General features: G+C 45.3%; 46 protein-coding genes (2 of these 46 running past the window's edge). 19 read left to right on the forward strand and 27 right to left on the reverse strand.

The features are described 5' to 3' along the window. From CI959_RS12225 to CI959_RS12235, 3 genes are all read right to left on the reverse strand, one after another. Window positions 1-1,074, reverse strand: partial view of an AIR synthase related protein gene (locus CI959_RS12225; RefSeq protein ID WP_005854386.1) — the 5' portion only. The gene continues 93 nt to the left of window position 1, outside the view; the window shows 1,074 of its 1,167 coding nt (coding positions 1-1,074); its start codon is at window positions 1,072-1,074; the stop codon falls past the left edge of the window. 46 nt (window positions 1,075-1,120) lie between these two features. Beyond that, window positions 1,121-2,029 (reverse strand): glucosaminidase domain-containing protein, encoded by a 909-nt coding sequence (locus CI959_RS12230; protein ID WP_009275736.1) that lies wholly within the window; start codon window positions 2,027-2,029, stop codon window positions 1,121-1,123. 73 nt (window positions 2,030-2,102) lie between these two features. Then, window positions 2,103-2,834 carry a bifunctional 2-polyprenyl-6-hydroxyphenol methylase/3-demethylubiquinol 3-O-methyltransferase UbiG gene (locus CI959_RS12235; protein ID WP_009275737.1) on the reverse strand — a complete coding sequence of 244 codons (732 nt, stop codon included), beginning with the start codon at window positions 2,832-2,834 and terminating at the stop codon, window positions 2,103-2,105. A gap of 126 nt (window positions 2,835-2,960) precedes the next feature. Between CI959_RS12235 and cdd the strand changes: the two genes are divergently transcribed. Then, the gene (cdd, locus tag CI959_RS12240; RefSeq protein ID WP_005864357.1) at window positions 2,961-3,437 is read left to right on the forward strand and encodes a cytidine deaminase; all 477 of its coding nucleotides are present in this window, start codon (window positions 2,961-2,963) and stop codon (window positions 3,435-3,437) included. Window positions 3,438-3,499: 62 nt separating this feature from the next. On the opposite strand, the gene CI959_RS12245 is transcribed toward cdd, so the two are convergent. From CI959_RS12245 to CI959_RS12270, 6 genes are all read right to left on the reverse strand, one after another. Continuing rightward, window positions 3,500-5,248, reverse strand: a complete 1,749-nt coding sequence (locus CI959_RS12245; RefSeq protein ID WP_057317699.1) for a phospho-sugar mutase — start codon at window positions 5,246-5,248, stop codon at window positions 3,500-3,502. 134 nt (window positions 5,249-5,382) lie between these two features. Continuing rightward, the gene (locus tag CI959_RS12250; protein ID WP_008773545.1) at window positions 5,383-7,071 is read right to left on the reverse strand and encodes a M23 family metallopeptidase; all 1,689 of its coding nucleotides are present in this window, start codon (window positions 7,069-7,071) and stop codon (window positions 5,383-5,385) included. 87 nt (window positions 7,072-7,158) lie between these two features. Next, window positions 7,159-7,803 (reverse strand): pyridoxamine 5'-phosphate oxidase, encoded by a 645-nt coding sequence (gene pdxH, locus CI959_RS12255; protein WP_011966689.1) that lies wholly within the window; start codon window positions 7,801-7,803, stop codon window positions 7,159-7,161. An 87-nt stretch (window positions 7,804-7,890) separates the two neighbouring features. After that, window positions 7,891-8,937 (reverse strand): endonuclease/exonuclease/phosphatase family protein, encoded by a 1,047-nt coding sequence (locus tag CI959_RS12260; RefSeq protein ID WP_005854406.1) that lies wholly within the window; start codon window positions 8,935-8,937, stop codon window positions 7,891-7,893. Window positions 8,938-8,976: 39 nt separating this feature from the next. After that, window positions 8,977-10,464, reverse strand: a complete 1,488-nt coding sequence (locus CI959_RS12265; RefSeq protein WP_011966688.1) for a hypothetical protein — start codon at window positions 10,462-10,464, stop codon at window positions 8,977-8,979. 150 nt (window positions 10,465-10,614) lie between these two features. Beyond that, a complete protein-coding gene (locus CI959_RS12270; protein ID WP_005854410.1) occupies window positions 10,615-12,072 on the reverse strand; it encodes an aminoacyl-histidine dipeptidase in 1,458 nt (485 codons plus the stop codon). Between the two features lie 147 nt (window positions 12,073-12,219). Between CI959_RS12270 and CI959_RS12275 the strand changes: the two genes are divergently transcribed. Both CI959_RS12275 and CI959_RS12280 read left to right on the forward strand, forming a co-directional pair. Continuing rightward, a complete protein-coding gene (locus CI959_RS12275; RefSeq protein WP_005854411.1) occupies window positions 12,220-12,438 on the forward strand; it encodes a hypothetical protein in 219 nt (72 codons plus the stop codon). A 25-nt stretch (window positions 12,439-12,463) separates the two neighbouring features. Next, the gene (locus tag CI959_RS12280; RefSeq protein WP_005854413.1) at window positions 12,464-13,069 is read left to right on the forward strand and encodes an OmpH family outer membrane protein; all 606 of its coding nucleotides are present in this window, start codon (window positions 12,464-12,466) and stop codon (window positions 13,067-13,069) included. 183 nt (window positions 13,070-13,252) lie between these two features. Here the strand turns inward: CI959_RS12280 and CI959_RS12285 are convergent, their stop codons facing one another. Further along, window positions 13,253-13,576: a hypothetical protein gene (locus CI959_RS12285; RefSeq protein ID WP_011966687.1), complete on the reverse strand. Its 324-nt coding sequence runs from the start codon at window positions 13,574-13,576 to the stop codon at window positions 13,253-13,255. Continuing rightward, a complete protein-coding gene (locus CI959_RS12290) occupies window positions 13,577-13,882 on the reverse strand; it encodes a septum formation initiator family protein (protein WP_005854418.1) in 306 nt (101 codons plus the stop codon). Window positions 13,883-13,951: 69 nt separating this feature from the next. Here CI959_RS12290 and CI959_RS12295 point away from each other — a divergent pair, with 69 nt between their 5' ends. After that, window positions 13,952-15,712, forward strand: a complete 1,761-nt coding sequence (locus CI959_RS12295; protein ID WP_095231451.1) for a DNA polymerase III subunit gamma/tau — start codon at window positions 13,952-13,954, stop codon at window positions 15,710-15,712. A gap of 45 nt (window positions 15,713-15,757) precedes the next feature. Here CI959_RS12295 and aldA read toward each other — a convergent pair whose 3' ends face one another. The 3 genes from aldA to CI959_RS12310 all read right to left on the reverse strand — a co-directional run bounded on the left by aldA (window position 15,758) and on the right by CI959_RS12310 (window position 18,598). After that, window positions 15,758-17,194 (reverse strand): aldehyde dehydrogenase, encoded by a 1,437-nt coding sequence (aldA, locus tag CI959_RS12300; protein ID WP_009018110.1) that lies wholly within the window; start codon window positions 17,192-17,194, stop codon window positions 15,758-15,760. 189 nt (window positions 17,195-17,383) lie between these two features. Continuing rightward, window positions 17,384-18,223 carry a carboxylating nicotinate-nucleotide diphosphorylase gene (nadC, locus tag CI959_RS12305; RefSeq protein ID WP_005854425.1) on the reverse strand — a complete coding sequence of 280 codons (840 nt, stop codon included), beginning with the start codon at window positions 18,221-18,223 and terminating at the stop codon, window positions 17,384-17,386. Window positions 18,224-18,226: 3 nt separating this feature from the next. Next, on the reverse strand, window positions 18,227-18,598 hold the full coding sequence (locus CI959_RS12310; RefSeq protein WP_005854427.1) for a DUF4783 domain-containing protein: 372 nt from the start codon (window positions 18,596-18,598) through the stop codon (window positions 18,227-18,229). A gap of 88 nt (window positions 18,599-18,686) precedes the next feature. Between CI959_RS12310 and rlmH the strand changes: the two genes are divergently transcribed. Beyond that, entirely contained in the window at window positions 18,687-19,160 is a 474-nt protein-coding gene (rlmH, locus tag CI959_RS12315) for a 23S rRNA (pseudouridine(1915)-N(3))-methyltransferase RlmH (protein ID WP_005854430.1), read from the forward strand. 107 nt (window positions 19,161-19,267) lie between these two features. On the opposite strand, the gene CI959_RS12320 is transcribed toward rlmH, so the two are convergent. From CI959_RS12320 to CI959_RS12365, 10 genes are all read right to left on the reverse strand, one after another. Further along, on the reverse strand, window positions 19,268-19,588 hold the full coding sequence (locus tag CI959_RS12320) for a multidrug efflux SMR transporter (protein WP_057317701.1): 321 nt from the start codon (window positions 19,586-19,588) through the stop codon (window positions 19,268-19,270). A 12-nt stretch (window positions 19,589-19,600) separates the two neighbouring features. Continuing rightward, window positions 19,601-20,677: a chorismate synthase gene (gene aroC / locus CI959_RS12325; protein WP_057317702.1), complete on the reverse strand. Its 1,077-nt coding sequence runs from the start codon at window positions 20,675-20,677 to the stop codon at window positions 19,601-19,603. Between the two features lie 103 nt (window positions 20,678-20,780). Next, a complete protein-coding gene (locus CI959_RS12330; protein WP_005854436.1) occupies window positions 20,781-21,356 on the reverse strand; it encodes a peptidylprolyl isomerase in 576 nt (191 codons plus the stop codon). 48 nt (window positions 21,357-21,404) lie between these two features. Further along, on the reverse strand, window positions 21,405-22,580 hold the full coding sequence (locus tag CI959_RS12335; RefSeq protein WP_057317703.1) for a MalY/PatB family protein: 1,176 nt from the start codon (window positions 22,578-22,580) through the stop codon (window positions 21,405-21,407). A 207-nt stretch (window positions 22,581-22,787) separates the two neighbouring features. Beyond that, complete coding sequence (locus tag CI959_RS12340; protein WP_005854440.1) at window positions 22,788-24,146, reverse strand: sulfatase; 1,359 nt, start codon at window positions 24,144-24,146, stop codon at window positions 22,788-22,790. Continuing rightward, complete coding sequence (locus tag CI959_RS12345; RefSeq protein ID WP_005854442.1) at window positions 24,139-25,722, reverse strand: sulfatase; 1,584 nt, start codon at window positions 25,720-25,722, stop codon at window positions 24,139-24,141. Before CI959_RS12345 ends, CI959_RS12340 begins: the two co-directional genes overlap by 8 nt. Window positions 25,723-25,838: 116 nt before the next feature. Next, the gene (locus CI959_RS12350; protein ID WP_095231452.1) at window positions 25,839-27,668 is read right to left on the reverse strand and encodes a RagB/SusD family nutrient uptake outer membrane protein; all 1,830 of its coding nucleotides are present in this window, start codon (window positions 27,666-27,668) and stop codon (window positions 25,839-25,841) included. A gap of 14 nt (window positions 27,669-27,682) precedes the next feature. Beyond that, window positions 27,683-31,183, reverse strand: coding sequence for a TonB-dependent receptor (locus CI959_RS12355; RefSeq protein ID WP_005854446.1), 3,501 nt, complete (start codon window positions 31,181-31,183; stop codon window positions 27,683-27,685). A 139-nt stretch (window positions 31,184-31,322) separates the two neighbouring features. Continuing rightward, complete coding sequence (locus CI959_RS12360; protein ID WP_005854448.1) at window positions 31,323-32,354, reverse strand: FecR family protein; 1,032 nt, start codon at window positions 32,352-32,354, stop codon at window positions 31,323-31,325. Between the two features lie 73 nt (window positions 32,355-32,427). Next, window positions 32,428-33,012: an RNA polymerase sigma-70 factor gene (locus CI959_RS12365; RefSeq protein WP_005854451.1), complete on the reverse strand. Its 585-nt coding sequence runs from the start codon at window positions 33,010-33,012 to the stop codon at window positions 32,428-32,430. 1,132 nt (window positions 33,013-34,144) lie between these two features. Between CI959_RS12365 and ilvD the strand changes: the two genes are divergently transcribed. From ilvD to ilvC, 5 genes are read left to right on the forward strand one after another with little or no spacing between them, the layout of a single operon-like run. Then, window positions 34,145-35,980 carry a dihydroxy-acid dehydratase gene (gene ilvD, locus CI959_RS12370; protein WP_005864376.1) on the forward strand — a complete coding sequence of 612 codons (1,836 nt, stop codon included), beginning with the start codon at window positions 34,145-34,147 and terminating at the stop codon, window positions 35,978-35,980. A 33-nt stretch (window positions 35,981-36,013) separates the two neighbouring features. After that, on the forward strand, window positions 36,014-37,717 hold the full coding sequence (gene ilvB, locus CI959_RS12375; RefSeq protein ID WP_005854459.1) for a biosynthetic-type acetolactate synthase large subunit: 1,704 nt from the start codon (window positions 36,014-36,016) through the stop codon (window positions 37,715-37,717). A 15-nt stretch (window positions 37,718-37,732) separates the two neighbouring features. Further along, window positions 37,733-38,287, forward strand: coding sequence for an acetolactate synthase small subunit (gene ilvN, locus CI959_RS12380; protein WP_057317704.1), 555 nt, complete (start codon window positions 37,733-37,735; stop codon window positions 38,285-38,287). Between the two features lie 6 nt (window positions 38,288-38,293). Next, window positions 38,294-39,019, forward strand: a complete 726-nt coding sequence (locus CI959_RS12385) for an acyl-[acyl-carrier-protein] thioesterase (protein ID WP_011966680.1) — start codon at window positions 38,294-38,296, stop codon at window positions 39,017-39,019. A gap of 49 nt (window positions 39,020-39,068) precedes the next feature. Then, on the forward strand, window positions 39,069-40,112 hold the full coding sequence (gene ilvC / locus CI959_RS12390; RefSeq protein WP_005854467.1) for a ketol-acid reductoisomerase: 1,044 nt from the start codon (window positions 39,069-39,071) through the stop codon (window positions 40,110-40,112). A 69-nt stretch (window positions 40,113-40,181) separates the two neighbouring features. Here the strand turns inward: ilvC and CI959_RS21835 are convergent, their stop codons facing one another. Then, window positions 40,182-40,394, reverse strand: coding sequence for a hypothetical protein (locus tag CI959_RS21835; protein WP_230327224.1), 213 nt, complete (start codon window positions 40,392-40,394; stop codon window positions 40,182-40,184). Between the two features lie 87 nt (window positions 40,395-40,481). Further along, window positions 40,482-40,715, reverse strand: coding sequence for a hypothetical protein (locus CI959_RS12400; RefSeq protein ID WP_057317705.1), 234 nt, complete (start codon window positions 40,713-40,715; stop codon window positions 40,482-40,484). A 389-nt stretch (window positions 40,716-41,104) separates the two neighbouring features. Here CI959_RS12400 and CI959_RS21535 point away from each other — a divergent pair, with 389 nt between their 5' ends. From CI959_RS21535 to CI959_RS12410, 3 genes are read left to right on the forward strand one after another with little or no spacing between them, the layout of a single operon-like run. Then, window positions 41,105-41,338, forward strand: coding sequence for a hypothetical protein (locus CI959_RS21535; protein ID WP_176471225.1), 234 nt, complete (start codon window positions 41,105-41,107; stop codon window positions 41,336-41,338). A gap of 54 nt (window positions 41,339-41,392) precedes the next feature. Further along, the gene (locus CI959_RS12405; RefSeq protein ID WP_095231453.1) at window positions 41,393-45,928 is read left to right on the forward strand and encodes a T9SS type A sorting domain-containing protein; all 4,536 of its coding nucleotides are present in this window, start codon (window positions 41,393-41,395) and stop codon (window positions 45,926-45,928) included. A 3-nt stretch (window positions 45,929-45,931) separates the two neighbouring features. Beyond that, the gene (locus tag CI959_RS12410) at window positions 45,932-49,363 is read left to right on the forward strand and encodes a hypothetical protein (protein WP_057317707.1); all 3,432 of its coding nucleotides are present in this window, start codon (window positions 45,932-45,934) and stop codon (window positions 49,361-49,363) included. A gap of 168 nt (window positions 49,364-49,531) precedes the next feature. Here the strand turns inward: CI959_RS12410 and CI959_RS12415 are convergent, their stop codons facing one another. Further along, entirely contained in the window at window positions 49,532-51,043 is a 1,512-nt protein-coding gene (locus CI959_RS12415; RefSeq protein WP_057317674.1) for an IS1182 family transposase, read from the reverse strand. Between the two features lie 494 nt (window positions 51,044-51,537). Between CI959_RS12415 and CI959_RS12420 the strand changes: the two genes are divergently transcribed. The 6 genes in view from CI959_RS12420 to leuB are tightly spaced (at most 26 nt apart) and all read left to right on the forward strand, a layout consistent with a single transcriptional unit that may run on beyond the window. Further along, window positions 51,538-53,040: a 2-isopropylmalate synthase gene (locus CI959_RS12420; protein ID WP_005854473.1), complete on the forward strand. Its 1,503-nt coding sequence runs from the start codon at window positions 51,538-51,540 to the stop codon at window positions 53,038-53,040. Window positions 53,041-53,054: 14 nt separating this feature from the next. Further along, window positions 53,055-54,452 (forward strand): 3-isopropylmalate dehydratase large subunit, encoded by a 1,398-nt coding sequence (gene leuC, locus CI959_RS12425; RefSeq protein WP_005854474.1) that lies wholly within the window; start codon window positions 53,055-53,057, stop codon window positions 54,450-54,452. A gap of 26 nt (window positions 54,453-54,478) precedes the next feature. Further along, window positions 54,479-55,066, forward strand: a complete 588-nt coding sequence (gene leuD / locus CI959_RS12430) for a 3-isopropylmalate dehydratase small subunit (protein WP_005854475.1) — start codon at window positions 54,479-54,481, stop codon at window positions 55,064-55,066. 2 nt (window positions 55,067-55,068) lie between these two features. Then, entirely contained in the window at window positions 55,069-56,583 is a 1,515-nt protein-coding gene (locus CI959_RS12435; protein ID WP_057317746.1) for an alpha-isopropylmalate synthase regulatory domain-containing protein, read from the forward strand. Window positions 56,584-56,603: 20 nt separating this feature from the next. Then, window positions 56,604-57,047: a methylglyoxal synthase gene (locus CI959_RS12440; protein WP_005854477.1), complete on the forward strand. Its 444-nt coding sequence runs from the start codon at window positions 56,604-56,606 to the stop codon at window positions 57,045-57,047. Between the two features lie 15 nt (window positions 57,048-57,062). Beyond that, window positions 57,063-57,671: the 5' portion of a 3-isopropylmalate dehydrogenase gene (gene leuB, locus CI959_RS12445; protein ID WP_005854478.1), read on the forward strand. The gene runs 453 nt beyond the window's last position; 609 of the gene's 1,062 nt are visible here — the first part of the coding sequence; the start codon lies at window positions 57,063-57,065; the stop codon falls past the right edge of the window.

Genomic DNA, 57,671 nt, shown 5'->3' on the forward strand with positions numbered 1-57,671 from the left:
GCTTTTTGAGATGCCGATTACTTCTTCCGCATGCTCGGGAGCGATGTATATCTCCATCCGGTGTCCCATATTGAATACCTTGTACATCTCGCTCCAGTCCGTACCGCTCTGCTCCTGAATCGTGCGGAATAACGGTGGGATAGGGAAGAGATTGTCCTTAGTTACACGCTTGTTCTCTACGAAATGCATGACTTTTGTCTGGGCCCCTCCCGAACAATGTACCATACCATGGATTTGAGAGCGTAGTTTATCAAGCAATACCTTAATTACCGGCGCATAGGTACGTGTAGGCGAAAGCACCATCTTTCCGGCATCGATCCCTAATTCCTCGATCTTATCCGTAAGTTTCAATCCTCCGGAGTAAACCAATTCTTCGGGAACGGCGGCATCGTAGCTTTCCGGATATTTTTTCGCTAAATACTTAGAGAAAACATCATGGCGGGCAGAGGTCAAGCCGTTGCTACCCATACCTCCATTGTATTCTTTCTCGTAAGTGGCTTGTCCGGAAGATGCCAGACCTACGATCACGTCTCCTCCTTGGATATTCTTATTATCGATTACGTCCGAACGTTTCATGCGGCAAGTGACCGTACTATCTACGATGATGGTACGAACTAAGTCGCCAACGTCTGCGGTCTCGCCACCTGTCGCGTAGCAACCAACGCCCATCTCACGTAACTCTGCCAGCAACTCATCTGTTCCATTGATGATCGCCGAGATCACCTCGCCCGGAACCAACAGCTTGTTACGTCCAATTGTAGAAGAGACCAAGATATTGTCTACGGCACCTACGCAGAGCAGGTCGTCGATATTCATGATAAGAGCGTCTTGGGCGATACCTTTCCACACCGAAAGATCTCCGGTCTCTTTCCAGTACATATACGCCAAGGACGATTTGGTACCGGCGCCATCCGCGTGCATAATATTACAATATTCAGGATCACCGCCTAAGATATCGGGGATGATCTTACAGAACGCTTTCGGAAAAATTCCCTTATCGATGTTCTTTATCGCATTGTGAACATCTTCTTTTGAAGCGGAAACGCCTCGCAGGTTATAACGTTGATCACTCATTGTACTATATTATTTGAACCGCAAAGGTAATACTTTTTTATGTTACTTATCTAAGTTTTAAGACATCTCCTTCCTCCGGGATGTAATCTTTGTCTTTTTTATTCATTTTATACAGACTCTTGATCTGGATTCCGTACATCTGCGCAATACTGTGCATAGACTCTCCGACTTGTACCACATGGTCGTAATTCGGCTTGTCCGCTTTCTTCTTTTTCTTTTCCAGATATACGATATCGCCTGCCTGCAACGGGAAGTCCTCAGGCACCTCGTTGAATTTCATCAACTGCTTGGCCTTGAATCCCATGCTTCGGGCGATCTGGTCGAAACTGTCGTTATCCTTAGCGTATACATAGATCAAACCGTGGGTACGATAGACTTGATAATTGAACACCGGAAGATTTTGCTTCTTGGTAGAGGTCTTCTTTTTTCTCTTACCGGAGTCAAAGCGGTATAACTCATAATCTTCGATAACCTTGATTAATTTATTCGCGTAAGCACGATCGGTGGCGTAACCGCATTTTTGTAGTCCTTTGGCCCAGCCTTTGTAATCCTTGATGTTTAATTTGAACAGGCGTTCGTAGCGGGAGCGTTCGGCGAGGAAGCGGGAATGGTCATCATAAGAATCCTCTACTCGTTTGTATTTCCGGAAGCACTCTCCCCGCAGGTCGTCGTCGTGATAGACCCTGCCGCCTCGCCAGTCCGAATGGCATTTGATACCGAAGTGATTGTTGGAGCGTCTGGCCAAGTCGCTTTGCCCAGCTCCGGATTCCAGTAATCCTTGCGCTAAGGTGATACTTGCCGGAATGCGATATTTCTTTTGGTGTTGAATCGCCAAATCACTGTATTTACTGATGTATTTTTGATAGGAAGTCAGCTTCCGCTGGCTTTCCGCCCCTGCGCTTAAACAGACGAGGGACAATAATAATATACCTAAAAAATGAAGGGATAAACGCATAACTGTTCTTTTCGATCCGATTTTACCGGACAAATATATAAAAGAAAATACATATCTACCGGGAATTGATGGGTTAAAAATAGGAGATACGGGCTAGATAATCGTAATGCTCCCCATTTTCTATTTTTTCCGCTTTAAAGCCGGCTTGCCTTGCGTATAGATTCAGCGTGTTGAAATCTATATATAACCAATCAAATGAATCCCCTTTGATACTTTTATATTGCATGCGGAAATCGATCTCTCCGAAATAATCATCCTCGGGGGCGATATCCAGATTCCCGTCTTCATCTTCAAATAAATAACTTAAGTCGCTAGAGTCAAGTAAAAGCTGTCCGTCCCGGGCTAGAACCTCTTTTAAGCGGTGAAAGAAAGCCGGGAGATTTTCCAGTTTACCGATAATCCCGGAACCGTTCATTAAGAGAAGAATGGTATCGAATGGTCCGGTTAAGCTCCTGTCAAAAAAATTCTGTAAGCGGGCGTCTTTTACGCCCCGTTTGTTCATGGCCTCTACGGAAAGAGGGGATATGTCGATAGCGGTAACCTCTTTACCCATTTCCTGTAAAGCCAAGGTGTGGCATCCACTTCCGGCACCAACATCCAATATTTTGCCTGTACTGAGTTGAAGGGCTTTCTGTTCCAAGGAGGGCATTTCTTGGAAAGTCCGGAATAATTGATTCACGGGAATCTCATCTTCATCGAACATGGAGGAGAATACACGGAGTTTACTCGCTTTTCCATGTGCGAGATAATCGATGATAGCGGCGCCCATCGGGTCTTTATCGGATGTAAGAAGCATTGAATGCATATGTCTTTATTCTATATATAAGGTATATTCTATGATGTGGGTGCGAAATTAATATATTCTTTTTATATTTATAGCCTATAAGAATTATAGTTATGTTTCTTTCAAAACATTAAAACAATCAAGAAAATGAAAGAATTGAAATTAGAGACCCGGGTAGAGGTCTATGCGGTAGGAGAATTGGACAATATATATAGGCAATTGTACGAGGCCGCTTTTGAAGCCTCGAAAAAAGCTTATGCTCCTTATTCCAAGTTTCATGTGGGAGCGGCGGTTCTATTGGAGAATGGGGAGATACTTTCCGGAAATAATCAGGAAAACGCAGCCTATCCGTCTGGGCTTTGTGCGGAGCGGACCACCTTATTTTATGCGGGAGCACGTTATCCGGATGCGGCAGTTCAGATTTTGGCGATCGCGGCTATGAAGGATGGGGAACGTGTGGATCTTATCACGCCTTGTGGTGCCTGCCGGCAAGTGATGTTGGAAACCGAGCAACGTTATAACAAACCTATGAAAGTCCTTCTTTGTGGAAAAGAGGAAGCGTATCTCGTTCCGAGCGCAACGGCCTTGTTGCCGTTTTGTTTCAGTAAGTCTGATTTGATCTGATAGAATAAAAAGAGGCAAGAACGATTCTCGCCCTTGCCTCTATATGTAATAATTAAGTTCGATTAGATCCCTAAAGAAGCCTTGATCTGATTGATCTTTTCTTCTGCCGCTTTCTCTGCCTCCGGCAATTCATCGATACTCTTTACCTTGGAGTGAACCTCGCAATAGAATTTGATCTTCGGTTCTGTTCCGGAAGGACGGATAGATACTTTTGTATTATCTTCCGTGAAGTATTGAAGCACATTAGAGGTAGTAGGCATATCTAATGTAACGGTTTCGTTCTCTGCATAGTCCTTACCTTTCAATGTAGAGTAATCGTAGAAATAAGTTACCTTAGAGCCTGCGATCTCTGTCAACGGGTTCTCACGGAACTTTTTCATCATAGCCTCGATCTCCTCCGCTCCACTCTTGCCTTTCTTCACGACAGAGATACCTTTCTCCTTAGAGAAGCCGTATTCCACGTAAATCTTCTGAAGCAATTGATACAAACTCAAACCTTGATCTTTTGCCCAAGCTGCGATCTCGGCTAAGATAACGCAAGCGGAAACAGCGTCTTTATCGCGAACGAAGTCCTCGCAAAGGAATCCGTAGCTTTCCTCGCCACCACCGATATAGTTTTTCTTGCCTTCGTTCTCACGCATAACGTTAGCGATCCATTTGAAGCCTGTATAAACATCGTACATTTCTACGCCATTACGCTCGGCGATCGTCTTGATCGTCTCTGTCGTAACGATTGTCTTTACGATATATTCTTTACCATTGATCTTACCTAACTCTTTCCAGCGAATGATTAAATAGTAAACGAACATCAAAGCGGTTTGGTTACCATTCAAAAGTACCCATTCGCCTTCGTTATTCTTAACGGCGGCACCTACACGGTCTGCGTCCGGATCGGAAGCCATTACCAATTCAGCGTCAGTCTCTTTTGCTTTCTCTACAGCCATAGCTAAAGCAGCCGGCTCTTCCGGGTTCGGAGAGATAACCGTCGGGAAATCACCGCTAACAACATCTTGTTCCGGTACATGGATAATGTTCGTGAATCCGTAAGCTTTCAAAGCGGCAGGAACCAATTTAACACCTGTTCCGTGAATTGGAGTATACACGATCTTCATATCCTTATGGCGGGAAATAGCCTCCGGAGACAAAGAAATCGTTGTTAATTCCTTGATATATTCATCATCGATCGCTTGTCCGATGATCTCGATCAATTCTTTATTTCCTTTGAATTTAATCTCGCTAGCGTTACGGATCTTGTTAACCTCGGCGATCGTATTCTTATCGTGCGGGGCGATCATTTGTGCGCCATCATCCCAATAAGCCTTGTATCCGTTGTATTCTTTCGGATTGTGAGAAGCCGTCAAGATGATACCGCTCTGGCATCCCAGTTTACGGATAGCGAATGACATTTCCGGAGTCGGACGCAGGTCTTCGAATAAATAAACCTTGATGCCGTTAGCGGAGAAGATATCGGCTGATATTTCCGCGAACTTACGGCTGTTGTTACGGCAATCGTGGCCGATGACAACCTTTATCTGTTCTAAATCCGCAAATTCCTTTTTCAGATAGTTGGATAAACCTTGGGTAGCTGCGCCAACTGTATATATATTCATACGATTTGAACCTACCCCCATGATTCCGCGCAATCCACCTGTTCCGAATTCTAGGTCTTTATAAAAACACTCGATTAACTCAGTAGGATCTTCGTTGTCAAGTAACGCTTGAACTTGAGCACGAGTTTCCGCATCATAACTTTTCGTAAGCCATCCTTGTGCCTTACTTCTTACCATTTCTAATAAGTCGTTGTTTTCCATGTTTATAATATTATTGTGTTTATTGTTGAGCAATCTACTCAATACGATAAATATACAAGAAACAAATATACGAATTTCTTAAAGTAAAGCAATCAAAGGACTTATATTTTGCCTAAAAAATACGATAAATCGTCCTACCAAGTAAACGGATGTGTATAAATCGACTCATTTCCGCAAGCATCCGTTACGATTAATTTAAGTTCATGCTTGCCTCTTTGCAACCTCTCTTTATCGAAGCGATAGGTAATAACCGATTTATTATTCATCTCGAATAAGACAAACTGCCCGTCTATTTCTCCCCGGTAGGTTTGTACCCCGCTTAAGTTATCGGACAAACGGAATATGAAGTTCTGTTTGCTGACCCACGTCTGTTGGTTGATCGGCGTGATAACCGGAGCCTTTGTATCTTGTTGTATCTTATAACTGCCCAATTCCTTGATATTTGCGTCGATCCAGCCATTACGGTATGTACCGCCCATCCAAGAGGCACGTCCGTTTTGTAAGCGAACCACACCATATTGTTGTTTATTCTCAAGCGTATCGCTTTGCAAGAATAGTGATAACTGGGCCGTTCCATGCAAAGGGATTGGCTTATCGTGCAATATGTGGGTGGCTGATAATGAGGTACTATCTTCTTTCACCGAATAGCGGAAGTAGAGGTCATTATATAGATTACCTTTAGGCATGACGAGACGGATGCCTTTAGCGCCGAACCTATTCTCGCTACCCCAATGGAATAATTCTGTATGAGTCGTATCGATCTGGGGGATCTCTTGTTTCTTTCCCTCGATCCAGATGGATAAACGGGTGGCATTGCCGAAAGCGTCAGCAAGTGTATACGTCAAATGATAGGTACGAGGTTCATCTATACGCAAGATTCCCCGGTTTACGCTTTCAAGGAAGCGTAGACGGTTTCCCGGCTCGATGAAACTACGCATATAGAAAGAGCGATGATCTTTCCATTCTTCGTAATCTGTGAATGTGTTCAGATAACGGGTCTCGTCAAATGCGAACTTATCAAGATTACTATGGAAAATCACTTGGCTGTCTGCCGTGAGCGTGATTTCTCGTACGCCATAAATGTTAGTCGTATTATCCATATAATCATAGGCTTTTACAGCGAGCCCTATTTCTCCCCATGCCTCGATTTTTCCAGTGATTGTCTGTTTCCCGTTTTTCGCCGTGACGGGTTTTATCTCAAGCTTCTTGCTTTTGCCGTTTACTACGCCTTTTCCTTCGATGGGGACGATCTGTATTCCTTGGATTTTAGGAGGACGGGTATCGGTTATCCGATCCGAGAAATAATCCAAGGGGTCCATGACTTCCTCGGTCTCGGTGTCTCGTATCTCAAAATGGAGATGAGGTCCACCAGAGCTTCCGGTATTGCCGCTTAACGCTACGACTTCATTTTTCTCGACAGGAAGCAAATCCGGCGTAAGGAAGAGATTTACATTGAAACTTTCTTGTGCGTATTGTTGCTCTTTTACATAATTCGCTATTTTCTTCGAGAATTTTTGTAGATGGCCGTATACGGTGGTCGTTCCATCCGGGTGTGTGATGTAAAGCCCGTTACCGTAGCCCCATGGACTTACGGATATACGTGATACGTATCCTTCTTGTACCGTATGTACGGGTTTACCTTCTACCCCTTGTGTCTTGAAGTCTATTCCGGAATGGAAATGATTACTTCTTAACTCACCGAAGTTTCCGCTCAGTAAGATCGGGAAATCGAAAGGATTCCTAAGTTGCTGGGCGTTTGTGTTGATTATGTGGGAGCCGATGATTGCGAATAGACCGGCTAGATATATGGATCTAATATTCATAGGTATTACGTATTTTGACAGACAAAGATAATCGTTTTCGATGAATTATCTATCTCTTATCCTTTGGTATCGGACTTGTACCTGATTTCATGGGGCGAGCCTTTCTTTTTTCCAATGGCCGTCCGGTTGAAGGGTATATACTATGCGATCATGAAGTCGGTTGGGCCTACCTTGCCAGAACTCGATACGTTCGGGAATGACGGCATACCCGCCCCAGTGAGCCGGACGCTCCACTTCTTTTCCAATCCAACGAGCTGCCTCTCTAATGAAAGCTCGTATAAGTTGCACACGGTTGCCGATGGGTTGACTTTGTGGGGATATACGAGCTCCGATCCGGCTTTTATACGGGCGTTTTTTGAAATATTGATCCGATTCATCCGGGGGGACTTTTTCAGCCGTACCTTCGATATGTACCTGCCTTTCTAATTGATGCCATACAAACGAAAGAGAGATTGCCGGGTTTTGTGCCAGTTGCCTGCCTTTTCGGCTTTCGTAGTTGGAGTAGAAAATAAACTTATCATCATGCAGGTCCTTTAATAAGACGGTACGGGTGGAAGGTTTGCCTTCTGGAGATACGGTCCCTACTAGCATGGCCGTGGGTTCATCTACTTTGCTGTCTATAGCCTCTTGTAACCATTGACTGAAAAGCAAGAATGGGTTATCCGGAAGTTCGCTTTCCCTTAATCCTCCTTTTGTGTATTCTTGCCGGATTGAGGCGAGATTTATTTCCATATGTGTTCTGTTTGCTTGTTGACTACATAGCTTTTCTTCTTTAATAGGATAACAAGAGATCGAAAAAAAGGTTTCAAGGTTTTCTTTTCAGCGTTTGATCTGAGAACGTATTAGAAAATCGACTGTTAATGGTAAATGGTCACTAAAACCGCCCTCATATTTAAAGCCGTAATAGGTTCGAAAAGGACGTACCCCCCGCCATGTTTTATCTTTAGTCAATAAAAAATCAGGAGCGAATATGTGGATGCTTTCCGGAATGATATGCATGGAAGACTCTTGCGTGATGAGATCCCGGTTTACGATTATTTGATCGAGTTGGCTCCATTCGCCTTGGTATTTATGACTACCCGGGAATTGAGTTATATGGGGGCTTGCGAACAAATTATAATAGGTACAAGATGTGGAATCTGTGATCTGCGTATTTTCAGGAAAGGCTTGGGCAGCGAATATCTCGGAAATACTTCTGTCTTGAGGGGTATCATTGAAGTCTCCCATAATGAGTATCTGCGGCTTTTCTCGTATCAGTAACAGGGAATCGCTAGATCCCCGTAAAGTGCGGGCCGCGTCAAAACGATCCTTTTCACTTTCTTTTTCTCCTCCGTAGCGGGAGGGGAAATGACACACGAAAACATCTAAGGTATCGCCTGTTATGATCTTTCCATATACGTGTAGGATATCTCGGGTTAATTTGTGTTTGTTCCCGGAAAAACGAATTGGAATGGATTCATGTCGTAAATAAAAGAATTGATCTCGTTGATAAAGAAGAGCGACATTAATACCTCTGGGATCGGGGCTTTGAGTGATAATATATCGGTAATCCTGCCAGCGGAGCGGTGTGCGACGGGTAAGATGAGACAGGACGGAGTCGTTCTCGACTTCGCAAAGAGCTATTAAGGCCGGTGTGCTCCATTCCCCGGCAGCGCTTATTACTTTCGCTATTTGTTGTAGCTTATGATAGTAGCGGCTTTGTGTCCAGTACCGGTTGCCGGAAGGTAGAAATTCATCGTCATTCTTGGTTGGATTATCCCTTGTGTCGAAAAAGTTCTCCACATTATAGGTCATGACCTTGAACGTAGCTTGGGCAAATAACGGAGGGGAGGCAAAGAATAAAAGAAAAAACATAAAAATCTTCATAGTTAAAGCTTTGATTAATTGTTAATATGTAATGTATTCTTATTGGTTTGAATCTTCGGTCTCTTCCTGAACAAACTCGTAGGCTCCTATGGTCGGGCCGTTCGAACTGGTTAGCCGGTTGACACCGTAACGATCGATCGGATAATTCTTCGTTATCTCGGGATCTGCTTTTCCGACTCCGGTAGTCGATACGGAATCTGGCCGGAAATCATAGGTGTATTTATTTTGCTTGCCTCCTACTTTCCGATAGGAAGGAGTCTTTTTGATAAACAAGACCTCCTTGAAGTGATCGCTGGAGGATTCTTTGGCTTTAAGCGCACAGTGATTGAACCGATAATCGAAATCTGTACTGCCATCTGCTTTTAATTCGACATCGTAACTTCCATCGATAGTGCAATTGTCAAAATAAGCTTGCGTGATAGGATACGGGCCATTTCCGTCTACTGTTACGTTATTGAGCAAGTATAGGCATTTACTATCCAAAGGAACAGTCTCGCTGGCCATTTCCCTTTTGGTTAAACTCATGTAATTAGCCATTGTACAGTGAGCGAAGTAATATTTACCACCGACTAAAGTGAGTACACTTCCTCCGGCATTGCTGAATTCCGTATTTGTAGCGATAACATCACAATTGATGGCGAAGAATAGATCGCTCCCCATATTCGTGATCTGTGAGTTGTTTATCTTGATCTTTGGGCGGTCCGGGGTGGAAAGCTCGCAATATACACCGGAGGTACCATTACGTACGATTACATTATCCCAGACATTCCCGTAGCTATCCGCCTTAAAGGTAATGCCTCCCCATTGCCCGGGAGTCCGGTCATACGGTAATATATCATTTAGTATATAATCCAAACGATCGCCTCGGAAAGTGATAGGCTCATCCAAGGTGCCTAAAGCGTTCATGGAGCCGTGAACGATCAGGCTCGCTTTATCATGCATATAGAAAGTAGCCCCCTTCTCGATATTCAATGAAACCCCTTTAGCGATAACCAAACTATCGTAGATCAAGTAAGGACGATTGGCCGTGAGGATAGAATCTTTTGTAATCGTAACACCGCCTTTGTAAAGATTAACATCCTGCCCGTAGGCTTCCAATAATACGGATTGACGGATGCCATTCACGGTGAAAAGTACGGAATCCTGTATCAACAGAGGTTGATTGCCACCATTCGGATCGACCGTTACTTCCACGAATACATACATGCTGTCGTTGGCGAGTATCCCTACATTATTAAATGAGCTACCTTTGCGTCCATCCACATTCATGCGGAAGCCGGTAGCCTCTCCACTGGCCAGCATGATGGACTCAATGCTCAGAGGTTCACTATTTTTATTGTAGATCATAAATTGACGGGTGGTAGAACCGATCGTACTGAAGATCGTATCAAAAGCGAGCGTGTCTGTCGAGAAGCTTAGCCGGTAAGTCGGGTTGGTGGAATAATGATCATCCAAACCGTCGCATGCCGGAAGCATGTTCAACAGAAGCGTTGCGAGTATAAATAGCGTTATCGTTAATCTTTTCATTTTCGTAAATGTTAACTGTAAATATCTTGTGTTCTTGTTTTAATAGATAAACAAAATTATCATAAAAAAGTTGCAAGACATTAACATAAAAAAAGAGGATAGACACGGTTATCGTGTCTTTCCTCTTCTTATAACGCAAAAAACGTTGGTTTATTTTGCGGGGATGCTCTTTAATAATTCAAGAAGGTGGCTCCACCATAAACCGACCGTAGCGATCTCGATACGCTCGTTGGGTGAATGTACGTCACGCAAAGTAGGCCCGAAAGAGATCATATCCAGTTTCGGATATTTTTCCAAGAACAAACCGCACTCTAATCCGGCGTGGATGGCCATGATCTTGGCGTCTTTGTTGAATAGGCGTTTGTAAGTCTCCTGTGCGATCTTCAAGATCTTAGAGTCGGGGTTCGGGGCCCATCCCGGATAGCCATCGCCATGTTTTACATCTGCTCCAGCCAATAGGAACGTGGAGGCTACCGTATTGGCGATAGCGATCTTGCATGATTCGATAGAGCTACGCTGGCTGGTACCGATCAAGATCGTATTGCCTTCTTTCATCTTTATGGAAGCAAGGTTGGTAGAAGTCTCTACCAAGCCTTCTATATCGTGGCTCATACCGATTACGCCGTGCGGACAAGCGTGCAAGGCGTAGATTAATTTCTCGGCGGTGGCATTGTCGATATGATACTCCGGACGATCCGTGGACTCCATCGCTAACTGAACGCTCGGGTCTACATGTTTCAACTCATTTTCAACGTCGGCGGCGAAATGGTTCAGCAAGATACGTACATCCTCCTTATTTTCCGGATGCAAGCCGATCACGGCGTGTGCCTCGCGAGCGATTGCGTTACGTAAGTTTCCTCCATCGATAGAGCAAAGAACGAAATCATATTTCTTTTTCAATAAGAATAAGAAACGAACCAATATCTTGTTGGCATTGCCTAATCCTTTGTGGATCTCGCCACCGGAGTGACCGCCATTCAACCCTTTCACATCGATACGGAAATACTGCATCTTATCGGACGTAGGAACTGGCTCATAATGGAAAGTCGCTTGTGTGTCTTTACCTCCGGCGCAACCCATAAAGATCTCTCCCTCGTCCTCGCTATCGAGATTTAACAAGATATCTCCGGTCATGAAACCTTCTTTCAAGGCTTTCGCTCCGGTCAAACCTGTTTCTTCGTCTACTGTGAACAAACATTCGATCGGACCGTGTTGGATATCATCGGAGGCAAGCAAAGCCAACTCGGCCGCTACACCGATACCATTATCGGCTCCCAAAGTAGTGCCGTTGGCACGCAGCCATTCGCCGTCGACGATCGTCTCGATCGGATCATTGTCGAAATCGTGTTTCGTACCGTTATTTTTCTCGCAAACCATATCCATGTGAGACTGCAATACGACTACCGGACGATCCTCCATTCCCGGAGTGGCAGGCTTTGACATTAAAAGGTTGCCGGCTTCATCTTTCTTGATAGCTATTTTATACTCTTTCGCGAATGATTCTAGGAATTCAATCATTTTGCCTTCCTTTTTTGAGGGGCGAGGCACTTGGGTTACTTGATGGAAGAACTTCCATACGATAGTAGGCTTTAAATCAGTAATCTTCATAATGTTACAATGTATTATAGATGTTACTCTAAAGTTAATAAAACCGCAACTGAAAGAGCTTAGTTCGAAAAAAAGTAGAATAAAATGCCAAAAAGACACTTAGTAATCACTTAAACTCTTATATTTGCGTCCACAAATATAGAGAAAATGCTTACAACGTTATTATTTACGGTCATAATTCTTGTTATCAGTGTCGTGTTGCTATCGATAAAAGTGCTGTTGAAAAAGGGAGGAAGGTTCCCGAATACGCATATCGAAGGAAACAGGGCGTTGGGTAAGAAAGGTATATTTTGTGCGAAGACCATGGATCGTATGGCGGTGAAGCAAAAGGGACTCTATGACATCATGAACGAAATAAAAGAATAAAAAAATAAGATTTAAATTGCACTTTATGAAGAACATTAACTACGTTATTAACGGTGTGCTAGCGGTGGCTGTCGTAATCTTGTATATTATGCAATTTTCCGGCAAGAAAGAATCAAGCGTAACAAGAACATTCGCGTCAGCGGGAGACACAACGGCCTTACTTCCGATCGCTTATGTAAATGTGGATTCCCTGTTACTTAATTACAATTATTCCAAGGATCTGAACGAGATCATCTTGAAGAAACAAGAGAATTCCCGTGCTAACATCACCCAGAAAGCCCGTAGTTTACAAGGCGAGATGCAAGATTTCCAGCGTAAGGTAGAAAATAACGCTTTCCTTACCCGTGAGAGGGCGGAGCAAGAGCAACAACGTTTATTGAATAAGCAACAAGAGTTGCAGAACTTAGATAACCAATTGGCTCAAGAGTTGATGCAAGAGCAGCAGAAGTTGAACGAGCAATTACGCGATACGGTTGTTTCTCAATTGAAGGCTTTCAATCTGGGTAGAGGCTATCAAGTGGTATTCAGCAATACGGTAGGAGATAATATCCTTTTGGCTGGCGATTCCTATGATATCACAGGCGAATTGCTGGAATACTTGAATAAGAATTATTCCTCTCCGGCCAAGTAAGCTATTAATAGAATTTATAAAAGAAAGGGTGTATCAAAGGAACGTTTGATACACCCTTTTTTTAACGGTGCTTACCGGGGACTTTATAGAAGATATACTGTATCTGCAAAGTAATATATACTGCGTTGGCCTGGTCAGTATATATTCATCGGTCGGGTCAGTAGCACTGCGTTTTGCGGCCAATTACTCTTTAGGAGTAACGAAAGCGGTATATACCTGTAAGATAGCGGCTACGCTCAAGCAAAGGATCCACTCGGTACGGTTGTTGAACATAAAGCCGGAAGATACGATCATTAGAAGTCCGGCGAATACGTTGAAACGGTGGAGCCGGCGGCGACGAAAGTCCAAGTCCTTAACCGGAAGGGTCAGATAGCAAACGGCTATACCCGCCGCACCGACAGCGAATAAATAAGGGGCGACAGCCCAATGAGTAAGAAACAATATGGCACCGGCTAATACGAGTAATCCCGCTACGCCGAAAATAATCGATCTGATTTGTTGATTCATTTATTTGTCCTTGATAATAAAAACATCCTCGTTCGACCTTTTCATGAAATACTCTTCACGGGCGAAACGTTCCAGTCCCTCCTTGTCCGTATGAAGGTCGTTTAATTTCTTGCTGTTGATCTCGATCTCCTTTTGGTAATGTTTGATCTCTTTCTCCAAACCGCGTATTTTCTCGTCGTACGTATAGCGTTTATACAGGCTGCTATCGCCCACCGTAAAGGTGACGATAAGGAACACGATGGTAACCAACCAATAAGCGTTGATCCACGATAGATACTTTATGTAAAACTCTTTTATGCGTGACATCAGAACATCGTTTTCGCGAAGATAATGAATTATTTTGTTTATCTTTGTCTTATCAATAAAAAGCAGAGAATGGATAATTATATTGTATCGGCAAGAAAATATCGCCCGTCCACTTTCCGGAGTGTAGTAGGGCAGAAGTCTCTTACCACTACGCTGAAAAACGCGATACAAAGTAACAAATTAGCGCATGCTTACCTGTTTTGCGGTCCTCGTGGAGTAGGAAAGACCTCGTGTGCCCGTATCTTTGCGAAGACGATCAATTGCTTGAATCCGACGGCGGATGGCGAGGCTTGCAATGCGTGCGAGTCGTGCCGGGCTTTCAATGAGCAGCGTTCTTACAATATCCATGAACTGGATGCCGCCTCGAATAACTCGGTGGACGATATCCGTACCTTGATCGACCAAGTGCGTATCCCGCCTCCAATCGGTAAATACAAAGTCTTCATTATTGACGAGGTCCATATGTTGACAACCGCCGCTTTCAACGCATTCTTGAAGACATTGGAGGAACCTCCGCATCATGCTCTCTTTATCTTGGCTACGACCGAGAAGCACAAGGTGCTTCCCACGATCCTTTCCCGTTGTCAGATCTATGATTTCTCCCGTATATCCATCGCCGACATGGTGGAGCATTTGCAATATGTCTCTTCGCAAGAGAGGGTAACTGCGGAACCGGAAGCCTTGAACGTGATCGCTCAGAAGGCGGATGGAGGTATGCGCGACGCTTTGTCTATCTTTGACCAAGTGGTAAGTTTCACGAATGGCAATATCACGTATCAAGCGGTTATCGATAACTTGAACGTGCTGGATTATGAGTATTATTTTCGTCTGACAGATGCGATCTTATCCGGCAATGTGCGGGCTTCTTTATTGATCTTGAATGAGATATTAGGCAAAGGATTCGACGGGCAGAATATCATAACCGGTTTGGCTGGGCATTTCCGGGACTTATTGGTATGCCGGGATGAGTCCACCTTGGTGCTATTCGAGGTGGGAGCTTCTATACGGGAACGATATAAGGAGATGGCGAAACATTGTCCGGATCAACTTCTGTTCAAGGCGATAGAGCTAGCGAATACGTGCGATTTGAATTACCGTGCCAGCCGCAATAAGCGTCTTTTATTGGAATTGACGTTGATTCAGCTCTGTCAATTAACACAGGTGGCCGTCGACGATAAAAAAAAAGCGTTAATTGAGCCGATTGCTGGGACGAATCCGTCTTCTCAAGCGGTGAATAGCGGGCAGCCCCAACAGCCGCCTCAAGCTCCTTCAGTTACGGCAGCGGCCGGTGCTCCACAAGTTATGAGTACGCACATGCCGAGCTCGGTTCCTGCGCCACCTCCGTCTACAGCGCCTAATCCGGCTCGTAAAACGGCTCGTCCGATGGGGATCTCCATGAAGGAGATCGGAGTGGAGAAGCCTAAGCAACAAACCGTTCAACAAGCGACAACGAACGTAAAGGAGGTAGTAACTCCCTTTGACAATGATTCCTTGGTTCGTGAATGGGATAATTACGCCGCAACGATTGACAAGAAAGTGTATCTTAAGAATACGATGATCAATTGCAAGCCTACCTTGCAAGAGAATTATTATTTCGAGGTAGCTGTACATAACCCGGGGCAGCAAGAGGAATTGATCAATAATGCGATCCATATCCTGCCATTTCTCCGCCAGCATCTTAATAACAGCCGCATCCAGATGCGTGTCCGGATCGTAGAGGGAAATGAGAAGCACTTGGCTTATACATCCACGGAGAAGCTAGAGCTGCTGATGAAGATAAATCCTAACTTGGGTCGTTTGAGGGATGAGTTTAATTTGACGTTAGATTAAGTAGATATGCTAAAGATCCCAAGAAGGGATCTTTAGTCTTATTTTTTATTCCTTTGTCTCAAGATAAACCACTTGAGTTTGCAAATACTCCTCAAGTCCATGTTTTCCGTCCGCACCACCGATTCCGGATTTACGCCATCCCGCATGGAAGCCTTGCATAGCCTCAAAATTCTCACGGTTAATATAAGTCTCCCCGAATTTTAAGGAACGCATTACCTTGAATGCGTTATCCAAGTTTTGTGTATATACGGAAGATGTCAATCCATATTCGCAATCATTCGCCCATGCGATAGCGTCGTTGATGTCCGAATATTCGACAACCGGTAGCACGGGGCCAAAAGTCTCTTCTTGTATGATATCCATTTTCTGCGTAACACAATCCAAAACGGTCGGTTCGAAGAAATATCCTTTTGTACCGATCCTATGACCACCACACAGTAGCCTAGCACCTTGCTGGATCGCTCTTTCTACTTTTTTCTCCATAGACTTCAACGCACTGGCTTCGATAAGAGGTCCCATATCCAGATCCGCGATCTCATTGGGGTTTCCTACTTTTACCTGCTTCATGCCGGCGACTAGTTTTTCCATGAAGGTCTCTTTTATCGCTTTGTCTACATAAACCCGTTCGGCACAATTACATACCTGTCCGGTATTGATCACACGAGAGGCAATAATGGATTTAACGGCGAGATCGACATCTGCGTCCTTCATCACGATAGCCGGGGCTTTACCTCCTAACTCCAGAGAAACTTTCGTGATATTAGGAGCGGCGGCTGCCATGGTCTGTTGTCCGGCTCCCACGCTTCCTGTCAGACTTACCATGCCTACTTTCGGATTCGCCGAGAGTTCATGACCAATCACGCTACCCCGTCCATTTACTAGATTGAAAACGCCGGCAGGCAAACCTGCCTCCTCCACGATCTGCGCGAATACATATGCGTTCTCTGGCGTAAGCTGGCTAGGTTTTATTACGATCGTATTTCCGGTGATCAAGGCCGGCGCGGCTTTACGAGCGACTAGAAAGAATGGGAAATTCCAAGGTAGGATACCTGTCGTTACTCCAATCGGTCTCTTAAATAAGAAAATGTTTTCATGAGGGCGGTCACTGGGAATGATTTCCCCTTCGTACCGGCGGGCCCAGCCTGCCATGTAATCCATATAGTCCGCGGTAAAAAGGACTTCAACATTGGCGAGTCCTTGGGTTTTGCCTCCTTCACGGACGATGATGTCGGTCAGTTCCTTCTCTCTCTTACGGATGCCAGCCGCTATCTTTGTCAGATAAGCAGCCCTTTCTATGGAGGGCGTTCTTTCCCATTGATTCTGCGCTTTCTCTGCGGCATCGATCGCTTTTCTGGCATCTTCAACCGTCCCGTCGGGCATCAGTGAAATAACCTCTTCGGTAGAAGGATTCAATACCTTGATCCATTTCCCAGACTCATTATCAATGAATCTGCCATCTATAAACATTTTCAATTCTTTCATGATACTATTTTTAGGTTGAATAATTTGTTCTTAAAAGTACGGAAAGGAAGGAATGGCAATGTTTTAAAAATGATAATAGTTCTATCAGAAATGATAGTGAATCAAGATAATAGGGTAGATATAGGAAAAACAGCCTCAAGAAGTTGATCTTCTCAAGGCTGTTTTTTTATAGAATGATCGTTTTTCGTTTTAGCAGGCTTTGAAGCTCATGTCCAAGCTCTTCACGGAGTGAGTCAATGCCCCTACGGAGATGAAGTCTACGCCACATTCCGCATAATCACGTAATGTGTCGAACGTGATACCGCCGGAAGACTCTACCTCGAAACGTCCGTTGATGCGGCGAACCGCTTCTTTTGTATTCTCGATATTGAAATTATCCAACATGATACGATCGATACCGCCTACTTTCATGGCTTGTTCCAACTCGTCGAAGTTACGAACCTCGATCTCGATCTTTAGGCTCTTTCCTTTCTCTTTCAGATAGTTTTGCGCACGTGTGATCGCTTGCTCGATGCCGCCGGCGAAATCCACATGATTATCTTTCAATAAGATCATATCGAACAAACCGATGCGATGGTTCATGCCGCCACCGATACGTACGGCCTCTTTCTCGATCATACGCATACCGGGAGTTGTCTTGCGAGTATCTAGAACGTGTGTCTTGGTGCCTTCTAACGCCTTGGCGTATTTACGAGTCGTAGTAGCGATACCGCTCATGCGTTGCATAACGTTCAGCATCAACCGCTCGGTCTGCAATAAGGATTGGATCTTACCTTCCACCACGAACGCTATATCCCCTTTTTTCACTTCGGCTCCGTCTTGTATAAAGACCGTCATTTTCAGTTCCGGATCGAAGTCGTGGAAGATACGTTTAGCCATTTCCACGCCGGCCAATACGCCATCTTCCTTGATGATCAGCTGGCTTTTCCCCATCGCTGTCTCGGGGATGCAACATAAGGTGGTATGATCGCCATCGCCAATATCCTCGGCAAACGCTAATTTGATTAAGTCGTCAATAAGTTTGTCCATCTTTTATTCTATTCTGATTGATTGTATAATCGCTGTATTCCCTTCGGCACGGTACGTGATGTTTACACGGTACTCACCGGAAGACGTCGGAAGCTTTCCGACAAGGAAACCGCTTTCCTTTTTATCCGCATGATGTACGACCGAGAATCCGGAAGGCTTATTCGAACTGAAAAATGAGGACAACATAGAGACGGCCTCACTTCCGTTACATTTCTTAGAGGAACTGGGCAAGGCTACATCCACCACCTTATCCATAGCACCGGATAGAGAGGAGGCATTTCCTGCCTTGAAAGCATTTGATATACTGGTAATATCCGCCGCCTGCGCACATACGAATGCGAATATCAAGGCGAATGTAAGTAAGAGTCGTTTCATAAGCTTTCTTTATTTTATTGAGTAATTAGTTGCAAAGGTATGTATTTTTCTTGTAACTTAGCCTTTCTAAACATGTAAATGTAAGTAGATGAAGATTGGACTGATTGTGATTGGTAAGACGGATGCCGGTTATTTTGTGGAGGCTATCAATGAGTATAAAAATCGCTTGACACATTATATACCCTTTGAAATGGAAGTCATACCGGATATAAAGAACGTGAAGAATCTCTCTGAGGCGCAGCAAAAGGAGAAGGAGGGAGAATTGATTTTAAAGGCCTTGCAGCCCGGCGATTATTTGGTGTTGCTGGATGAGAAAGGGAAGGAGTTTACCTCCATGCAATTTTCTACTTATCTGGAAAAGAAAATGCATACGGTCCCGAAACGCTTGGTATTTGTGGTAGGCGGTCCTTACGGTTTTAGTGAAGCTGTGTATAAGGCGGCATCGGAAAAGATCTCGTTGAGCAAGATGACTTTTTCCCACCAGATGATCCGACTGATCTTTATCGAGCAGATTTACCGGGCAATGACGATCTTGAATAACGAGCCTTATCATCACGAGTAGTTGCGTCGGTTAACGGCAGTATAGGCGTAGCCCTATACCTATACTGCCGTAAGCTCACGCCTATACTGGCGTAGCCTTACGGCAATACTGGTGTTTTTTTACCCGGATTAATGGACTAATTTCAACCCGACGATCCCTATCAATATCAAAGATAAGAACAATAACCTGAATATATTTACGGAATCATGGAAAAACAAGATTCCAAGAAGAACAGTCCCTATAGCCCCGATCCCGGTCCAGATTACATAAGCCGTACCGATTGGGATGCTTTTCTGGGCGAGATATAAGAAATAACCGCTTAAGCCCATGGATAAGATCGATAAACCTATAAACCAAATAAAATATTTGGAATGCATACTTGCTAATTTAAAGCCCAGCGGCCAGCCGATCTCGAATAATCCGGCTATAATTAACAGAATCCAAGCCATATAGAATTAGTCTTAAAAGTTTTCCCGTGTCTTCTGGATCAATAAATAATCCAATAAAGTCATGGCGGTCATAGACTCGACGATAGGTACCGCACGAGGCAATACGCATGGATCATGACGTCCGCGTGCCTTTAATATCGTATCCTCTCCCTCCATGTTAACCGTTTCTTGTTCCATCAAGATCGTAGCGACCGATTTAAAGGCTACCCGGAAATAAATATCTTGTCCGTTGGATATCCCTCCTTGGATACCGCCGGAATTATTGGTACGAGTATTGATATGCCCGTTATCATTGAAAAAGCGATCGTTCCTTTCCGATCCGCGGAAGAAGGCGGCGTTGAATCCGTCTCCATACTCGAAGCCCTTCACGGCGTTGATCGTAAGCATCGCATGTCCTAACGCGGCATGTAACTTGCCGAACACAGGCTCTCCCAATCCGACGGGAACCCCTTTCGCCACACAGGTAATAACACCGCCGATCGTATCTCCTTTTGATTTGATCTCGGCGATCAAGGTTTCCATCTCTGAGGCGGTCTTCGGGTCCGGGCAACGTACGTCGCTCTCCTCCGTCAAGCTTAAATCATAATCTTGGTAACTACCCGCTAATTGGATCGGGCCGACCTGCGAGGTATAAGCTTGGATCTGTATGCCGTATTGTTTAAGGGCGAGTTTAGCGATAGCTCCAGCCACGCAACGAGCGATCGTTTCCCGAGCGGACGAACGTCCTCCTCCACGGGGATCACGGATTCCATATTTCGTTTGATAGGTATAATCGGCATGGGAAGGACGGTAAACCGTCTTCATATTGTCATAGTCCGAGGAATGTTGGTTTTTGTTCCAGATGATGAAACCTATCGGCGTACCGGTTGTCTTTCCCTCGTAGATACCGGAAAGAAATTGTACCTCATCATCCTCTTTACGGGGGGTCGTGATACGGGATTGTCCCGGTTTACGACGGTTCAGCTCTTGCTGGATGAATGCCGTATCTAATTCGATCCCGGCTGGGCATCCGTCGATCACGCCGCCGATACCGGGGCCGTGCGATTCGCCGAACGATGTTAATCTATAAATATTGCCAAAAGTATTCACCGCTTTGTCTAATTGAAAATTGAAAACTGAAAATTGAGAATCAAAAGCCGATGATTAGGCGTTTCTCCTAATTTTCAATTTTCAATTCTCAATTTCCCATTATTTAGTGGCATCCACCACAACCACAACCACCCTCGTGGTTATCGCCACAATCGCTACCGCAATCGTCGCAACCGCAACTGCATCCACCTGCGGGAGCGGAGAAGGCTGCGATCTCTTCCGCTGTCGGTTCGTGTACGTCGATTACCTCGCCGCTGAAATGCAAAGTCTCGCCAGCCAACGGATGGTTGAAGTCCATTACCACGATATCATCCTTCACTTCCAATACAGAGCCGTTCATACGGTTGCCATTAGAATCCATCATCGGTACGGTATTACCTTCCTTGATCATCTCGGCGTCGAATTTACCGTCTACCTCGAAGATATTCTTCGGAAGATCCAATACGTGCTCCTCGTTATATTCGCCATAAGCCTCGGCTGGCTCGATGGAGAAGTTGAACGTGCCACCTACTTCCAGCCCGTTCAAGGCTTTCTCGAATGCCGGAAGCATCATGCCTGTTCCGTAGATGAATTTCAAAGGAGCCTCGACCGTCGCTTTTTCCATTAACTCACGTTCTTCACCTTCGCCAACGTTCAGGTCGTATGTAACCGCAACGTATTTGTTTGCTGTAATTTTCATTTGTCTTGTATTTTAAATATGTATAGAAATGCTCGCAAAGATACGATTTTATTTCTTATCCACCGCCTTTTTAAGAGCGTTCATCGCTTTATCTAAAACAGAGCGGGGGCAGCCAATGTTCAAACGCATATGGCCTTCTCCCCCGGGGCCGAAGATACTTCCGTCGTTCAACGCTAGTCCGGCTTTGTCTTTGAACAGGTGTACGAGTTCCTCTTGACTTAATTTCAGTTCCCTGCAATCCAGCCAAACGAGGAAGGAGGCTTGGGGCTGGTAGACTTTTATCTTGGGGAGATGCTGTTTCATAAACTCTTCCACGAAACGTACATTCTCCATGATATACATTCGCATTTGTTGCAACCATTCGGCGCCATAGGTATAAGCGGCGGTCGTCGCTGTATAAGCGAAGATCGTGCCATCGCCAAACTCTCCGGCCTCAAGGAAAGAGTAAAATTCTTCCCGGATGCGATCATTGGGTACGATTGCGTAGGAAGTCACGATACCGGCGATATTGAACGTCTTGCTCGGTGCCATGAAAGTCACGCTGCAGGAAGCGGCGGTATCCGATACGGAGGCGAACGGGTAATGCGTGTACTGAGGATAGGCCATTTCCGCATGAATCTCATCGGAGATAACCAAAATATTGTGCTTGGCGCAAATATCGGCCAAGCGGACCAAGGTTTCCTTTTTCCAGACGATCCCACCCGGATTGTGAGGGTTGCAGAGGATCAATACCTTGCATTCATCATCTATAATAGATTCAAGATGATCAAAATCCATCTCATAGATGCCGTCTACCATCTTTAGCGGATTATAAACGACCTCGCGCTTCATTTTCTCCGGAACGATGCGGAACGGGTGATAAACAGGGGGCTGGATGATGACCTTATCTCCTTTTTGCGTAAAGCATTGGATAGCGAAAGCGATTCCCTTTACGATTCCCGGGATATAGCTGATCCATTCCCGTTGTATTTTCCAGTTATGTTTGTAGTGTACCCAATTGATGATACTCTCGTAATACTCGTCGGAGCCGAATGTATAGCCGAATATCTCGTGCTCACAACGTTTCTTCAGGGCCTCTACAATAAAGTCCGGTGTGCGGAAATCCATATCCGCCACCCATAGTGGTATCAGATTCTCGTCACCGAACATCTCTTTCAAACGGTCGAATTTCACGCAACTCGTCCCATGTCGTTCGATAACTTCGTCGAAGTTGTAGTGTTTCATATTTTTATTAACGATCAGTTTCTTAATTGTTTTAGGGGTCAAACTTACATAAAAAACTGCGATTTTAAAGCAAAATATGTATAAAGATGATGTTTTTGTATAGTAGGAAACTTTATAAAAGACTTTTCTCTCTAAAAATAAAATCAGTGAATTTGCTTCTTGAAAAATAAGAGAAACAAATTCACCGAATAGTATAAGACATATAGTTTACTTTTGGTCGAAGATACTCTTAGCAATCTTTAATGAAGCTTTATGTGCATTGGCCAACATGGTTAATTCCTGTACAATATCCGGATGTTCTTCTGCTATATTGTATAATTCTCCAGGGTCAGTACCTAAATCATATAAAACAGGTTTATCATATACGATTTTATCCGTTGCTCCATAAGCTGGTCTATAAGAGAAATGGGCTTTATATTTACCTTTTCGAATCGCATATAATTCACTGCCTCTGTAAAAGTAAAACACATCGCGTTTACAAGTAGACTTATCTTTTAATACATTTAGCAAGCTGATTCCATCATAATGCCGATCTGAAGGCAATGGAATTCCTGCTATCTCACAAAATGTAGGTAGTAAGTCTAATGTACTAGCCATATCCGTTATATATCCCGGTTTAACCATTGCTCCCCACATAATACATGGAACGCGGAACCCTCCTTCGAACATGGAAGCTTTGCCATCCTTTAACGGACCCGGTGATCCTCCTTCTTGTTTACATAAAAGCCATGGCCCATTATCGGATGTGAAAATAACCAATGTGTTTTTATCTAATCCTTCAGATTTTAATGTTTGCAAGATTTGTCCTACACTCCAATCCAGTTCCTCTACGGTGTCACCATATTTGCCTCTGGCTGATTTACCTTGAAAGTCAGTAGAGGCATATACTGGCATATGAGGCATAGGGTGTGCTAAATACAAGAAAAAAGGAGAATTCTCATTTGATTTAATGTAGCGGATAGCAGCTTCCGTCACTTGTTGCGTTAAATTATATTGTTGGGGCTCTCTTTCCAGTTCTTTTTCTTGTTCATAAATAATATATTCATAAGGATATTTTGTGTTGCCTAATTTAATTTGTTCCTTCCGGCTCATATCATTGGAATAAGGATAACCGTAAAAATAGTCAAAGCCGTGACGTAATGGCATGTATTCTGGTAAATGTCCTAAATGCCATTTACCTATGCAAGCCGTATGATATCCGGCTTGTTTCAGCAGTTCAGCGATCGTTAGTTCCTCAGAAGGCAATCCCCCTTTGGAATCAGGAAACAGGACTCTGCGTTGATCTCCATACATTCCGGTACGGACTCCTAGGCGGCCTGTTAATAATCCGGCACGGCTAGGAGAGGAGACTGATGCTGAAACGTAAAAACTACTCCATTTTTGTCCTTCTATAGCCATTCGGTCGATATTCGGGGTTTTTATCGTAGGACTTCCGAAACAAGATAAGTCTCCATATCCCATATCATCACAATTGATAACTATGATATTGGGCTTTGTCGGTTGACTATGCCCGTCATACGAGGCTAAAACTCCTGTAATGTACAGTATATATTTAATTTTATTCATGGATTAATTGTTTATTAAACGACATGGCATTCGTGTCTTGATATTGTTTTTGTAAACGTATAAGCTCCTTTTCCAGTTGATGAGTGATATTCTCATATCCTGTTTTTCCATACAAGTTGTTCATCTCCATAGGATCTTCTTGTAGATCAAATAATTCCCATTTATCGATATTGTTATAAAAATGAATTAATTTATAACGTTCTGTGCGTACGCCATAATGACGTTTAACAGAATGCTCCGCAGGGTACTCATAAAAGTGGTAATAGAGTGATTTACGCCAGTTCTCAACTTTTTCTCCACGTAACAAAGGCAAAAAGGAAATACCATGCATATCGGATGGGATTTGGATTCCTGCTAAATCTAGGATGGTCGGTCCGTAATCAATGTTTTGGACAAACTCATCGATATCTCCTTTCTTTCCTCCTGGCAAACGAATTAATAAAGGAGTCCGGAAAGATTCCTCATACATGAAACGTTTATCGAACCATCCGTGTTCTCCCATATAGAATCCTTGGTCGGAAGTGTAGACAATCATTGTGTTCTCTAATAATCCTGTCTTTTCTAAATAATTCAATAATACTCCAATATTTCTGTCTATGGAATGGATGACACGTAAATAGTCTCGCATATATTGTTGATATTTCCATTCAGATAGTTGCTTACCAGAAAGTTTGTCTTTCTTGAATTTCTGAATGATTGGATCATAATGAGCATCCCAAGCTGCTTTCTCTTCGGGTGTCATACTGTTATACATGCTGCGTCCGGCATTCTCTAACCCTGTAGTTGTATGGATTTCATTTTCTTTATCAGCCATTTTTAAATCATAGACTAAATCCATATCTTTTATGATACTCATCTTTTGCTCATGAGCGGCTTGACGACCGTTGTAGTCGTCATAAAAATTGGCTGGTAACTCGAATGTCGTATCGCTGAAAAGTTGTAAATCACAAGTATCGGGCATCCATGTACGATGAGGAGCTTTGTGATGGAGTAACAAGCAGAAAGGCTTATTTTTATCATGTATATTCTCCATCCAGTCGATTGCTTTTTCTGTGATGACGTTGGTAACATAGCCTTTTGATGGGACCTGTTTCCCGTTTTTGATAAATGGAGCGTTGTAATAAATGCCTTGGCCTATTAAAATTTCCGAATAATCAAATCCGGTAGGAGCGGAAGTTAGATGCCACTTTCCGATTATTGCTGTTTCATATCCGGCTTTTTGTAAAAGTTTGGGGTATGTTTGCTGGGAACCATCAAATGTGGAACTGTTATCGGTGAAACCATTAGCATGACTATGTTTACCGGTTAATATACAGGCTCGACTAGGTCCACTGATGGAATTGGCAACAAAGCTATTGGTGAAACGTACTCCCTCGTTTGCCAGTCGGTCTATATTGGGAGTTTGTATGAAGCGTTTATCATAAGCACTGATTGTCTGGTAAGAATGATCGTCAGACATGATATAGATGATATTCATCGGCTTTTTTCCTGCTATCTGCTCTGAATCTGTTTTTTTGATGTTGCAGGAAGTCGTAGCTATTAAAGCAGAGAATGTGAATAATAATTCTTTTTTCATTATTTAGACTTTTATTGTGTTCGTGATTAAGGAATTTGTTTGTTACAGGGTTTTAGCCTAAAATTTGTGAGGAAAGACTTTCTCTTTTATTAGGCTAAATCCTGTAATCAAGTAAATTACCAACCGGGGTTTTGGACCCATTGGTTACCTGTAAGCGATAGCATACGAGGTTGTATGGGTAATAAATAATCTCGTTCCGGATTGAATTGCCATCCGTTAGGATAATGCTTATTATTGAACGGTATGATATAGCGTTTGGAGTCGGAGGGCGTACCTGTTAAGAAAAGATTTTCACCTTCTTGCAGGCTTTCTCCATAAGCGGTTTCCAAAGAGCTCCCTTTGAATAATGCACCTGTTGGAGTTTTTCCAATAATGAGGATGTCTGCGGCGGCCCAGCGCAAGATATCTTGGAGCCGGCTTCCCTCTAAAGCTTTTTCTATGCGTCGTTCTCTTCGTACTGCTTGTATATATTTATCCAATTTATTAAACGGATAATCGGGATCGGTATTGAACTCTCTGTCGAAATCCATCTCGGGCATGCCCACACGCTCTCGAAGTGGCCTTAAGGCTTCTTTTATTTTGCTAGCGTTAGCCGCGCCATCTAATTCTGCCAGAGCCTCAGCGTAGTTTAATAAAATATCGGCGTAACGGAATTGTATAGCTGGCGCTTGGCTTTTGCCTTCCCCATCTATAGTAGGAATATAAGTCGTATTATATTCTACGTATTTTAGGATAGAATAACCTGTCGTATTTTGATTCCGGCTTTCCTCATTCAAAGGAGGAAGTTTGAATACGAATTCTCCATTTGGACGTAAATCTTGTCCTGGCATGCAAATGGTCTGGGATAATCGTGGGTCTCGTAAGTCCGGACTCAATTCGTCCCCGTACATTACCTTTGCTTTGTCTCGTTCGGAACCGACAAAAGGTTTTCCTTCTTTTGTTAAATAATCATCAACAAGAGAAGCGGATGCCCCACAAGTGCCACCTCCTTTATTTAAATAACGTGTTACGGAATGGCCGATGTTATTGGCGGCATCATATTTCTTCCACCATAAAACTTCTGGATTATGTGAGAGATCCAAAGTGATGAACAAGCCTCGATAAGCGGTATTGGGATCCCCTTTTGAGATGCTCCATACCCCTTCGTCTATTACATCTTTAGCGGCATCTGCGGCTTGCCGTAGATAAGAGCTGATTTTCTCATCAGTTACTTTTTTATCATAGAATGGCGTGTTTTTCGCACGATGGTATTTCTCCCAAGTACCTTCAAATAAAGCGACCTCACTCTTAAGCGCTCTTGCTACATCTTTGTGTACACGCATTGTCGAGCTATTGGTTTGAGTGTTTAGATGCTCGATCGCTATATCTAAATCCGCCAATATACTATCAGCGACCTCAAGCCTACTGTTTCGGGGACGTTCCATCTGTTCTTGAATCGGATCTAATACTTTCGTTAACCAAGTGACTTCTCCATAATTAACGAATAACCTATAATAATAGCAGGCTCTGAAGAAATAAGCTTCTCCGATGCATTGCTCCATTTCCGGACCGATCTCCTCGCAATTATCGAGGTTGTTGATTAAGAAGTTTAGACTTCTGATATGTTTATACTCTGTTAATTCGACAGCGGAACTTAATGTGGTTTCTCCCGCAAGACGTGTGTCTATTACATTACTCTGCATATTATCGCTATTCAAGTCTCCAAAGGCGATACCCGTTGGATTTCCAATGCTGTTAGATTGTTCCTTTATGGCAGAGTTTGCCACATCTTTGTCATTAATTTTAAGAGTTGATTCATAAAACTGATTCAGATACTTGGTGATTTCTGTTGTACTGGTGAAAGAATTGACAGAAGACAATTCTCCTTCCGGATATTTATCCATGTCGAAACAGCTACATAGCCCTAATAGACATAGGGAAACCATTGATAGATATATTCTTTTCATAAATAAATTACGCTTTATAGATTAACAATAACTCCGATAGATAACACTTTATTCATTGGATAATTCTTTCCGGCCTCACTGGTATAGTCATTACCTGTAAAAATAGCTTCCGGGTCAAACATGGAAGGAAGCTTGGTAAATGTTAGAAGATTCTCTCCAGAGAAAAACACTTGTGCTTTGCTCAACCCAATTTTCTGGCTCCATGAATTAGGCAGATCATAACTAATTGTCAGATTTTTCAAACGGCAATAAGCGGCACTTTGCATGTATCTGTCACTTTTTTGTGAGGTCTTATTTCGAAACTGATTGATACTTCCTGCTGCTCCTGTATAAGGATTGGGATAATAGGCGTCTGGATTCTCTGGAGTCCAATAATCTAGATGATCGTTGAATACCGTGACTTGTGCATAAGCTCCCGATCCCCAAAAGTAAACGGTTCCTAGATCTGGAGACCAATTTCGTTTTCCTATGCCTTGGAACATCATGCTAAGGGAAATTCCTTTCCATGAAATGGAACCATTAAGCGTATATTGATATCGAGGAGTCGTATTCCCGATAACACACATATCACCCATATCTTCCAATGTGTTATTTCCATTGTTGATCTTTTTGTCGTTATTTAAATCCATATATTTAACATCTCCCGGCATCCATTTTTGACCGGATAAGAAAGATAAATCGTATGTGTTATTATATGTGTCAGCTTCTTCTTGGGTCTGGAGTAGCCCAGAGGCTTTGTATCCCCAAATCTCACCGACTTTCTTCCCTACATACCAATTATCTTGAGGATTGGTCCCTGTCGGATTTTCATAAGCTGTAACTTCGGATGTCGCATCAGCTAAAGAGCCTCCTATTGAATAATGAATATCCTTCCCGATTTTTCCTCGGTATTGCAGGCTAAGTTCCCATCCCCGGTTTCTCATCCTTGCGTTATTCGTATTGGGAGCCTCTGCTCCAAAGAAATCTGCAAGGTCGGCACTTGGTCCTAACATATCTTTTGTATCCCGCTGGAATACATCGAAGGTGCCGGTCAGAGCGTTGTTAAAGAACCCGAAGTCAAGGCCAAGATTCTTACTTTCCACTTTTTCCCAAGTTGTAAAAGGATCAATAACTCCAGGGGCGTTTATGTACATATCTCTTCCATCTTGAAAATACCAATTACCTAACGGCTGGATTCCCATGATTGAGGTAAAAGTATAAAGTCCGGCTCCGCTTTGATTCCCTAATAGTCCCCAAGAGGCTCGTAACTTTAGATTAGATAATACCTCTAAAGATTTTTCCATGAAAGACTCACGTGTAATATTCCATCCTAAAGAGACCGAAGGGAAAAATCCCCATCTATGATCTGAGGCAAAACGAGAAGAACCATCGTAGCGTCCATTCACTTCTAATAAATAGCGTCCGTCATAATCATAGTTAATACGTCCGAAAAATCCTCGGGTAGCCCATCCGTTTCGAGTATCTGTCGTGGATTTTTCTCCTGTGCCAAGATTGAGGCCTGGATTATTGGTGGAGATCATGTCGGTTACAGACTCATATAAATAGCTATATGCGTAATTTTCTTCTTGGTAACCAGCCATAACGGTGAAATTATGTTTATCGGCCAAAGAGAACATATAGTTTGAGTATAGATTAATTGATTGATATTGGCTTAAGGCGGATGAACGGGTGAATTGCCCATTCTCCATCACGCCTAATTCTTGCCTTGTCCCTTTGTATAAGGTCTCGTTATCCGCTCCCGGGATCATCGGGGCTACGTTGAGCGCCTCATAATTCTCATTATTTTGCCGGTACGTATAGTCGAAGAATATTCTCCAGTTCTTGATTGGTTGTGCTTCGAGACCACCAGTCAGTGTCAGATTATTTTTCTGTGTATTTGTATACGTGCCACTTTGTAAATAGGGAATCATTGTAAGCTCCGTAAAATGACCATTAGGATCGATTGGGCTTATGGTAGGACGGAAGCGAGCTAATGAATGATAAAAGCCTTCAGATAAGGCCCCTTTACCAAAAGGTGTGTCATTATCCGAGTTCATGAATTTAGTATTAACTTTCAAATTTAGCCAGTCCGTAATTTGAGAGGCGATATTTGCATTGAAATTTAAGCGTTTATATTTTATGTCCGCATATCTTAAAATACCATCTTCCGTATACATTCCGGTAGAGATATAATATTGCGCTTTTTTGCCACCTCCACTGAGACTCAAATTATGGTTTTGTTTGAATGCGGAGTTCTTATAATGTAAATCAAAGTAATCCACATTGCCCAAACCCTTTGGTGTGTTTTCGAATGCTCCTACTAGATTATTTTCTCCATTAAGCTCTGCCCAAGGATTTACGCTAGCAGGATCTTTCATGTACTGCTGAAGTTGCTGTAATTTTTCCGGGTTATATTGCTTGATTACGTTAGCATTGGTACAAGCTTGATTGAAAAAAGTCGCATAGTCATAAGCATTAGCCATTTCCGGCATTACAGTAGGGGAACTCCATCCTACGGTACCTTGATAACTGATGCGCATCTTACCTTCTTCACCTTTTTTCGTCGTAACTAAAATTACGCCATAAGCGGCACGGGCGCCATAAATAGCTGCGGAAGCGGCATCTTTTAAGACGGAAATCGATTCAATATCATTGGGGTTTACATCTGCCAAATCCATCTCTACACCGTCAACTAATACATAAGGATTCGCTGTGTTCGCTAAATTTCCTTGTCCTCGTAAACTCAAGGCTCCACTAGCTCCCGGGCGACCTGAGTTGGAGTTGGATACGGTTAATCCGGGTACTAATCCTTGTAAACTTTGAGTTGCGTTAGCTACTGGGCGTTGGCTGAGTTCTTCGCCTTTTACGGCAGAAACAGATCCAGTAAGGTTTACCTTTTTCTGTACACCGTATCCAACAACTACTATCTCATCTAACTTCTGGGTGTCTTCCGTCATTGTAACCTGTAAGGAGGTTTCTTCCTTGACTGTTATTTGTTTGTCGGAAAAACCGATATAAGAGATATTTAAGATGGCATTTTCGGTAATTATTAATTCAAATTTTCCATCCAAATCCGTAATGGAACCGTTTGTTGTACCCTGCTCGATTACATTTGCTCCGATGATTGGTAAACCGTCAGGGTCTACAACTGTTCCTGTTATTTTTCTTGTCTTTCTCGGAGCTTGCGGTGAAGAAGATGATTTAACTGTTAATACAATCATATTATTGGCCTCTTTTTTATAGGATATTTCCGTATTGGCTAATAATAGGCTCATGACTTCATCAATGTTTTTATCCTGTACGGATATTGACGTTTTGTGATCTAGGTTACTTAGATCACTGTTATAGAAGAATTTGTATTCCCCCGCCTTTTCTATCTCTTTTAATATGTGACGGATGGATTGGTCTTGTACATCCAGTGAAATTTGGGCATAAAGTGAAGGAGCCAAGATTAAACTACTGAATAGTGCCAGACCGACTGTTTTGATTGACCGTATTTTTATGTATTGTGATACACGGACAAGTTTTTTTTTCATACTTTTGTATTCTATGGATATTAGTACTTGCGCTTGCTATTTGCGAGATACCTAAGCGCGGTTAACTGATTTCTTTTTCGGGGGGAAATGCCTAGCATTTCTACCCCGATTTTTTACGGGCTTTTCATGAAATTGCTATTTACTGTTTTAATACTCTGTTATATAACTCTTTTTTGTCGTTGTTCTCATACAAAATAACCACACTGTCTTTTATCTCGTAGGCTAATGGTGAGGTAAGAGACAATAAATGTAAGATGCTCGCTAGACTGGTATTCCCGGGCTTACCTGTAAAACGATAACTCTTTAAGGCCTCAGATTTAAATACGATCTGGGTATTGTAATAACGTTCCAGCGTATGAGCAATCTCGCTGAATGGTGTTGACTCAAAATTCAATGTATTGTACATCCAACTGGAGTAATCTAGACTATTGTCAACCTTGTTTTTCCCCAGTATGCTAGAGTGTTTATTGAAAATAGCTTGTTCATTAGGCAACAGGTCTACATGGTTATCGTTTGCGGTTACTTCTACTTTCCCGGTCATTAATACAACGGATATGTGCTCTTCCGTGTTATAGTTCTTTACGTTAAAACTGGTTCCTAAAGCTTTTACGGATACCTTTCCCGATTGAACGATAAAAGGACGTTTAGCATCGGGCTTGACTTCAAAATAAGCTTCGCCTTCTAGATTCAGAACCCGTTCATCTGCATTAAAACGGCTTCCATAAGATAACTTTGAATCTGAATTTATCCACCCTTTTGAACCATCAGGCAATGTTATATTCGCTTTTTGTCCTTTCTCGACAGCGACAATCATGTCCATCGGTTCTCGCTGTTTATCCATTGCATAATGATAGGTGACAATACTTGTTGTTATGAGCAATAGGATAATTGCTGTGATACGTAGCGCATAATGGAAAAGTGAAGGGAGAGAAAGACTCATGAATGTCCTTTTCCCTGTTTCTTTAAAAAAGATTTGTTTACGGAGTTCGTCCAGTAAATGTTGTTTTACTGAAGGATCCATTTCCATCGGGGATTGCATCCATATATCATCAGCCCATGTGTCAAAAGCTTTTCGTTCTTTTAGCCATTCTATCAATAGCTTTATTTCCGATGGAGTTGCCTTATTCTCTAGGAACTTGTTAAATATATGTATGTAATCGTTTCTTTCCATTTTCCTCTGTCTTTATTCAGTATACAAATGACAGGGAAGTTTCCGTTATCGCATCCTGCGGATTTAGTATTCGTTAACTATTGAGGAGGCAACTTAAAGCTAAAAGTCCTAGGTCGTATTGGTCTTTTAACCTTTTGCGTAGAAAGGAGATGGCTTTGGTCAGTTGGGATTCCACGGTATTCTCTGATATCTGCAATTGGTCTGCTATCTCCCGGTTGGATAGGTGGGATTGTCTGCTTAGTTTATAAATTCTTTGCCTTCCTTCGGGCATTTGTTGTATTAAAGAATCAACGAATTCTTCTAGGAGATGATATTCTACGACCTCGTCCGTACCTCTGGCATAAGGAGTTCCGGGGTGGTCTATTTGTTGTTCTATATAGAGAATCTCCATCATTTTATGTTGGTAATGGTTAGTTAATAAGTTTTTTGCTATCGTACATAAATAGGCTCCAAAAGACAGTTTTGGGTCTAATTGTTCTCGATTTTTCCATACTTTAAGAAATACAGTTTGTACCATTTCCTCTGCCAAGTAGGAATCCCCATGAGAAATTTTCATGACAAAATTATATAATTTGCCACTCCAAACCGTGTAAAGATATTCAAAAGATGAACGATTACCCTTTCTAAGGTTCTCAATATGCTTGTTCCTCTCTCCCATGGATTAATCCATCAACAACTTTATGAATAGTCGCAATATTAGCTAATTTTCTTGAGGAGGGCAAATTTTATTTAAGAACTAGCTTGGAACTATATAAATTTCCTGTTTCGCTATTGGGGCTTTTTTATGAAATTTGGTGGGGATAGACTTTTCTATGTGAACCTTGTTGACGAAATGTCAAAGTGCTATTATTGCTCTCTGTGGGTGATGAATTATGGGGCCGGGGGCTTGGTCGCACGGGAAAAACGCAAGCATTTGATGGTTGTGTAAATCAGAATGATGTTTGAATGCAGGTGCTGTTGGTCTTTTTTTATGATTGATGTTTGAAGAGCTGTCTATCGGTTGAGTATTTAAGGCTTTCTCTGTCTGAAAGTCATTTTGAAAATGTCTTTGCTTGAGCTGCTTCCAGCGTGGGTTATGCCGGATTTAGTCTTGATTTCAGGTGATTTTCATTCGAATGTTAACAAAATTTAGTCCGATACTAGATGAAATTTCTTCCTTATGTTCTTCGGAGAACTTCCTTATGTTTTTTCTAAAACATTATTATGAATTTTTTCAAGGCTATTTATAGTCTACAAGTGTTAATAAATATGTGATTTGGAGTTTATATGTATCTTTTTTGTCGCTAGAATGGGATTTTCTTATGAGATACGTGTTATCGTAAGTCGTATTATCTGATAAAAATGTTATCTGAAATTTATTCTAGATGACATTTTTCTTTTCGCTGTCCTTAGTAGGAAATCGAAGTTTTTTCTCTTCTATACCTTCCGATTCCTAAGTAATACACTCTTGCTCCTGTTAAAATGAAATCCTAAAATGATATTTGCTTGAGAATTGAAAGAAAAATAAAGAATTTTCTTTTAAATCCTTTGCGCATATCAATTATTGTTCTACATTTGCAGCGTCAAACAAACAAAGACAATAAGAAAAGATGATGAACAACGTATTGCATATTATTCTCGTGGTGGTCCTTCTAGTCATTAGTAGGTAAGGAGAAAGGTGTGTAAGAAGTTGTGAAGTCGTAGAGATATTTCTTAAGCCTTTCTCCATATAGGGAAAGGCTTTTTTTATTATAAATAATTCAAGGTAGAGGCGTGGATAAAGCGCTCTACGAACAAAAAATAGGAAAGAGATGAAGAATCCGTTAAGAAGCTCATTTAGCACCGAAGGTCGTAGGATGGCCGGAGCCCGTGCGCTATGGCGTGCCAACGGGATGAAAGAGGAACAGTTCGGCAAGCCTATTATCGCTATCGTAAATTCATTTACCCAGTTCGTGCCGGGGCATACGCATTTGCATGAGATCGGGCAACTGGTCAAGGCCGAGATCGAGAAACAAGGTTGTTTCGCCGCTGAATTTAATACGATCGCTATCGATGACGGTATCGCTATGGGGCACGATGGGATGCTTTACTCGCTTCCTTCACGCGACATTATCGCGGACAGCGTGGAATATATGGTAAATGCCCATAAGGCGGACGCTATGGTTTGCATCAGCAATTGCGATAAGATCACGCCGGGTATGCTTATGGCTTCCATGCGATTAAATATCCCGACGGTGTTCGTGTCCGGTGGCCCGATGGAGGCAGGTGAGCTGGATGGCCGCCATCTGGATTTGATCGACGCGATGATTGAGTCCGCCGATACATCGGTAAGCGATGAGCGTATCGAGCAGGTGGAACGCCATGCGTGTCCGGGTTGCGGTTGTTGTTCCGGTATGTTTACCGCTAACTCTATGAACTGCTTGAACGAGGCGATCGGTCTGGCGCTTCCGGGGAACGGGACGATCGTGGCTACCCATAAGAACCGTATCCAACTTTTCCGTGACGCGGCTAAGCAAATCGTTGAGAACGCTTACAAATACTATCGTGACGGGGATGATTCCGTGTTACCTCGCAACATCGCTACCCGTCAGGCTTTCTTGAACGCCATGTCGCTGGATATCGCCATGGGGGGGTCTACCAATACGGTGCTTCACTTATTGGCCGTGGCACAAGAAGCCGGCGCCGATTTTCATATGGAGGATATCGATATGTTATCCCGCAAGACACCTTGCCTGTGTAAGGTAGCCCCGAATACGCACACTTATCATGTACAAGACGTAAACCGTGCCGGTGGAATCCTCGGTATCATGAACGAGTTGATGAAAGCCGGGCTTGTGGATGGCAGCACGAGACGTGCGGACGGCCTGACCTTGGCCGAGGCTGTTGATAAATACGCCGTCACTTCCCCGAACGTAACGGAGGAGGCGATCCGTAAATACAAGAGCGCTCCCGCTCATCGGTTCAGTATCCAGATGGGTTCCCAAGAATCTTATTATAAGGAATTAGATACGGATCGTGCCGAAGGTTGTATCCGTGACGTGGAGCACGCTTATTCCAAGGATGGCGGCTTGGCTGTTTTGAGAGGGAATATCGCCTTGGACGGATGTGTCGTAAAAACCGCCGGCGTGGATGAGAGTATTTGGAAATTCTCCGGCCCGGCGAAAGTCTTCGATTCACAGGATGCCGCTTGCGAGGGCATTTTAGGAGGCAAGGTCGTTTCAGGCGATGTGGTCGTCATCACGTATGAGGGTCCGAAAGGAGGGCCGGGAATGCAAGAGATGTTATATCCTACCTCTTATATAAAGAGCCGTCACTTAGGTAAGGAGTGCGCCTTGATCACGGATGGTCGTTTCAGTGGCGGTACGTCCGGTCTTTCTATCGGGCATATCTCTCCTGAGGCCGCTTCCGGTGGCGCTATCGGACTGGTGAGAGACGGGGATATCATCGAGATCAATATCCCGGAACGTTCCATCAACGTGCGGCTGAGCGACGAGGAGTTGGCCGAGCGCCGTAAAGCGGAAGAGGCGCGTGGAAAGAAAGCCTTTACGCCGCCGACGCGTCAGCGTGAGGTCTCGAAAGCGTTGAGAGCGTACGGGAAGATGGTTAGCTCCGCCGATAAGGGAGGTGTAAGGATTGTTGAAGATTAAAGCCAATAATATACATTAAACACGTTATTTCTTATGGAGAAACAAAAGATAACCGGTTCGGAAGCTTTGCTGAAAGCGTTGATTGCTGAAGGAGTAGATACTATCTTCGGTTATCCCGGCGGACAGGCGATACCTATTTACGACAGTTTATATGATTATAGGGACCAGTTGAGGCATGTATTGGTGCGCCACGAGCAAGGCGCTACCCATGCGGCTCAAGGCTATGCTCGTGTATCCGGCAAGGTAGGAGTGACGTTGGTTACTTCCGGCCCGGGCGCTACGAATACCATCACGGGTATCGCTGACGCGCTGATGGATAGTACGCCAATGGTCGTAATCGCCGGTCAAGTACCCTCGCCGTTGTTGGGAACCGATGCTTTTCAGGAAGTCGACGTGATTGGCATCACGCAACCGATCACGAAATGGGCTTATCAAATCCGCAAGCCGGAGGAGATCGCATGGGCTGTTTCTCGTGCTTTTTATATCGCTTCTACAGGCCGTCCGGGTCCAGTTGTGCTGGATTTAGCGAAGGACGCGCAAGTAGGGCTGGTGGACTATGAATATAAGAAGGTAGATTACGTACGTAGTTATCAGCCGGAGCCGGATATCAAAAAGGATCGTATCAAGGCCGCCGCCGATTTAATCAATGAGGCGAAGAAACCCTTCTGTCTGGTCGGGCAGGGAGTATTGTTAGGCGGTGCGGAAGAGGAATTGAAAGCGTTTCTCCAAAAGAATGATATACCTGCCGGATCTACGGTATTGGGCTTATCTGCGTTGCCAACCGATTTCCCATTGAACAAGGGAATGCTCGGTATGCATGGAAACGTAGGGCCGAACCGGAAAACGAATGAGTGTGATGTATTGATCGCTATCGGTATGCGTTTCGACGACCGTGTGACTGGCGATTTAAAGACATACGCTAAGCAAGCCAAGATTATCCATCTGGATATCGACAACTCGGAAATCGGTAAGAACGTCCCCGTAGATGTAAAGGTGCTGGGGAATGCCAAGCACACGATACCGATGATCACGGCGTTGTTGGAAGAACGTAAACGTCCGGAATGGAATGCCGAGTTCGATCGGGACGAGAAAGAGGAATACGATAAGGTAATCGAGAAGGAATTGTATCCGACCGAGGGCCAACTGAAAATGGGCGAGGTAGTCCGTAAGGTTTCCGAGGCGACCGGTAACGACGCTGTATTGGTGACCGACGTTGGGCAGAACCAGATGATGGGTGTCCGCTATTTCAAATATAAACAAACCCGTAGCGTGGTGACTTCCGGTGGTTTAGGTACGATGGGATTTGGTCTGCCGGCCGCTATGGGCGCTAAGTTCGGGGCTCCAGACCGTACGGTCTGCTTCTTTACCGGTGATGGGGGTATGCAGATGACGATTCAGGAATTGGGTACCATCATGCAGGAGAAACTGAACGTGAAGATTATTATTCTTAATAATAACTTCTTAGGTATGGTACGTCAGTGGCAAGAATTGTTCTTCCACGAGCGTTATTCAAACACCATCATGGAGAATCCGGATTTCGTGGCGATCGCTAAAGCCTATGGTATCGCCAGCCGTGCCGTTGAAAAGCGGGAGGAATTGGACGACGCTATCGCCGAGATGCTAAACCACGACGGCGCTTACGTGTTGGTTGCTAACGTGGAGACTTGCGGAATGGTATATCCGATGGTTCCTGCTGGGGGAAGCGTGACAAACATGATTATGGGAGACGAGAAATAAGGAGGAGATGAAGCTATGAGAACAAAGAAATTATATACCGTTATTATCTTTTCAGAGAATATCGTAGGTCTTTTGAACCAGATAACGATTATCTTTACACGCCGACAGCTGAACATCGAGACTCTGTCCGTCTCTCCGTCCGCTATCAAGGGCATCCATAAGTTTACGATCACGACATTCGCCGATGAGGATATGATCGATAAGGTGGTGAAACAGATTGATAAACGTGTGGATATCTTGAAGGCTTATTATAATACGGATGAGGATCTGGTTTATCAAGAGATCGCTCTTTATAAGCTAAGTACCGAGCTTTTCATCAAGATGGGAACCGTGGAGGGATTGATCCGTAAATACAACGCCCGTATCTTGGAGATGAACGAGACCTGCGTGGTATTGGAGAAGAGTGGCCACTATGACGAGACACAAGCCTTGTTCAATGAGTTGAGTGAGACGATCGGTGTCCTGCAATTCATCCGCTCCGGACGTGTGGCTATCACGAAGAGCAAGGTGGAGCGCTTGAGCGATATGTTGGCCGATATGGAGCGAAAGTTACAGGAAAAGCAACAATAATAAGATATGGAGAAAGTAGGATTATTTCATTTCGTGGCGGAGCCATATTTGATGGATTTTAGGGGACGTGTAACGCTCCCTATGATTGGTAACTATTTGATTCACGCCGCTTCCAGCCATGCCGGAGAGCGTGGGTTCGGTTTCAATGATATGTCGGAGCGTCATACGGCTTGGGTGTTGTCCCGTCTGGCTATCGAGATGAAGGAATATCCTACCGCCTTTGATAAGATTAATTTATACACTTGGATCGATGAGGTCGGACGCCTCTTCACCAGTCGTTGTTTTGAGCTGGCGGATGAGAATGGGAAAACCTTTGGATTCGCCCGTTCTATTTGGGCGGCTATCGACGTGGAGACCCGCCGTCCTACCTTATTGGATATAGAGGCATTGGGCAAATATATCGACGAGCGTCCGTGCCCGATCGAGAAGCCGGGCAAGATCATGCCGGCGGAGAATAAGGCGGAGGGAATCCCGTATTCGATCAAATACAGCGACTTGGATATCAACGGTCACTTCAATAGCGTGAAGTATATCGAGCACCTGCTGGATTTGTTCGATATCGACCAGTTCAAGACCCGTGAGATCGGCCGTCTGGAGATCGCCTACCAATCCGAGGGCAAACAAGGTATGCCGCTTACGCTTCATAAGGCGGAGTCCGATCCCGATAAGCAAGACATGGCTATTTGCCATGAGGGAAAGGCGATCTGTCGTGCGGCGGTTACTTGGAGATAATAAAAGAGATACATAAATAGATTTTTAAACATTAATAGTTAAAAAGAAAATGGCACAAATGAATTTTGGCGGTGTTGTAGAGAATGTAATGACCCGCGAGGAATTTCCGTTGGAAAAGGCAAGAGAGATATTAAAAGATGAGACAATCGCTGTGATCGGCTATGGCGTACAGGGACCGGGACAGTCATTGAACCTTCGTGACAATGGCTTCAACGTAATCGTTGGCCAGCGCCAAGGTAAGACTTACGAGAAAGCGGTTGAGGACGGATGGGTTCCGGGTGAGACTCTGTTCGGTATCGAGGAGGCTTGCGACAAGGCCACGATCATCATGTGCTTATTGTCCGACGCTGCCGTAATGTCTGTATGGCCTACGATGAAGCCTTATTTGACAGCTGGCAAGGCCCTGTATTTCTCTCATGGTTTCGCGATCACTTGGAACGATCGTACGGGCGTTGTTCCTCCCGCGGATATTGACGTGATCATGGTCGCTCCGAAGGGATCTGGTACGTCTTTGCGTTCCATGTTCCTTGAGGGTCGTGGCTTGAACTCTTCTTTCGCTATCTATCAAGACGCTACTGGCAAGGCGATGGATCGTACGTTGGCGTTGGGTATCGGTATCGGTTCCGGCTACTTGTTCGAGACGACTTTCATCCGTGAGGCTACTTCCGATTTGACTGGTGAGCGTGGTTCTTTGATGGGCGCTATCCAAGGTTTGTTGTTGGCCCAGTATGAGGTATTGCGCGAGAATGGACACACTCCTTCTGAGGCTTTCAACGAGACGGTCGAGGAGTTGACTCAATCCTTGATGCCTTTATTCGCCAAGAATGGTATGGACTGGATGTACGCTAACTGCTCTACGACTGCCCAGCGTGGCGCTTTGGACTGGATGGGTCCGTTCCACGACGCAATCAAGCCGGTTGTCGAGAAATTGTATGCGAACGTAAAATGCGGTAACGAGGCTCAGATCTCTATCGACTCAAACTCTAAGCCGGATTATCGTGAGAAATTGGAGGCTGAATTGAAGGCATTGCGCGAGAGCGAGATGTGGCAGACAGCTGTTACTGTACGCAAGCTTCGTCCGGAGAACAACTAATCCAATCTTAATCCTTATATATCAGCAAAAAGAGGCGGGTCACTTACGGGTGGCTCGCCTTTCTTTGTGTTATTCGATGTGGATATTCTTTGTTTTCTTGATCTTTCGCATGCTGGATGCGGAATGGAAGATGTCCAGCACCTCGATCCGTTCCTCGGTGATGCGGTAGATGATAAGGAGTGAATCTAGGATGATGTTCCGGTACATGCGGCTTTTCGTAGCTAGGTGTCGGCATTCGGGATAATAAGGATAGTCGTTTTCCAGTTTCTCGACTGTATTCAATATATTTCCGGGCTTGGAATATGCCGAATCGTTCTATACCTTCCACGAAAATCCTCTCAAGGCTTTCCTCGTAAATGGGAGAACCGATTACTTTTTTCCTTGATAGTTGTCCATCCATGATCTTATTCTTTGATGTACTTCTTCAATAGGATAGAACGGCCCCTTCTCGATCTCATGGATATGTTCCCAGATTTCCTCTTGTGTGAATTGTACCGGCTTGGTGGGATCCCACTTGGGCTTTGCGGGTTCGGTCTTGGCCTTACGTGTTCTTGCGGTCTTGGCCGTGGTTTCCTTGGCGGGGATGTTGCTTAATTTTGTCATAGTTGTAACTGTTATTTATTAGTACAGTGGCAAATGTATGGAATAATTTCCATGTAATAAGATATTTGATAAGGAAAAAAGTAGGTCTATAGGATTAACTCATTACCCAGTTGTAGAGACGGGGCGTGCCCCGTCTCCATCCCCTCAAAATGGTATTCGAATTTATTTATGTCACATAACCGCTATTTTTAATCGCTTATCCGCTATATACGCACAATAAGCATGAATTTGGGAGGGTGGGGTGTGTAGGTCTTTATTACATATTTTTTTATTTCTTATATTTACTGCGTCTTATACATTAAAAGAGTATATGAAAATCATATGATGATGTGTGATAGATATATGATGTTAACCTTTTTTATCAGTATGCGCTTGGTGAATCGGAATAATTGTCTAGCAAGCAAGCAAGCAAGCAAGCAAGCAAGCAAGCAAGCAAGCAAGCAAGCAAGCAAGCAAGCAAGCAAGCAAGCAAGCAAGCAAGCAAGCTAACCCAGATCTATTATATGTATACGCCGGGCCGGTATGCGGAGGATTTCCTCCGCATACCGGCCCGGCGTGTTTGCGCTCGGCGCATGGGAAAAAGGCCATCCTACGAATACGACACGCTAAGTCGGGAATGGTGAGAGATACCGATACGTATTATGAATACAAAACACCTATTTATAAATTTATTGCTTATGAAAACAATTTTACGAGGAATTAGTATGAGGTTGTCGCTCATTGCGATGGTCTTATGTTTATGCGCCGCATGGCCGGGGCATGGACTGGCTTGGGGTATGGCCGGGTCGGCGAGCCTGGCGGGGATGACACCCGGGGCTCCGCAGAGCCAGGCGGAAGGGGAGGTACGGTTTACCAGTACTCTGGATCCTGTAGCTTATTGCTTTATCCACGAGTGGAATCCGGTGGCTACTTGGAGTTTAAATTTCAATATCGAGAACTTCACGAAAGGCATGGCTGTACGTGTACAGCTGGTGAACACCGCTAATCCGGACGGGGTAGAGTTCCGCTTTGAGGATTCTGAGCCGGCACAAGCCTTAGACAATGGCGGCTTTTGGATACCGGACGAGAAGTTGACGGACTATGGATATAGCGTTAGTCTTAACCTGCAAATGAATAGCTCGAAGGAGTGCGAGGCTGGCTATACCGTAAAAGTGTACAGCTCGCGAGACATGAGCACGGCTGCTTTGGCCTCTACCGGGCAAACGATACGATTTATGCTGGATGATAAGGCTCCCGCTATGGGAGAGTTGTCGCGTACATCCGGCGATCTGAACGAGGATATCCCTTTTGCGATCAACGTGACGAAGGCTGGTTTCCTGCAGGGGCAACACGCTAAGATGAAGATTTATCTGAATGGCCCTTCTGAAGGCTTGACCCTTTCCGGGCAGAACCTAAGTAAAGAGACTGGTCTATATAATGAGCCTATATACGTATTAGATATTCCTTCGTTCTCCGCTACGCAATTCACGTTGATGGCTCATGCCACGGAGGAATGGAGCGGAACGGTTCAAGTGGATATTTGTGATGCGGACGGCAATGAGGTTGCATATGGCGGCCGAGCATCGTTCGCTTTCCCGGCCAATAACTCGCAGGACGATATCGCCGCCTTGAAAGCGATCGCCGAGGCCAACCCGCTGAACTCGGACTTGCAGAACTTCATCTCCAGCAAGGATTACTTGAAAGACCGGACGCAGAGCGATGGCTACAACGTGGGCGTGACGTGGAACGCCGAGTCCCCGAGCCGGGTGAAAAGCTTCTTTATAAAGGATTATAGAACACATACGGTATCTGACATGAAGGATATAGGCTCGTTGAGTGGATTGGAAGACTTACGGTTGACTGGCACTCGGTTGAAATCTCTTGATCTGTCTGCTTTGACAAAGCTAAGGCAACTGAATATGGATGATAACGATTCGCTTACATGGTTCACGGTGAAGCTCCCGAGTCCATTACCTGAGTATTTCAATCTTTATGGTTCTACTAGGGTCATAGCCGGTACGCCAGTAGACGATTATAACGCTTATGCCGCGAAGGGCGAGGAGATCGATCTATCCGCTTACGCTACGGTGGGTGGCGTGAAATCGATCTACACTTGGTTCCTTAACGATCGAACTACTGGTAAACGGACGGAAGCGACCATGCCGATGGTCTCTGGCAAGGAGGGGGCTTTCGTGTTTAGCGGAAAGCCGGGCGAATATTATATATGTGAGATTACGAACTCGAATTACGACAATTGGCGTATGTATACGCCCCAGATCAAGGTAGCCCGTAACTCGGACAGCTACTCCCCCGCGGACATCGCCGGATTGAAGAAGCTGGCTACCGATAACCCGAATATCACCCAATTGCAGGAGTTCGTGGAAAGCAAGGGCTGGGAGCGCGAGAATTGGAACTCATATCAAGACGTGATCCGTACGGACTGGAACACCGACGAGGTCGGTCGCTTAACGCATCTGGCGATTGAGTTAGATTGGAACTCTAAGGATACGATCTCTCAATTAGACTTGAGCGCCTTCACTGAGTTGAAGTATTTCGAGTGCGAGGAATTTATGAATATAGAGAAGCTGGACGTATCGAAAAATACGAAACTGGAGCACTTGCATATATATAGCAGGAACTTAGCTTCACTTGACCTGTCCAAATGCCCGGAACTGCAATATTTTAGATTTGGAACATTATACATAGGCGAGGGAAGTTACCAGAACACGAAGCTAGCGACACTGAATCTTACCGGTTGTTCGAAGCTGACGGAGCTTTACCTTGAGCATTCGCCCTTGGCTTCGCTGGATATCTCATCCTTCAAGCAATTGAGCCGTCTGGAGATCGAGTACTGCCCGAACTTGAAGTTGCAAGGTTTCGATAAGGCTACGAGCTTGACCTATTTGGCCTTGCCGCATACAGAACAGTTCGCGGATCTGGTAAAGAACCTGCCGGCGTTTATCCGTCATCTATATCTGCAAAATACGGAGTATGAGCTTCCTTCCGCGCAAGTGGGAAAGAATCTGGAGTCGTTGGGATTGCCGGGATACGTGGAGAGTCTCGATCTGGCTCAGTACCCGAACTTGAGTAACTTGAATGCGGATGGATCTCTTTTGAGATATTCTACGGTGAAGAACTACCGGCAGATAAATTATAATGGTTTGGGGCACATAACGCTTACTTCCCCCTCTCATCCGGGAGATCCATACTGGTTCGAGAACGGCGATACGATCGATCTCTCCTCGGAGGCCGTGATCGATGGCATAGAGACCGTATTCCTATGGGTAAACGCCAAATATAGGACAGAGGAGAAAGAGGCATTGAAGCCGGTGCCAAACCGTCCGGGCGTATTCGTGCTGGACAGCAAGGAGGAAAAGTATGGAGACTATTATTGTAAGCTGATGAACCCGAAGTTCTGTAAGATCTCGGAGATTAATGTACGTGACGGCTGGCAGATCGAGACTTCATACTTCCACGTGGAGACCACCGTCCCCCAAGTATTCGCCGAGAGCGACGTGGCTACCTTGGCACGTATCGTAGACGCTTCCAACAACAAGGCATTAAGCGAGTGGTGGAGCAGCGGCGCATGGCAGACAAACGAGGGCTCACTGTATGCGCAAGCCGTTTGGAACGACGAGAACCCGCGCCGCTTGATACATTTATATATGTATGAGATGGGCGAAAGCTTTACGAAGAAGGTAGATCTCGCTGCCTTGGATAAGCTGGAGATCTTGTCGTTGACAGGCAATAGGGTGGAGGAACTGACCTTGCCGAAGAACAATACGGTATTGCGTTCTTTGATGCTGGGTGGAAACTATTCTTTGAAATCTTTGATCGTATCCGAGTATCCATCGCTGGAGTATCTGGATGTGTCTAGTACGGACTTGACGGCTCTCGACTTGTCTAAGAACAAAAACTTGAAGGAGTTGTTCTTGAATTGGACGATGCTTGACGGGGTAGAGAACAGCGCTTCGGCTTCGGGCCTTGCCGCTCAATTAACCGCATATGGCTTGCCTATACCCACTACCCGGATCGATTTGGCGGACTTCCCGGCCTTGATGTCTTTCAATGCCGATGGTTCGTGCTTGGAGTTCGCTAACGTGGAGAACCCGCGGCAATTGGAGGCTGCCTTCGGTGTTGTTAGGTTGCCGGTAGGTGAGGTTCGTCCGGGAGGTTTCGTGGCTTATGGGGAGACAATCGATCTTTCCTCACAAAAGATGGTAGGTACATCCGCCTCTCGCTTTACTTGGGTATTCGACGGCGATACGATCGACCATACGGACAGCCGCTATACGATTACCGAAGACTTGACCCCGAATTATCAAATTGCCGGTCTTGTAACCAATCCATTATTCCCCGGCTGGACGGTTCAGTACGGTGCGTGGGTTTACACCTGCGATGGCGATGCCAACCTCGACAAGTCCGTGAACGTACAAGACGTGACGGCTACGGTAAGCTACATCTTGCGGGACAAGGATAATATGATCCCCAACTTCGGTTTTGCTGAGGCGGACGTGAACTATAATAATAATGTAGAGATCGCCGACGTAATCGGTATCGTCAACCTCATCCATGGCAAGCCGGTTACCAAGGCCAGTGCACTGCGTTCTGAGGCCGAGGTTCCCGTACAAATGGAGCTCGACGCTGACAATTTCTTGACCATGAATAGCCAAGTACCGGTAGCCGGTATCTATCTGGAGTTGGTGGGAGCCATCGACGAGATCCCGTTACTGGGCGACGCCGCTAAGTTCCTGCAGGCTTCCAGCTTGAACGGTGATACCTTGCGTGTGATCGGTTATAGCTTGGATGGCCGCACGATTCCTTCGGGCAAGAGCTGTATCCTGCGTATGCCGGCGGGCGTTACCTTGGTAGGAGCCTCCTTCTCCGATGCGAAGGCCAACAGCTTGAGGTCCGGTGGCGATGCGATCGTGACTTCCAACGCCCCGATCGAGGCGATCAGCCAATTGGCAGCCGTGTCCAATTATCCGAACCCGTTCCGTGGCAGCACGACCTTCCGTTATCAGTTGACGGAGGCGGCCGAATCCGTGACGATCCACGTATTCTCCGCGAATGGCGCTTTGGCCGCGGTATTGAACGGTCTGCCCGGCGAGGTGGGCGATAACCAATATTCGGCGGCTCTTACCTTACCGGCGGGCGTTTACTACTACCGCTTGACGGCAAAGACAGGCCATGATGTGAAGGCAAGTAATACTAACATCTTTATCTGTAAGTAAATTATGAAAGTGAATCATATAAAACAATTATTCGTAGCCCTCTTCCTGCTGTTATCGGCGGGAACGGCTACCGCCGCCCAGTGGAAATTGGCGAAGACGAACCTGAACGCCGCTGGCAGTAAGGATACGCTCACGCTGAAGGTATCCGATAATTCCTTTAGTTTCTCCTCCTTCCAGGTGGATTTCACCTTGTCCGAGGGTATCTTGCTAGATGGGACTCCGATCCTCGGCGAGTTGGCAAATGATCATGCCCTTACGTGGAGTAAGCAAAGTGACGGCAGCTTCCGTTGCGTGGTATACAGTGCAGGAAACAAGGATATGAAAGCCCCGGAAGGCCCCGTGCTCCGTATCCCGGTAGTGCTGGCGGCCTCTTTTGAGGGAGGAAAGTTCACGGCGAAAAACGGACTCTTGTCTAACAAGGCCTCCAATGGGCAGTCGGTGAAGGACTTGAGTGGAGCGACCCTTACAGCGTATAAGGAAAGAGCCCATCTGGTGGTGAACGTATCGGGCCAAGAGCAAGTGGTCAACCCGGCTATAGCCGCAGGATTGAGCTATACGACCATCCCGGAGGATAAGACGCTTACGGTCGCTTATTTTAAGGATGATTCTTGTAAAATAGCGGCTACCGACAATGACCGCAAGGAAGAGGGTATCCTGTATGTCAAGCTATCCTATGCGGGTGACACTGACTACGCTGAGTTCGAGGAGGTCTATGTCATGAGTCTGACGAGCAAGATCGCTATTGACGCAAGTAAAATCACGAAGCCGCAAACGACAGGTATCAAGGAGGGGCAATTGCTTTCAACTTCTTTACTGTCCGGTGGTAGCGTAAAGGATGAAGATGGATATACGATTGCCGGTACCTTCGTTTGGACGAACGGGAATGCGGTGATGCCGGCCGGGAAGCAAAGCTGTTCCGTCACTTTCTATCCAGATAACTCCTCTTATTACAATACAGCGGAGGTGTCTGTGGAGGTTGAGGTAACCCCTACGTATCTAGTCACCGCTACAGGGACAACAGGAGGTACCGTAAACGTATTGGGCAAGACTGAGGATGACGTGTACGTGAAGGGTCAAGAGATCTCCTTGGTAGCCCTGTCTCTGCCCAATTATAAGTTCGAGAGTTGGTCGGTAACGGGCGCGAGCGAGACCTTGCCGGCGAATGATTCCATCTTTGTTAAGGCGGATAATAATAAGACCTATACGGCGAACTTCTCCCCGATCATGCGTGCGGTAACGATCAATCATGTAGGCAACGGCAGTCTCTCGGTTACGGCCGAAGGTGCGAAGGTTGCGTCTGGAGCTTTCTTGCGACAAGGTACGATCTTGCAAATCGTGGCTACACCGGACGTGAACTCCCAGTTGGAATCATTGACTATAAACAAGAAGCCTCTAGAGGGTAACAAGGTGACGCTTACAGCGGATTTGGAGGTCAATGCCGCATTCAAGCCAAAAGAGGGGGCACTTGTCTCCATCGATAAAGATGTGGCGAACGGCTCTATCTTATTATATAAGGAAGACGGCAGTTTGATCGCTTACGGTTCTTCCGTTCCTGTTGGTACGAAGCTACGTGCGGTTGCGCTTCCGGATGCCGGGTATAGCTTGGATGGCAGTGTCACCTTATCGGGCGTGACCGGCCCTACGAACGACCTGTGGACCGTGACAGGCGATGTTACGGCAAAAGCTGCTTTCGGTGCGAAGAAATACATGGTGAAGGCCTCTGCCGTAAGCAGCAACCCGACTCAGACCGCTTCCGGTACGATCACGTTGGAGCCATCCGGAGAACAACCTTATGGTACGGAGGTTCGTATAGCGAGTGCCGAGGGACAGAACGGAGCGAGACTGCTTACCATCTTGGCGAACGGTAAGGAAATATCTCAAAATGATGTCTTGACCGTAACCGGCGACCTGACGGTGACAGCTGTATTCGATCCTCGGGTAAATATCGAGAAGACATACATCCTTTGGCCGTATCAAGAATACTACTACAGTGGCGTATCCCGCAACTTCGTGCCTTTCGCTTCGCAGACTTACGCTGGTTTCTCTTTTGAGGTCTTATATAAGAACACTAAGGGTGAGAAGACTGCTAAGGCAATCGATGCGGACAATTATACGGTCTTGTTGCATCGCGAAGAGGATGGTTTGTATAATGAGTTCAAAGGGGAGTATAAGGATGGCTTAGTGATCCATAAGTCCAAGGTCTCGGTAACGGAAGCGCCTACGAACGGAGGTAATCCGAAGACTCGCCCGGCAGAGGTGGACATCACAAGCACAACTACCAATGGCGTGACAAAATACGTGATTGAGCCTAACAGCGATGCGGCTAAAAAGAATTACGAAGGCACGGTTTACTATCATTCTACGAAAGATCCGGTAAACTTATCCTTTGGTGAGTCTATCCTACGTGCGGGAGGGGAACCGGTATCACCGATGGGCTACGTACGTGTCACTAATGGCGGTATGCCATACGACGCAACGGATGGTAAGGTTTCTATCCCCGCCGGTATAACGGTGACGCTGGAAGCTGTGCCTGCGGAAGGCGCTAAGTTCTCTCATTGGTCTGATATTGAGTCTAACCCTGTTGACGCAAAGAAGAACCCTCGGGAATATGTGGTAGCGGAAGGCTCTACGGGGGTTACTCCTGAATTTGTCGGCAAGGATAAACTAGAGTTCAAGTTAGCTCAAACCTCTTCCGTATATAACGGTGCGGCTCAACTCGTATCCGTGACAGGTACGGGCAACGAGGCTTGCCAGATCACGTTCTTCTTTGACGAGGCCTGTACGCAACCGGCTGTCTTGAAGAATGTCGATAAGTATTATGTACGTGTTTATCGTTCAGCTGATGCGAAGTATAAAGAATATACTGAAGTATTCCCCTATGCGATAGAACAAGCCGAACCTGCGATTACGAAGTGGCCGGATGCTTCCGATATCTTGCTCGGTCATACACTGGCCGAATCAATTCTACAAGGTGGAAATCCCGGTATCGTAGCCGGAACATTCGCTTGGAGCAAGCCGGAAACAGCGCCTACGGCCACCGGTCAGCAAGAGGTTACCTTTACGCCGACCGATCCGAATTACAAGCCGGTTAGTAGCAAGATAGAGGTGAAGGTTGTTTCCGCTACTTTCTTGGATCCGGTTACTCCTCCTGTAGACCCCGTAGATCCGGAGAATCCAGACAAGCCGGACCAACCGGATACGCCAACCGGCATCGAGTCCATCGAGGAAGGCATGAGCCTGTATACAGCCAATCAATCTATCTTCGTGAATATGCCTCAGCAGGTAGCCTTGAAGGTAGTCGATGTGTCCGGCATCGTTCTTTACGAAGGTTCGATTCTTGGCAAGGCTGAGATCCCGGTAGGGCATGCCGGAGTCTACTTCGTCCGCTGCGAGGCCTTCGGCGATTCGTTTGTACGGAAAGTCGTGGTTCGCTGATTCTGCCACTGCCCATCGTAAGGTGCTTATGATGAGGCTGTCTCAAAATAAACTTGAGATGGCCTCTGTTGTTTTATTCCAAGTTGAAGTCTTTTGGATTTTTCTCTAAAGATGAATTTATAAGCTTACTTTTGAAGATTTCACTGTTTTTTTGTTACCATAACCTTCCTAAGAGGCTACTTTTGCAAGATTATGTGCTATTGCCAGCAGGCCGAACTCAATTTCAACCTTCTTAAGTCCACGAAGATTGAACCTCTTGAAGTGCTTGTTGTTCTTGAGGTTTCCAAATACTGCTTCCACATCCTGTGGTCGCTGACTGCGATATTTCAGACCTTCATCAGAAAGCAGCTTTTCACGTTCTTTTTCCTTGATTTTTCTCAGACGGTGATTTACCTGTACAATCCTTTCCGAACTGCTTTTATGACACCGGCATCTTAACGGGCAACCCTTGCAGTTGCGTGCCCTGTATCTTGATATGGTCTGCACAAAACCGTTGTCTGTTACCCGCCTTACATCAGATAGTCTTTCCATTCTCTGCCCCATAGGACAGTACATGCCGTCATTTTCCTCATTATAATAAAAGTTGGCAGAGAGAAACGGGTCGTTTCTGAAATTCCTTTTCTGTTCCTTATGAAAATAATTGTACTTTATGAAGGTTTCAATGTCATGCCCGAAAGCATACAGATAGTTCTCTTCACTTCCGTATCCTGCATCACAGACAGACACGTTAGGGTATCTGCCGTAAAGGGAATGGAAATCATCCATATGCAGAGGATAGGTGGAGGTATCGCCTGCACACTGATGGATGGTATAGTTCAGGATGAACTGTTTATTGGTACTTATCTGAGGATTATATCCGGGTTTAAGCTGTCCGTTCTTCATATGGTCCTCCTTCATGCGCATGAAAGTGGCATCATTGTCTGTCTTTGAGTAACTGTTGCGTCCGTCAAGTATCTTTCCCTGTGATTCATATTTCCTGAGTTGTTCAGGCCATGACTTCCTTACACGCCTTACCTTCGCTTTCACTTTCTTGTCAGCATCAACTCCATTCAGGGCATCGTCTATCTGCTCCAGTGCCTTTTCCACTTTCTCCGGGGTGATATCCTGATATGTAACCGGAGCTGAATCACGCAGTTCCTGTTTGGTAACGGATTCGGCATACTGCCATATCTCCTCAAGCTGTTCAGCTATTCCGGATATACGGGTATGTATGGACCTGCCCCAGACAAATGTATAACGGTTGGCGTTAGCCTCCATTTTCGTTCCGTCGGTAAATGCCACATCAAGACTTACAAAACCTTCTGACACGAGGAACTTTACAATAGTAGCGAAAACTGTCTTCAGTACATCCTTCAGACGGCTGCTGCGGAAACGGTTGATGGTATTATGGTCAGGAGTCACGTTGCCGGTAAGCCACATGAAGCGGATATCGTTACGACAGAACTCTTCGATGCGACGGCTGGAATAGATGTTACGCAAATAAGCATAGACAAGAATCTGAAGCATCATGCGTGGATGGTACGCAGAACAGCCTTTAGAGGAATACTTAAGGTAAAGTTCTTTAAGGTTTATCTGTTCAATGATACGGTGAACAACCCGGACCGGATCGTTCTGGGGTATAAAATCGCCTAAACATGGAGGTAAAAGCAGATTATCGTTGGATGTGTAACTTTTAAACATTATCTTTGGGATATCTTGATTTGATTCCCTAAGATACAAAAAATTAGGGAGACGGGCAAGTTCTGGCTGAGCGAAGTTAGAGCTTGCCTGATTTTTTTTGCAGACACAAAAAAGGCCATCTCAAACTTCTATTTGAGACAGCCTCATCGTAACAACCTTACGATGGGTAGTGTTATTTCGTAAGGTATACGATCGTTTGGCTTACGGTTTATAATAAATAATAAGTAAAAAACTTCGGATTATATTTGCTGGTCTCGAAAAAGGCCGTATCTTTGCAACGTTGAAACAAAAACAATAAAGACAAGAACAATGACACGCAACTTGCAAAATAGTCTCATTATTTCTCTAAACATTATTCTACTCTGGGAACGGGATAGGAAGTGAGACTGTATGCTTTGCGAGCATTACGATATATGAAAGAGCCTTTCTCACTTCCTTGTGAGAGAGGCTTTTTTAGTTAGTATAGGATATTAGTAAATTAAGAATATAAGATTATGTCAGACAGATTATTTATTTTCGACACCACCTTACGTGATGGTGAACAGGTTCCGGGATGCCAGTTGAATACAGTGGAAAAGATTCAAGTAGCTAAGGCGTTGGAACAGCTAGGTGTTGATGTGATCGAGGCTGGTTTCCCTGTCTCCAGTCCTGGGGATTTTAAGAGTGTGGTTGAGATCTCAAAGGCCGTGACTTGGCCGACCATCTGTGCCTTGACCCGTGCGGTGGAGAAAGATATCGACGTGGCAGCTGAGGCGTTGAAATTCGCTAAGCGAGGACGTATTCATACGGGTATCGGTACTTCTGATTCTCATATCAAATACAAGTTTAACTCCACGAGAGAGGAGATTATAGAGCGTGCGATCGCCGCCACGAAATACGCTAAAAAGTACGTGGAGGACGTAGAATTCTACTGTGAGGATGCCGGGCGTACGGATAATGAATATCTAGCCCGTGTCGTGGAGGCCGTGATCAAGGCCGGGGCTACCGTAGTGAATATCCCGGATACGACAGGATATTGCTTGCCGGATGAGTACGGGGCGAAGATTAAGTATCTGATGGAACATGTGGATGGCGTACATAACGCGATCTTGTCCACCCATTGCCATAATGACTTGGGCATGGCTACCGCGAATACCGTACAAGGCGTGTTGAACGGAGCCCGTCAGGTGGAGGTAACCATAAACGGCATCGGTGAGCGTGCGGGTAACACGTCATTGGAAGAAGTCGCCATGGTTTTCAAGAGCCATAAAGAACGTGATATCATCACCAATATCACGACGAATAAGATCTATAGTACGAGCCGTATGGTTTCTAGCTTGATGAATATGCCGGTACAACCGAATAAGGCTATTGTCGGACGTAATGCGTTCGCTCACTCCTCCGGTATCCATCAAGATGGCGTTTTGAAGAATGCGCAAACCTACGAGATCATCGATCCGAAGGATGTGGGTATTGATGATAATGCGATCGTATTGACTGCTCGTAGCGGTCGTGCGGCGTTGAAGCATCGCCTGCATGTTTTAGGTGTGGATCTGGAGCAGGAGAAATTGGACAAGGTGTACGATGAGTTCTTGAAACTGGCCGATCGTAAGAAAGATATTAATGATGATGATGTTTTGATGTTGGTCGGGAAGGATCGTACGGCCACCCACCGTATTAAATTGGAATATTTACAGGTAACTAGTGGTGTTGGAGTACAATCAGTCGCAAGTATTTGTTTAAATTTGTCGGGAGTAAGAAGATATGAGGCCGCAGCTGGTAACGGTCCGGTTGACGCGGGTATCAAGGCGGTGAAAAAAGCCATTAGTAATAGTGACATGACGATTCAGGAATTCTTGATCCAAGCCATTAATAAAGGTAGCGATGATACGGGCAAGGTGCATATGCAGGTAGAGTATAACGGGGCTACCTATTATGGGTTCTCTGCGAATACCGATATTATCGCTGCTTCCGTTGAGGCTTTCGTGGACGCCATCAATAAGTTTATAGTAGACTAAAAATAGACAAGACAATGAGCAAGACATTATTTGAGAAAATCTGGGACAAACACGTGGTGGACACGTTGCCCGACGGAACCATACAATTGTATATCGACCGTCTGTATTGTCATGAGGTGACTAGCCCGCAGGCTTTCGCCGGATTACGTGTACGTGGATTGAAGCCCTTCCGTCCCGCGCAAATCACTTGTATGCCGGACCACAATATCCCGACATTGAACCAAGATAAGCCTATCGAGGACCCTATATCCAAGAATCAAGTGGATACCTTGGAAGAGAACGCGAAGTATTTCGGCTTGACGTATTACGGTCTTCAACATCCGAAGAATGGTATCATCCATGTGGTAGGTCCGGAGACAGGCTTGACGCAGCCGGGTATGACAATCGTTTGTGGCGACTCCCATACTTCTACGCACGGTGCCATGGGCGCTATCGCCTTCGGTATCGGTACGAGCGAGGTGGAGATGACCTTGGCTACCCAATGTATCATGCAGCGTAAGCCGAAAACGATGCGTATCACGATCGATGGTGTACGCAAACCGGGCGTTACGGCGAAGGACTTTGCTTTATACATTATTAGTAAGATGAGTACCAGCGGTGCTACGGGCTATTTCGTAGAGTACGCTGGCGAGGCGATTCGTAATACGACCATGGAGGAACGTCTGACGATCTGTAACCTTTCTATCGAGATGGGTGCCCGTGGCGGTATGATCGCTCCGGATGATGTTACTTTCGATTATTTGAAAGACCGTGAGTTTGCCCCAAGAGGCGAGGAATGGGAGCGGAAGGTGAGCGAGTGGCGTCAGCTATATAGTGATCCGGACGCTAAGTTCGATAAGGAGATCGTTTTTCACGCCGAGGATATCGACCCGATGGTTACGTACGGTACGAACCCGGGCATGGGTATGAGTATCAGCAAAGATATCCCCTCCTTAGAAAGCGTGCCCGAGGCAGGCCGTATCTCTTATAAGAAGTCTTTGGATTATATGGGCTTCAAGGCAGGCGAGTCTATGTTGGGTAAGAAAGTGGATTATGTCTTTTTAGGTAGCTGTACGAATGGCCGTATCGAGGATTTCCGTGCTTTCGCCTCTTTGGTGAAAGGAAAGAAGAAAGCGGATGATGTAACGGTTTGGCTGGTTCCCGGCAGTTGGCAGGTAGAGCGGGAGATTCGTGCCGAGGGGATCGACAAGGTTTTGGCCGAGGCCGGCTTCGTCCTTCGTCAACCGGGATGTTCCGCTTGTCTGGCGATGAATGAGGATAAGGTTCCGGCGGGTAAATATGCGGTCTCCACTTCCAACCGTAATTTCGAGGGCCGCCAAGGACCGGGTGCGCGCACCATCTTAGCGGGGCCGCTTGTGGCCGCCGCCGCCGCTGTGACAGGTAAGATCACGGATCCGAGAGAACTGATGTAAAGACTAATCTAATAAAGTAGCATAAGATGAAAACAAAATTCAATATAATCACAAGCACTTGCGTACCTCTTCCTTTAGAGAACGTGGATACCGACCAGATTATCCCAGCCCGCTTTCTGAAAGCGACTACCAAAGAAGGGTTCGGCGAGAACTTATTCCGGGATTGGCGATATGATAAGGAAGGTAATAAGATCGAATCATTCGTCTTGAACGATCCTACGTATAGCGGAAAGATATTGGTAGCGGGAAAGAACTTCGGTTCCGGTTCCAGCCGTGAGCATGCGGCTTGGGCGATCGCCGATTACGGTTTCCGTGTCGTGGTCTCCAGTTTCTTCGCCGATATCCATAAAAACAACGAGTTGAACAACTTCGTGCTGCCGGTTGTTGTGACTGAAGAGTTCCTCGCTGAATTGTTCGATTCGATTTACAAGGACCCGAAAACTGAGGTCGAGGTAAATCTACCGGAGCAAACGATCACGAACAAGGCTACGGGCAAAAGCGAGCATTTCGAGATCAACGCCTATAAAAAGGATTGCCTGATCAACGGATTGGACGATATCGACTATTTACTGGCAAATAAATCAAAGATAGAAGCCTTCGAGGCAGCACGCTGATTATGATAGAAATAATGGATACAACCCTCAGAGATGGGGAGCAAACTTCGGGCGTCTCCTTCGCCGCTCACGAGAAGCTTAGCATAGCGCAAGTGCTGCTGAACGACTTAGGCGTGAACCGGGTGGAGATCGCCTCCGCCCGTGTGTCGGACGGAGAGTTTGAGGCCGTGAAGCGTGTAGCCGCTTGGGCCGCCCGTTCCGGAAACCTAGACAAATTGGAGGTCTTGGGTTTCGTGGATGGTACGGTCTCTCTCGACTGGATTGAATCCGCAGGTTGCCGTGTCGTGAACTTGCTTTGCAAGGGCTCTTATAAGCATGTCACCGAACAGCTCCGTAAGACTCCCGAGCAACACGTTGACGATATTCGTACGGTCGTATTGGAAGCGGAGAGACGGAAGATCGACGTGAATATCTATCTGGAGGACTGGTCGAACGGTATCAAGCATTCCCCGGATTACGTGTTCTTGGTGATCGATGCGTTGAAAGGACTTCCGATCTGCCGTTTCATGCTCCCGGATACCTTGGGAGTCTTGAATCCCGGAAATACCTACGAGTATTGCAAGATGATGGTGGACCGTTACCCTGATTTACGGTTTGACTTCCATGCGCATAACGACTATGATCTTGCCGTAGCGAATGTATATTCCGCCATCCGTGCGGGTATCAAGGGAATCCATACGACCGTGAACGGTTTGGGAGAGCGTGCGGGTAATGCTCCATTGAGCAGCGTCCTTGCCGTCATCAAGGATCAGTTGGGAGAGGAGACGAACTTGAGGGAGGAAAAGATAAACAAGGCCAGTCGTTTGGTCGAGACCTATTCGGGGGTGCATATCCCGCCCAATAAGCCGATTATCGGAGAGCATGTGTTTACGCAATGCGCCGGTGTCCATGCGGACGGTGATAGCAAGAACAACCTGTATTGCAACGACCTGCTTCCTGAGCGTTTCGGACGGGTTCGCGAGTACGCCTTGGGCAAGACCTCCGGAAAAGCGAATATCCGCAAGAATCTGGAAGCGCTCGGTATCGACATGGATGAGGGCTCGATGCGTAAGGTTACGGAACGGATCATTGAGTTAGGGGATAAGAAAGAAATGGTTACCCCGGAGGATCTTCCTTATATTATCAGCGATGTGCTTCATCATGATAATGCGCTGGAGGATCAGAAAATACGGATCTTGAACTATTCCTTATCCTTGGCCCAAGGGCTGAAACCGGTGGCTACCTTGAAGATCGAGATCAATGGCGAGGCTTACGAGGAATCGGCTTCCGGTGATGGCCAATACGACGCTTTCGTTCGTGCCCTACGCCGGATTTATTCCCGTTTGAACCGCCCGTTCCCGATGTTGACGAACTATTCGGTATCCATCCCGCCGGGAGGACGTACGGATGCGTTCGTGCAGACGGTCATCAGCTGGAATTATGCCGGGGTCGATTTCAAGACTCGTGGTCTGGACGCTGATCAGACTGAGGCGGCGATCAAGGCGACATTGAAGATGCTGAACAAGATAGAGGATTAATAATTAAAAAGGTAAAGGGTATGAAAAAGTTGACTATCGCGCTTGTAGCGCACGACAATCGTAAGGCGGAAATGGTAGAATGGGCGGTACATAACGCTGAGTTCTTGTCTCACCACCATATTGTTTGTACGGGTACGACCGGAAATTTGGTTCGTAAAGCTCTCGAGGAAAAAGGGGTGAACGCGGATATTGCTTGCATGCATTCCGGTCCGATGGGAGGCGATGCTGAGATTGCCGCTATGGTTGTCCGTAAGGAGATCGATTTGGCGGTCTTTTTGATAGACGACTTGAATCCGCAACCGCACGAGGCCGACATCCAGATGTTGCTTCGCCAGTGCCGTGTTCATAACGTACCTATCGCTTGTAACCGTTATAGCGCCGACTTGATGATTACAAGTACCCTGTGGGATGATGACACGTATTTCCCCACGGAGCCTAAGTATGTACATTTTAACAGAGAATAATAACAAACATTTACGATGAAACTGAATATAGCAGTACTTCCCGGAGACGGGATCGGACCAGAGATTTCCGTGCAAGGCGTGGAAGTAATGAGTGCCGTTTGTGAGAAATTCGGACATGAGGTTCACTATGAGTATGCCCTTTGTGGCGCTGACGCGATCGATAAGGTAGGCGATCCTTTCCCGGAGGAGACCTATCGGATTTGTAAGGATGCCGACGCTGTTCTTTTCTCGGCCGTGGGCGATCCTAAGTTTGATAATGATCCGACAGCGAAAGTACGTCCGGAGCAAGGTCTTTTGGCGATGCGTAAGAAGTTGGGCCTGTTCGCTAATATCCGTCCGGTGCAGACCTTCAAATGCCTATTGCATAAATCGCCGTTGCGTGCCGAATTGGTGGATGGCGCGGATTTCTTATGTATCCGTGAGTTGACCGGTGGTATGTATTTCGGTGAGAAATATCAAGACAACGATAAGGCATACGATACGAATATGTATACCCGCCCGGAAATCGAGCGTATCTTGAAAGTGGGCTTCGAGTATGCGATGAAACGGAATAAGCACCTGACGGTTGTTGACAAGGCGAACGTACTTGCCTCTTCCCGTCTATGGCGCCAGATCGCTCAAGAG

Source organism: Parabacteroides sp. AT13 (genome assembly GCF_002272965.1).
In the GTDB taxonomy this organism is placed as follows: domain Bacteria; phylum Bacteroidota; class Bacteroidia; order Bacteroidales; family Tannerellaceae; genus Parabacteroides; species Parabacteroides distasonis.

What these genes read in the sequence shown, in the direction of transcription:
- CI959_RS12230 (WP_009275736.1), bottom strand. Translation starts at nt 2,029, where the DNA reads ATGCGTTTATCCCTTCATTTTTTAGGTATATTATTATTGTCCCTCGTC.
- CI959_RS12235 (WP_009275737.1), bottom strand. Translation starts at nt 2,834, where the DNA reads ATGCATTCAATGCTTCTTACATCCGATAAAGACCCGATGGGCGCCGCT.
- cdd (WP_005864357.1), top strand. Translation starts at nt 2,961, where the DNA reads ATGAAAGAATTGAAATTAGAGACCCGGGTAGAGGTCTATGCGGTAGGA.
- CI959_RS12245 (WP_057317699.1), bottom strand. Translation starts at nt 5,248, where the DNA reads ATGGAAAACAACGACTTATTAGAAATGGTAAGAAGTAAGGCACAAGGA.
- CI959_RS12250 (WP_008773545.1), bottom strand. Translation starts at nt 7,071, where the DNA reads ATGAATATTAGATCCATATATCTAGCCGGTCTATTCGCAATCATCGGC.
- pdxH (WP_011966689.1), bottom strand. Translation starts at nt 7,803, where the DNA reads ATGGAAATAAATCTCGCCTCAATCCGGCAAGAATACACAAAAGGAGGA.
- CI959_RS12260 (WP_005854406.1), bottom strand. Translation starts at nt 8,937, where the DNA reads ATGAAGATTTTTATGTTTTTTCTTTTATTCTTTGCCTCCCCTCCGTTA.
- CI959_RS12265 (WP_011966688.1), bottom strand. Translation starts at nt 10,464, where the DNA reads ATGAAAAGATTAACGATAACGCTATTTATACTCGCAACGCTTCTGTTG.
- CI959_RS12270 (WP_005854410.1), bottom strand. Translation starts at nt 12,072, where the DNA reads ATGAAGATTACTGATTTAAAGCCTACTATCGTATGGAAGTTCTTCCAT.
- CI959_RS12275 (WP_005854411.1), top strand. Translation starts at nt 12,220, where the DNA reads ATGCTTACAACGTTATTATTTACGGTCATAATTCTTGTTATCAGTGTC.
- CI959_RS12280 (WP_005854413.1), top strand. Translation starts at nt 12,464, where the DNA reads ATGAAGAACATTAACTACGTTATTAACGGTGTGCTAGCGGTGGCTGTC.
- CI959_RS12285 (WP_011966687.1), bottom strand. Translation starts at nt 13,576, where the DNA reads ATGAATCAACAAATCAGATCGATTATTTTCGGCGTAGCGGGATTACTC.
- CI959_RS12290 (WP_005854418.1), bottom strand. Translation starts at nt 13,882, where the DNA reads ATGTCACGCATAAAAGAGTTTTACATAAAGTATCTATCGTGGATCAAC.
- CI959_RS12295 (WP_095231451.1), top strand. Translation starts at nt 13,952, where the DNA reads ATGGATAATTATATTGTATCGGCAAGAAAATATCGCCCGTCCACTTTC.
- aldA (WP_009018110.1), bottom strand. Translation starts at nt 17,194, where the DNA reads ATGAAAGAATTGAAAATGTTTATAGATGGCAGATTCATTGATAATGAG.
- nadC (WP_005854425.1), bottom strand. Translation starts at nt 18,223, where the DNA reads ATGGACAAACTTATTGACGACTTAATCAAATTAGCGTTTGCCGAGGAT.
- CI959_RS12310 (WP_005854427.1), bottom strand. Translation starts at nt 18,598, where the DNA reads ATGAAACGACTCTTACTTACATTCGCCTTGATATTCGCATTCGTATGT.
- rlmH (WP_005854430.1), top strand. Translation starts at nt 18,687, where the DNA reads ATGAAGATTGGACTGATTGTGATTGGTAAGACGGATGCCGGTTATTTT.
- CI959_RS12320 (WP_057317701.1), bottom strand. Translation starts at nt 19,588, where the DNA reads ATGGCTTGGATTCTGTTAATTATAGCCGGATTATTCGAGATCGGCTGG.
- CI959_RS12330 (WP_005854436.1), bottom strand. Translation starts at nt 21,356, where the DNA reads ATGAAAATTACAGCAAACAAATACGTTGCGGTTACATACGACCTGAAC.
- CI959_RS12335 (WP_057317703.1), bottom strand. Translation starts at nt 22,580, where the DNA reads ATGAAACACTACAACTTCGACGAAGTTATCGAACGACATGGGACGAGT.
- CI959_RS12340 (WP_005854440.1), bottom strand. Translation starts at nt 24,146, where the DNA reads ATGAATAAAATTAAATATATACTGTACATTACAGGAGTTTTAGCCTCG.
- CI959_RS12345 (WP_005854442.1), bottom strand. Translation starts at nt 25,722, where the DNA reads ATGAAAAAAGAATTATTATTCACATTCTCTGCTTTAATAGCTACGACT.
- CI959_RS12350 (WP_095231452.1), bottom strand. Translation starts at nt 27,668, where the DNA reads ATGAAAAGAATATATCTATCAATGGTTTCCCTATGTCTATTAGGGCTA.
- CI959_RS12355 (WP_005854446.1), bottom strand. Translation starts at nt 31,183, where the DNA reads ATGAAAAAAAAACTTGTCCGTGTATCACAATACATAAAAATACGGTCA.
- CI959_RS12360 (WP_005854448.1), bottom strand. Translation starts at nt 32,354, where the DNA reads ATGGAAAGAAACGATTACATACATATATTTAACAAGTTCCTAGAGAAT.
- CI959_RS12365 (WP_005854451.1), bottom strand. Translation starts at nt 33,012, where the DNA reads ATGGGAGAGAGGAACAAGCATATTGAGAACCTTAGAAAGGGTAATCGT.
- ilvD (WP_005864376.1), top strand. Translation starts at nt 34,145, where the DNA reads ATGAAGAATCCGTTAAGAAGCTCATTTAGCACCGAAGGTCGTAGGATG.
- ilvB (WP_005854459.1), top strand. Translation starts at nt 36,014, where the DNA reads ATGGAGAAACAAAAGATAACCGGTTCGGAAGCTTTGCTGAAAGCGTTG.
- ilvN (WP_057317704.1), top strand. Translation starts at nt 37,733, where the DNA reads ATGAGAACAAAGAAATTATATACCGTTATTATCTTTTCAGAGAATATC.
- CI959_RS12385 (WP_011966680.1), top strand. Translation starts at nt 38,294, where the DNA reads ATGGAGAAAGTAGGATTATTTCATTTCGTGGCGGAGCCATATTTGATG.
- ilvC (WP_005854467.1), top strand. Translation starts at nt 39,069, where the DNA reads ATGGCACAAATGAATTTTGGCGGTGTTGTAGAGAATGTAATGACCCGC.
- CI959_RS12400 (WP_057317705.1), bottom strand. Translation starts at nt 40,715, where the DNA reads ATGACAAAATTAAGCAACATCCCCGCCAAGGAAACCACGGCCAAGACC.
- CI959_RS12405 (WP_095231453.1), top strand. Translation starts at nt 41,393, where the DNA reads ATGAAAACAATTTTACGAGGAATTAGTATGAGGTTGTCGCTCATTGCG.
- CI959_RS12410 (WP_057317707.1), top strand. Translation starts at nt 45,932, where the DNA reads ATGAAAGTGAATCATATAAAACAATTATTCGTAGCCCTCTTCCTGCTG.
- CI959_RS12415 (WP_057317674.1), bottom strand. Translation starts at nt 51,043, where the DNA reads ATGTTTAAAAGTTACACATCCAACGATAATCTGCTTTTACCTCCATGT.
- CI959_RS12420 (WP_005854473.1), top strand. Translation starts at nt 51,538, where the DNA reads ATGTCAGACAGATTATTTATTTTCGACACCACCTTACGTGATGGTGAA.
- leuC (WP_005854474.1), top strand. Translation starts at nt 53,055, where the DNA reads ATGAGCAAGACATTATTTGAGAAAATCTGGGACAAACACGTGGTGGAC.
- leuD (WP_005854475.1), top strand. Translation starts at nt 54,479, where the DNA reads ATGAAAACAAAATTCAATATAATCACAAGCACTTGCGTACCTCTTCCT.
- CI959_RS12435 (WP_057317746.1), top strand. Translation starts at nt 55,069, where the DNA reads ATGATAGAAATAATGGATACAACCCTCAGAGATGGGGAGCAAACTTCG.
- CI959_RS12440 (WP_005854477.1), top strand. Translation starts at nt 56,604, where the DNA reads ATGAAAAAGTTGACTATCGCGCTTGTAGCGCACGACAATCGTAAGGCG.